The organism is Formicincola oecophyllae (assembly GCF_006542395.2).
GTDB lineage: Bacteria > Pseudomonadota > Alphaproteobacteria > Acetobacterales > Acetobacteraceae > Formicincola > Formicincola oecophyllae.
Genome location: NZ_CP038231.1, coordinates 1,441,323 through 1,496,774, shown reverse-complemented (window position 1 = coordinate 1,496,774; position 55,452 = coordinate 1,441,323). Strand labels below are relative to the sequence as shown.

The 55,452-nt window shown below is 62.0% G+C and carries 53 protein-coding genes and 1 tRNA gene (1 of these 54 cut by a window edge); 20 read left to right on the top strand and 34 right to left on the bottom strand.

Annotated elements, in window-relative coordinates; all coding sequences use genetic code 11:
* Positions 1-56: 56 nt before the first annotated feature.
* Positions 57-1,877 (bottom strand): M3 family oligoendopeptidase, encoded by a 1,821-nt coding sequence (locus tag E3E12_RS06685; protein ID WP_141443611.1) that lies wholly within the window; start codon positions 1,875-1,877, stop codon positions 57-59.
* A 264-nt stretch (positions 1,878-2,141) separates the two neighbouring features.
* On the opposite strand from E3E12_RS06685, the gene E3E12_RS06680 reads away from it, so the two are divergent.
* The 9 genes from E3E12_RS06680 to truA all read left to right on the top strand — a co-directional run bounded on the left by E3E12_RS06680 (position 2,142) and on the right by truA (position 9,646).
* A tRNA-Leu gene (locus E3E12_RS06680) sits at positions 2,142-2,228 on the top strand.
* Between the two features lie 186 nt (positions 2,229-2,414).
* The gene (locus tag E3E12_RS06675; RefSeq protein ID WP_141443610.1) at positions 2,415-3,068 is read left to right on the top strand and encodes a ribonuclease D; all 654 of its coding nucleotides are present in this window, start codon (positions 2,415-2,417) and stop codon (positions 3,066-3,068) included.
* Between the two features lie 107 nt (positions 3,069-3,175).
* On the top strand, positions 3,176-4,186 hold the full coding sequence (locus E3E12_RS06670) for a KpsF/GutQ family sugar-phosphate isomerase (RefSeq protein ID WP_141443609.1): 1,011 nt from the start codon (positions 3,176-3,178) through the stop codon (positions 4,184-4,186).
* A gap of 12 nt (positions 4,187-4,198) precedes the next feature.
* On the top strand, positions 4,199-4,960 hold the full coding sequence (lptC, locus tag E3E12_RS06665) for an LPS export ABC transporter periplasmic protein LptC (RefSeq protein ID WP_141443608.1): 762 nt from the start codon (positions 4,199-4,201) through the stop codon (positions 4,958-4,960).
* A complete protein-coding gene (locus E3E12_RS06660; protein WP_240810467.1) occupies positions 4,950-6,077 on the top strand; it encodes a hypothetical protein in 1,128 nt (375 codons plus the stop codon). Before lptC ends, E3E12_RS06660 begins: the two co-directional genes overlap by 11 nt.
* Before the next feature lie 254 nt (positions 6,078-6,331).
* A complete protein-coding gene (gene lptB / locus E3E12_RS06655; RefSeq protein ID WP_141444155.1) occupies positions 6,332-7,078 on the top strand; it encodes an LPS export ABC transporter ATP-binding protein in 747 nt (248 codons plus the stop codon).
* 142 nt (positions 7,079-7,220) lie between these two features.
* On the top strand, positions 7,221-7,778 hold the full coding sequence (gene def / locus E3E12_RS06650; RefSeq protein ID WP_141443607.1) for a peptide deformylase: 558 nt from the start codon (positions 7,221-7,223) through the stop codon (positions 7,776-7,778).
* Positions 7,779-7,865: 87 nt separating this feature from the next.
* On the top strand, positions 7,866-8,804 hold the full coding sequence (fmt, locus tag E3E12_RS06645; RefSeq protein WP_141443606.1) for a methionyl-tRNA formyltransferase: 939 nt from the start codon (positions 7,866-7,868) through the stop codon (positions 8,802-8,804).
* Positions 8,801-9,646: a tRNA pseudouridine(38-40) synthase TruA gene (gene truA, locus E3E12_RS06640; protein WP_141443605.1), complete on the top strand. Its 846-nt coding sequence runs from the start codon at positions 8,801-8,803 to the stop codon at positions 9,644-9,646. Before fmt ends, truA begins: the two co-directional genes overlap by 4 nt.
* A 66-nt stretch (positions 9,647-9,712) precedes the next feature.
* On the opposite strand, the gene dapE is transcribed toward truA, so the two are convergent.
* Both dapE and dapD read right to left on the bottom strand, forming a co-directional pair.
* Positions 9,713-10,900, bottom strand: coding sequence for a succinyl-diaminopimelate desuccinylase (gene dapE, locus E3E12_RS06635; RefSeq protein ID WP_141443604.1), 1,188 nt, complete (start codon positions 10,898-10,900; stop codon positions 9,713-9,715).
* Between the two features lie 6 nt (positions 10,901-10,906).
* Entirely contained in the window at positions 10,907-11,758 is an 852-nt protein-coding gene (gene dapD, locus E3E12_RS06630; protein WP_141443603.1) for a 2,3,4,5-tetrahydropyridine-2,6-dicarboxylate N-succinyltransferase, read from the bottom strand.
* A 314-nt stretch (positions 11,759-12,072) separates the two neighbouring features.
* Here dapD and E3E12_RS06625 point away from each other — a divergent pair, with 314 nt between their 5' ends.
* Positions 12,073-12,984: a GGDEF domain-containing protein gene (locus tag E3E12_RS06625; RefSeq protein ID WP_149498272.1), complete on the top strand. Its 912-nt coding sequence runs from the start codon at positions 12,073-12,075 to the stop codon at positions 12,982-12,984.
* A gap of 101 nt (positions 12,985-13,085) precedes the next feature.
* Here the strand turns inward: E3E12_RS06625 and argB are convergent, their stop codons facing one another.
* The 25 genes from argB to rpoZ all read right to left on the bottom strand — a co-directional run bounded on the left by argB (position 13,086) and on the right by rpoZ (position 37,628).
* On the bottom strand, positions 13,086-14,018 hold the full coding sequence (gene argB, locus E3E12_RS06620) for an acetylglutamate kinase (RefSeq protein WP_141443601.1): 933 nt from the start codon (positions 14,016-14,018) through the stop codon (positions 13,086-13,088).
* A 17-nt stretch (positions 14,019-14,035) separates the two neighbouring features.
* Entirely contained in the window at positions 14,036-14,698 is a 663-nt protein-coding gene (gene yihA, locus E3E12_RS06615; RefSeq protein ID WP_141444154.1) for a ribosome biogenesis GTP-binding protein YihA/YsxC, read from the bottom strand.
* An 86-nt stretch (positions 14,699-14,784) separates the two neighbouring features.
* Positions 14,785-16,569: a membrane protein insertase YidC gene (gene yidC / locus E3E12_RS06610; protein WP_141444153.1), complete on the bottom strand. Its 1,785-nt coding sequence runs from the start codon at positions 16,567-16,569 to the stop codon at positions 14,785-14,787.
* A gap of 146 nt (positions 16,570-16,715) precedes the next feature.
* The gene (gene yidD / locus E3E12_RS06605) at positions 16,716-16,937 is read right to left on the bottom strand and encodes a membrane protein insertion efficiency factor YidD (RefSeq protein ID WP_141443600.1); all 222 of its coding nucleotides are present in this window, start codon (positions 16,935-16,937) and stop codon (positions 16,716-16,718) included.
* A gap of 27 nt (positions 16,938-16,964) precedes the next feature.
* Complete coding sequence (locus E3E12_RS06600; protein ID WP_240810466.1) at positions 16,965-17,348, bottom strand: ribonuclease P protein component; 384 nt, start codon at positions 17,346-17,348, stop codon at positions 16,965-16,967.
* Positions 17,349-17,524: 176 nt separating this feature from the next.
* Complete coding sequence (rpmH, locus tag E3E12_RS06595) at positions 17,525-17,659, bottom strand: 50S ribosomal protein L34 (RefSeq protein WP_141443599.1); 135 nt, start codon at positions 17,657-17,659, stop codon at positions 17,525-17,527.
* Between the two features lie 211 nt (positions 17,660-17,870).
* Entirely contained in the window at positions 17,871-18,293 is a 423-nt protein-coding gene (locus E3E12_RS06590) for a VOC family protein (protein ID WP_240810465.1), read from the bottom strand.
* A 128-nt stretch (positions 18,294-18,421) separates the two neighbouring features.
* Positions 18,422-19,291, bottom strand: coding sequence for an LpxI family protein (locus tag E3E12_RS06585; RefSeq protein WP_141443598.1), 870 nt, complete (start codon positions 19,289-19,291; stop codon positions 18,422-18,424).
* Positions 19,281-20,135 carry an acyl-ACP--UDP-N-acetylglucosamine O-acyltransferase gene (lpxA, locus tag E3E12_RS06580; RefSeq protein WP_141443597.1) on the bottom strand — a complete coding sequence of 285 codons (855 nt, stop codon included), beginning with the start codon at positions 20,133-20,135 and terminating at the stop codon, positions 19,281-19,283. The genes E3E12_RS06585 and lpxA overlap by 11 nt, the downstream gene beginning before the upstream one ends.
* Before the next feature lie 3 nt (positions 20,136-20,138).
* The gene (gene fabZ, locus E3E12_RS06575; protein ID WP_141444150.1) at positions 20,139-20,651 is read right to left on the bottom strand and encodes a 3-hydroxyacyl-ACP dehydratase FabZ; all 513 of its coding nucleotides are present in this window, start codon (positions 20,649-20,651) and stop codon (positions 20,139-20,141) included.
* Positions 20,652-20,773: 122 nt separating this feature from the next.
* Complete coding sequence (gene lpxD / locus E3E12_RS06570; RefSeq protein ID WP_141443596.1) at positions 20,774-21,838, bottom strand: UDP-3-O-(3-hydroxymyristoyl)glucosamine N-acyltransferase; 1,065 nt, start codon at positions 21,836-21,838, stop codon at positions 20,774-20,776.
* Entirely contained in the window at positions 21,835-22,749 is a 915-nt protein-coding gene (locus tag E3E12_RS06565) for an OmpH family outer membrane protein (protein ID WP_240810464.1), read from the bottom strand. The genes lpxD and E3E12_RS06565 overlap by 4 nt, the downstream gene beginning before the upstream one ends.
* 187 nt (positions 22,750-22,936) lie before the next feature.
* Positions 22,937-25,552 (bottom strand): outer membrane protein assembly factor BamA, encoded by a 2,616-nt coding sequence (gene bamA / locus E3E12_RS06560; RefSeq protein ID WP_408869924.1) that lies wholly within the window; start codon positions 25,550-25,552, stop codon positions 22,937-22,939.
* A 177-nt stretch (positions 25,553-25,729) separates the two neighbouring features.
* A complete protein-coding gene (gene rseP / locus E3E12_RS06555; protein WP_141443595.1) occupies positions 25,730-27,010 on the bottom strand; it encodes an RIP metalloprotease RseP in 1,281 nt (426 codons plus the stop codon).
* Between the two features lie 5 nt (positions 27,011-27,015).
* Positions 27,016-28,197 (bottom strand): 1-deoxy-D-xylulose-5-phosphate reductoisomerase, encoded by a 1,182-nt coding sequence (dxr, locus tag E3E12_RS06550; RefSeq protein ID WP_141443594.1) that lies wholly within the window; start codon positions 28,195-28,197, stop codon positions 27,016-27,018.
* 133 nt (positions 28,198-28,330) lie between these two features.
* Positions 28,331-29,143 carry a phosphatidate cytidylyltransferase gene (locus E3E12_RS06545; RefSeq protein WP_141443593.1) on the bottom strand — a complete coding sequence of 271 codons (813 nt, stop codon included), beginning with the start codon at positions 29,141-29,143 and terminating at the stop codon, positions 28,331-28,333.
* A 12-nt stretch (positions 29,144-29,155) separates the two neighbouring features.
* Positions 29,156-29,887, bottom strand: a complete 732-nt coding sequence (gene uppS, locus E3E12_RS06540; protein ID WP_141443592.1) for a polyprenyl diphosphate synthase — start codon at positions 29,885-29,887, stop codon at positions 29,156-29,158.
* 32 nt (positions 29,888-29,919) lie between these two features.
* Complete coding sequence (gene frr / locus E3E12_RS06535) at positions 29,920-30,486, bottom strand: ribosome recycling factor (protein WP_141443591.1); 567 nt, start codon at positions 30,484-30,486, stop codon at positions 29,920-29,922.
* Positions 30,487-30,536: 50 nt separating this feature from the next.
* A complete protein-coding gene (gene pyrH / locus E3E12_RS06530; RefSeq protein WP_141443590.1) occupies positions 30,537-31,328 on the bottom strand; it encodes a UMP kinase in 792 nt (263 codons plus the stop codon).
* A gap of 79 nt (positions 31,329-31,407) precedes the next feature.
* Complete coding sequence (gene era / locus E3E12_RS06525; protein ID WP_141444147.1) at positions 31,408-32,334, bottom strand: GTPase Era; 927 nt, start codon at positions 32,332-32,334, stop codon at positions 31,408-31,410.
* A 169-nt stretch (positions 32,335-32,503) separates the two neighbouring features.
* On the bottom strand, positions 32,504-33,232 hold the full coding sequence (rnc, locus tag E3E12_RS06520) for a ribonuclease III (protein ID WP_141443589.1): 729 nt from the start codon (positions 33,230-33,232) through the stop codon (positions 32,504-32,506).
* Between the two features lie 152 nt (positions 33,233-33,384).
* Positions 33,385-34,194, bottom strand: coding sequence for a signal peptidase I (gene lepB, locus E3E12_RS06515; RefSeq protein WP_141443588.1), 810 nt, complete (start codon positions 34,192-34,194; stop codon positions 33,385-33,387).
* Between the two features lie 166 nt (positions 34,195-34,360).
* On the bottom strand, positions 34,361-34,843 hold the full coding sequence (gene acpS, locus E3E12_RS06510; protein WP_240810462.1) for a holo-ACP synthase: 483 nt from the start codon (positions 34,841-34,843) through the stop codon (positions 34,361-34,363).
* Positions 34,840-37,116 carry a RelA/SpoT family protein gene (locus tag E3E12_RS06505; protein ID WP_141444145.1) on the bottom strand — a complete coding sequence of 759 codons (2,277 nt, stop codon included), beginning with the start codon at positions 37,114-37,116 and terminating at the stop codon, positions 34,840-34,842. Before E3E12_RS06505 ends, acpS begins: the two co-directional genes overlap by 4 nt.
* A 161-nt stretch (positions 37,117-37,277) precedes the next feature.
* Complete coding sequence (rpoZ, locus tag E3E12_RS06500; protein WP_141443587.1) at positions 37,278-37,628, bottom strand: DNA-directed RNA polymerase subunit omega; 351 nt, start codon at positions 37,626-37,628, stop codon at positions 37,278-37,280.
* Positions 37,629-37,890: 262 nt separating this feature from the next.
* Here rpoZ and E3E12_RS06495 point away from each other — a divergent pair, with 262 nt between their 5' ends.
* Positions 37,891-38,496, top strand: coding sequence for a superoxide dismutase (locus tag E3E12_RS06495; RefSeq protein ID WP_141443586.1), 606 nt, complete (start codon positions 37,891-37,893; stop codon positions 38,494-38,496).
* 182 nt (positions 38,497-38,678) lie between these two features.
* Here the strand turns inward: E3E12_RS06495 and yajC are convergent, their stop codons facing one another.
* Complete coding sequence (yajC, locus tag E3E12_RS06490) at positions 38,679-39,026, bottom strand: preprotein translocase subunit YajC (RefSeq protein ID WP_141443585.1); 348 nt, start codon at positions 39,024-39,026, stop codon at positions 38,679-38,681.
* A gap of 219 nt (positions 39,027-39,245) precedes the next feature.
* On the opposite strand from yajC, the gene E3E12_RS06485 reads away from it, so the two are divergent.
* The gene (locus tag E3E12_RS06485) at positions 39,246-39,698 is read left to right on the top strand and encodes a (deoxy)nucleoside triphosphate pyrophosphohydrolase (protein ID WP_141443584.1); all 453 of its coding nucleotides are present in this window, start codon (positions 39,246-39,248) and stop codon (positions 39,696-39,698) included.
* Positions 39,699-39,794: 96 nt separating this feature from the next.
* Here the strand turns inward: E3E12_RS06485 and E3E12_RS06480 are convergent, their stop codons facing one another.
* A complete protein-coding gene (locus tag E3E12_RS06480; RefSeq protein ID WP_141443583.1) occupies positions 39,795-40,838 on the bottom strand; it encodes an SMP-30/gluconolactonase/LRE family protein in 1,044 nt (347 codons plus the stop codon).
* Positions 40,839-41,090: 252 nt separating this feature from the next.
* Between E3E12_RS06480 and E3E12_RS06475 the strand changes: the two genes are divergently transcribed.
* Positions 41,091-41,885: a competence/damage-inducible protein A gene (locus E3E12_RS06475; RefSeq protein WP_141443582.1), complete on the top strand. Its 795-nt coding sequence runs from the start codon at positions 41,091-41,093 to the stop codon at positions 41,883-41,885.
* 194 nt (positions 41,886-42,079) lie between these two features.
* Here the strand turns inward: E3E12_RS06475 and E3E12_RS06470 are convergent, their stop codons facing one another.
* Together E3E12_RS06470 and E3E12_RS06465 are read right to left on the bottom strand one after the other, a co-directional pair.
* Complete coding sequence (locus tag E3E12_RS06470) at positions 42,080-43,054, bottom strand: acetyl-CoA carboxylase carboxyltransferase subunit alpha (protein WP_141443581.1); 975 nt, start codon at positions 43,052-43,054, stop codon at positions 42,080-42,082.
* Between the two features lie 165 nt (positions 43,055-43,219).
* Positions 43,220-43,537 carry a hypothetical protein gene (locus E3E12_RS06465; RefSeq protein ID WP_141443580.1) on the bottom strand — a complete coding sequence of 106 codons (318 nt, stop codon included), beginning with the start codon at positions 43,535-43,537 and terminating at the stop codon, positions 43,220-43,222.
* A gap of 183 nt (positions 43,538-43,720) precedes the next feature.
* On the opposite strand from E3E12_RS06465, the gene E3E12_RS09050 reads away from it, so the two are divergent.
* The 6 genes from E3E12_RS09050 to E3E12_RS06435 all read left to right on the top strand — a co-directional run bounded on the left by E3E12_RS09050 (position 43,721) and on the right by E3E12_RS06435 (position 52,047).
* Positions 43,721-44,353, top strand: a complete 633-nt coding sequence (locus E3E12_RS09050) for a shikimate kinase (RefSeq protein ID WP_141443579.1) — start codon at positions 43,721-43,723, stop codon at positions 44,351-44,353.
* A gap of 31 nt (positions 44,354-44,384) precedes the next feature.
* Positions 44,385-45,557: a 3-dehydroquinate synthase gene (gene aroB / locus E3E12_RS06455; RefSeq protein WP_168194328.1), complete on the top strand. Its 1,173-nt coding sequence runs from the start codon at positions 44,385-44,387 to the stop codon at positions 45,555-45,557.
* 421 nt (positions 45,558-45,978) lie between these two features.
* Positions 45,979-47,154, top strand: a complete 1,176-nt coding sequence (locus E3E12_RS06450) for an OmpA family protein (protein ID WP_141443577.1) — start codon at positions 45,979-45,981, stop codon at positions 47,152-47,154.
* A gap of 302 nt (positions 47,155-47,456) precedes the next feature.
* Positions 47,457-50,096, top strand: coding sequence for an alanine--tRNA ligase (alaS, locus tag E3E12_RS06445; protein ID WP_141443576.1), 2,640 nt, complete (start codon positions 47,457-47,459; stop codon positions 50,094-50,096).
* A gap of 186 nt (positions 50,097-50,282) precedes the next feature.
* On the top strand, positions 50,283-51,023 hold the full coding sequence (locus E3E12_RS06440) for a carbonic anhydrase (RefSeq protein WP_141443575.1): 741 nt from the start codon (positions 50,283-50,285) through the stop codon (positions 51,021-51,023).
* A 43-nt stretch (positions 51,024-51,066) separates the two neighbouring features.
* Positions 51,067-52,047, top strand: coding sequence for an endonuclease/exonuclease/phosphatase family protein (locus tag E3E12_RS06435; RefSeq protein ID WP_141443574.1), 981 nt, complete (start codon positions 51,067-51,069; stop codon positions 52,045-52,047).
* 41 nt (positions 52,048-52,088) lie between these two features.
* Here the strand turns inward: E3E12_RS06435 and E3E12_RS06430 are convergent, their stop codons facing one another.
* Both E3E12_RS06430 and rpsD read right to left on the bottom strand, forming a co-directional pair.
* Positions 52,089-53,654 carry a peptide chain release factor 3 gene (locus E3E12_RS06430; RefSeq protein ID WP_141443573.1) on the bottom strand — a complete coding sequence of 522 codons (1,566 nt, stop codon included), beginning with the start codon at positions 53,652-53,654 and terminating at the stop codon, positions 52,089-52,091.
* 231 nt (positions 53,655-53,885) lie between these two features.
* A complete protein-coding gene (gene rpsD, locus E3E12_RS06425) occupies positions 53,886-54,503 on the bottom strand; it encodes a 30S ribosomal protein S4 (protein WP_141443572.1) in 618 nt (205 codons plus the stop codon).
* Positions 54,504-54,857: 354 nt separating this feature from the next.
* On the opposite strand from rpsD, the gene E3E12_RS06420 reads away from it, so the two are divergent.
* On the top strand, positions 54,858-55,452 hold the beginning of the coding sequence (locus tag E3E12_RS06420; protein ID WP_141443571.1) for an MFS transporter. It continues 641 nt past the right edge of the window; only the first 595 of its 1,236 coding nucleotides appear in the window; the start codon lies at positions 54,858-54,860; its stop codon lies beyond the right edge, outside the window.

Below are 55,452 nucleotides of genomic sequence, written 5' to 3'. Positions count from 1 at the left end.
CGTGGCCTTTGTCAGGTGGGGGGCTGGTGTGGGCAAAGTGGTAGGGCTGCCTGCCTTCAAGCGGCAGGCATGGCTTCCAGCTCGTCAATCAGGCCAGAGATCACGTCAAGGCCGATATTCCAAAAAGCAGGGTCGCGCGCGTCAAGGCCAAAGGGGGCCAGAAGCTCATGGTGGCGCTTGCTGCCGCCCGCGCTGAGCAGCGCCTTATAACGGGGCGCGAACCCATCAGGCTGGCTGCTGTAGACGCCATAAAGCGCATTCACCAGGCAATCGCCAAAAGCGTAGGCGTAAACATAAAACGGCGAATGGATGAAATGCGGTATGTAGGACCAGTACTGATCATAGTCAGGGGTGAAGTTGAAAGCCGGCCCCAGGCTGCGCTGCTGCACATCACGCCAAATCTCGCCTAGGCGGGCAGCTGGGATTTCGCCCTTAGTGCGTTCAGCGTGGACCTTGGACTCAAATTGGTAAAAAGCCATTTGGCGCACAACAGTGTTGAGCATGTCCTCCACTTTGGAGGCGATAAGGTGGCGCCTGTGCGCTAGGGTGGGCGCCTGCCCCAGGAGGGAGCAGAATGTTAGCATCTCCCCAAAAACGGAGGCCGTCTCAGCCAAGGTTAAAGGGGTGGAGGAGCGTAGGTGCCCCTGCGCCTGCCCAGCCAGAACCTGGTGGATGCCGTGGCCCATTTCATGGGCCAAGGTCATGACGTCACGTGGCTGCCCGCGGTAGCTCATCAAGATGTAGGGATGGACTGAAGGCACAGCAGGATGGGCGAAAGCGCCAGAGGCTTTGCCAGGCACCGGGGCTGCGTCAATCCAGGAGTTGGTGAGGAAACGGTCAGCCAAAGCGCCCATCTCCGGGTCGAAGCCATGGTAAGCTTGCCGCACGATGGAAGCCCCTTCCCCCCAGCTGAGCGGCCTGGCCTCCACCCCTGGCAGGGGGGCGTTCCTGTCCCAGTGCTCCAAGCGGTCCAGCCCTAGCCAGCCAGCTTTCAAGCTGTAGTAGCGGTGCGAAAGCCTGGGGAAGGCTGCCTCCACAGCGCTGTCGAGGGCGTCAACCACCTCGTCCTCCACCCTGTTGGCCAGGTTGCGGGCGCTGACGGGGCGGCTGAAGCTGCGCATTTTGTCGCGGGTGGCTTTGTCTTTGGCCAAAGTGTTGGTGATGCTGGCCAACAGGTGGTTATTGCGCCCAAGCGTTGCGCTGATGGCCTTGGCCGCTTTCGCGCGCACGGTGCGGTCTGGATCCATCATCAGAGTGAAAGCTTCATCAAGGGGCCGTGTCTGGCCGTTCAGCTCCACCGTCAAGGCCGCCATGGTCTCATCGAAAAGGCGCACCCAGGCGCTGCGGCCTGTCACGTCCATGTCCATCAAGGCCTGTTCAAGCTCGTCTGAAAGCTGGTGGGGGCGATGGCTGCGCATGTCACGCAGGTAAGTGGCCCAGCCAGCCAAGGCCTGGTCAGCCAGGAGGACCTCAAAAGGTGCGTCCTCAATCCGGTTGATTTCAAGGCTGAAGAACAGCAGGTCAGCTGAAAGTGCTGTGATTTTCTCGCGCACATCCTGCAGCAGGCGCCCTGCGGCAGGGTCGGTGCTGGCTTCAGCAAATTGCAGGTAACTGTACGTGGCAGCGCGGCTTAGAAGTTCATCAAGCTTTTCATAGGCTTCAAGCGCACTGGCCAGCCCAGCGCCACTTTCCCCAAGCTTGCCTTGCCAGCGCGCCTTGAAGGCACGCGCCTGGGTTGCGGCCTTGTCCAGGTCCGCCACCAGGGCTGGGTCCTGCCTGCTGGGGTAGAGGTCTGAAAGGTCCCAGCGCGGCGGCGCTTCTGGCAAAGCCAAAGGGGGCAGCGCGTGGGCGTTTTCAGGACTGGTGGGTGACGTCATGAATTTTCCTGCTAACCATGGGCGCCCAGCAAGGGGCACTGGGTACAGTCCAATCCTAGCCGCCCTGCCACCCAGGTTCCAGTGGCGTGCTGCCCAGGGCAGGCTGCCCCTTGAAGTGCCGCCGCTTAATCTGGAGAAAATTTCACCCTCAAGCGCAAAAAGCGGTTGACCGCCGCTGCCATGCCCGTTAGATATCCCCTCACCAGCCCGGTGCGGCCTCTGCTCAGTAAGTAGATGCGAAAGCAGTACCTGGTTAGCCTCTGTGCCCAGATGGCGGAATTGGTAGACGCGCTGGCTTCAGGTGCCAGTGTCCGCAAGGACGTGGAAGTTCGAGTCTTCTTCTGGGCACCATTATTTACGTTGCAAACGCCGTTCGGTCCCTGACCTTCGCCTGGAAACCGGGCAAGGAACGTGGGCTGGGCGGCGTTTGCTGTTGTTGGCCCCTATCATGGGGCTTTAAAGGTCATGAAGCGGAGCCACGGCTCCAGCGCCCTTTTATGACCATTTTTTTGACCATTGAGACTGAGGAGTGGAGCGATGGGTTCCGAAAGCAAGGCCATTCACCTTCATGACGGCGACTTGCCAGATGGCCTTGACCTGGGCCCGGTCGTTGCCATCGACACAGAGACCATGGGGCTTGACCAGCGCCGTGACCGCCTTTGCCTGGTGCAGATCTCCAGCGGTGACGGCACAGCCCACCTGGTGCAAATCAAGCCTGAATCCATGGGCGGCAAAGGGGCCAACTGCCCCAACTTGAAAGCCATGCTTGAAAACCCGAACGTCAAGAAGCTTATGCATTATGCGCGCTTTGACGTTGGCATCCTTCAACACGCCCTGGGTGTGCGCATGACTTCGGTCATCTGCACCAAGATCGCTGCCCGCCTGGTCTACACCTTCACAGACAAGCACGGGCTGGCTTTCCTCACCAAGGATTTGCTTGGCATTGAGATGTCCAAGCAGCAGCAGTGCTCTGACTGGGGGGCGCCTGAACTCACCCCTGAACAGCTGCAATACGCTGCCTCTGACGTGCTGCACCTTCATGCTTTATGGGAAAAGCTGGAGGCCATGCTGGTGCGCGAAGGGCGCCGGGAGCTGGCCCAACAATGCTTTGACTTCCTGCCCACCCGCGCTGAGCTGGACAGCCTGGGCTACGACCACCCCGACATCTTCTCCCACAGCGCACGCCTGTAAGCAGGGCAGCTTGGGCTGGGCAGCCCAGGCCCCGTAGCGTTCACCCCCCTTGCCCCGACCCTGCCTACTTGCTTTGACAAGGAACCTTCCACGCAAGGCACGCGACCATGGCCCTTTCTCCCTCCACCACCCCTGCCCCTGAACAATCCTTGCCACCAGGCCCTGTGCGCACGCTGAATAACCAAATCAGTGGCCTTGTGGCCCTGCGTGACGCCCTTGAGAGGGAGGAACTTGGCACCGCCTTCAGCCAAGCAGTGGACATCATCTTGCAAAGCCGGGGGCGACTGGCTGTGTGCGGCATTGGCAAATCAGGCCATGTGGGGCGCAAGCTTCAAAGCACCCTTGCTTCCACAGGCACACCATCGCTTTTCATCCATGCTGCTGAGGCGGCCCACGGCGACCTAGGCTCCCTCCAGCCTGAGGACGTTCTGCTGGTGCTCTCCAACTCTGGGGAGACGATAGAGCTGGAAGCAGTGCTGCGCCATGCGTTGCGCCTTGGTATGCGGCGGCTTGCTATCACCAGCCAGCCTCATTCCACCTTGGCGCGCTGGGCGGAGGTCCCGCTTATCATGCCGGCCACGCCTGAGGCCTGCCCTCTGGGGCTTGCACCTACTACCTCCACCCTCATGCAATTGGCCATAGGGGATGCCCTGGCCATGGCCCTGCTGGAGAAGCGCGGCTTCAGCCGTTCTGACTTCAGCCTGTTGCACCCGGCAGGGCGGCTGGGAGCGCGGCTGCGCCCTGTTGGGGAATTCATGCACAAGGGGCCGACCATGCCCCTTGGCACCGCTGACATGAGCTTGCGTGAGGTCATCATGGAAATGACCAGCAAATCATTTGGCTGCGTGGGCATTGTTGACAGCGGCGGCCGCCTGGTAGGGCTAGTCTCAGAACGCGACCTGCGCCAGGCGCTTGACCGCGACCTTGACAGCACATGCGCGGAGACGATCATGAATCTTATGCCGCGTACCACCACCTCTGAAACTTCAGCTGAGGAGCTTCTCCTCCTCATGAGCAACCCGGACTTCCCCGTCAGCTCTATGTTCGTTCTGGACGGGGCAGGCCGCCCCCAGGGCATTGTCCACCTGCACGACATCCTGCGCGCTGGCACGGCCTGAGCGCCCCAAGCCATGACCAGTCCCCAACGCGAGGATTTCGACCCCGCCCACCAGGAGCGCATCAGGCGCCTCGATGAACTCCGCCAGGAGGCGCTGGCGCGCAACCGCTCTGTTCCCACTGCCAGCGCCTTGGCCAAGCGTCAGGAACGGTTGAAGCTGCTCCTCATCACGCTGCCTGTCATCGGGGGGCTGTTTGTCGGCAGCATTCTGGCATGGCCTGAAATCACCCACCTGCTGCACCAGAACAAAGCCGTCCTCCATGAGCTGGGGCGCCTGAAGCTTGAAACAGGCTTGATGGACAGGATGGTCTACCGCAATGTGGATGATGACGGCCGCCCCTACACGCTGACCGCCGACCATGCCCACCAACTGGCTGACAACCGCATCAACTTGCAGAACCCTGCTGCCGACATTGTGCTCGGCCCCCATTCATGGGCTTGGGTGCGCGCTGACAGGGGGGTCTACATGGAGCATGAGCGCACACTTAACCTGGATGGTCACATCATCCTCTATCGCAATGATGGCCTCATCCTGAACACGCCTAGCGCTGACCTCGACCTTGGCCATGGCGTCCTCGCCACCCATGATTGGGTCCATGCTGAAAGCCCCTCCGGCACGCAGGACGCCATGGGCGCCTTCCTTGACCAAAAAGCCAACATCCTGCTTTTTGGTGGCCCAGGCCTGACCAGGCGTTTTGATGACAATGGCGATCCGTCCCCCTACCTTTCAAAGCCCGTTCCCAAGCCTGCCGCGGAGGAAAACCATGGCCGCTGAGCCTTCACCACTGAAAAGGCCGTGGCAGCGCGCAGCCCTGCTGGCCTGCCTGGCGGCCAGTAATTGGCAGCCTGCGCCAGTAAGCGCCCAGGTCCAGCCAGCGCCTGATGGCACAACCGCGCCCAGCGCTAACATCACTGAACCAGACAGCCCCGTGGCGCAGCTACCAGCCCCTGGTGGCGACCAGGCCCATGGCGTGCCCATTCAGCTGTTTTGGAAAAACCAGGAAATTTACGACCGCAACCGCCAAACCGTCACGCTGATTGGTGGCGCGCGCGCTGTGCGCGACCACGTCACGCTTGATGCCGATATGTTGATTGGCTATCTGCGCCCCAAAACCGCCAACCCCAACTACCACCCAGAACCCACGCCTGAAGCGCCAGATGGCGCCCCCCCCAGCAATGCGGACGGCGCTGACGAGGCCCCGCCAGAAGGCCCCGCTCCCAATGACGCAGCGCCAGACGCCAGCACAGACCCCACAGGCGGGCTGGAGCTTTACCGCATTGAGGCGCGCAGCCACGTTCATGTCTATAACGACCAGGACCAGGCCTGGGGTGACCATGGCGTTTACGACATGGACAGCGGCCTGATGATGATGACAGGCGACCATTTGCGCGTCAAAACCCCCAAGGACGTCATGACGGCGCGCGACCTGCTGCAATACTACCCCAAGACCAAGGTCTCCATTGGCAGGGGGGAGGCCACCGTCACCACCAATGACGGCAAGCGCATCACAGGCGACATCCTTGAATCCATTGGCATGACGGCAGCGCAGAAAGCAGCGCGCGATGCCCAGAACGCCCGTGAAGCCAGGGCGGCGCGGCGCGCCGGGCGCCCCTTCAAACCAGACACCAACACCATGGACAGGGCCTTTGCTTGGGGGCATGTGGTGGTCAGGACGCCGTCGCAGGTTGCGACCTCGGACAGGGGGGTCTACCTTTTCGGGCCGGAGCTGGCGCGCTTAGCTGGCCATGTGCATGTAACGCAAGGCCAGAACGTCAACAATGGTGCCCAGGCCCTCGTCAACATGAAAACGGGTATCTCCACCATGCTTCCTGGGCGCGACAGCCCCGTTCAAGGGCTGGTCATCCCTAATGAGAGCCGCAATAACCCTTGAGGGGAAGCCCGTAAGGGGCGCCAGGCCTAGTACCTGGCTGCGCCATAAATTGCCTGGACAGCGGGATTCCCAGCACGCCACACCAGCCGCCAAGCCACGCCGAGGGCACGTTGATGACCATGACCACACCACCTGAAAGCGCCCCGCCAACTGCCGCTCCCCAGGATGCTTCCAGCCCGGCCACCGCCCAGGATGAAAGCTGGCAAAGCGCCCCCACCAGCCAGCCAGCACCCCCCCACCAGCTCAGCCCTGAAATGATGGAGCAGATGAGCAACCCCGACACCGGCCTGGTGGCGCGCGGCATCGGCAAGTTCTACAAAAAGCGCCAAGTGGTGCGTGACGTCTCCCTCCACGTTCAGCGGGGGGAGGCCGTTGGCTTGCTCGGCCCCAATGGCGCTGGCAAAACCACCAGCTTCTATATGATTGTTGGCCTGGTGAAGGCGGACACGGGTGCCATCATGCTTGATGGCGCCGACATCACCCAACTGCCCATGTACCGCCGCGCCCGCTTGGGCGTGGGCTACCTGCCCCAGGAAGCCAGCATTTTCCGTGGCCTAACGGTGGAGCAGAACATCATGGCCGCCTTAGAGGTGGTGGAGCCTGACAAAGACCGCCGCCATGAGATGCTCGATGGCCTTTTAGCGGAGTTCGGCATCACCAGGCTGCGCCAATCCCCTTCGCTGGCGCTTTCAGGGGGTGAGCGCAGGCGCCTTGAAATCGCCCGCGCCTTAGCAAGCCAGCCTAACTACATCCTCCTTGACGAACCCCTGGCAGGCGTTGACCCCATTGCGGTGGGGGAGATCCGCGACCTCGTTAAGCACCTCAAGGACAGGGGGATTGGGGTGCTCATCACAGACCACAACGTGCGGGAAACGCTGGAGGTCATCGACCGTGGCTATATCCTCCACAGTGGCCATGTCTTGATGGAGGGCACGCCTGAGGCCATCGTGGCCAACCCTGATGTGCGCCGCATCTACCTGGGGGAAAACTTCACGCGTTGAAGCCCCTTACCTAGGCCCCAAGCCTGAGTCCAGGTTTGAGCCAAGGCTGGAGCTTAGGCCTGGGCAGGCTTTTCCCCGACCCATCCCAAGGGGGGCTCCAAGGCGCTTCCAAAGCGCCACCAGCACCGCTATGGTGCCCGCCATGAGCTTGACTGAACTTCTGCAAAACGTGGCGGATGCAGAGCCTGCGACCGTCCTTGTGGCCCCCCACCCCTTCCTGCGCCGCAAAGCGCGCCCGGTGGAGGAAGCCGACCTCCCCACTATTAGGGAAGCTTTGCCCAGCCTGTTTGCTGCCCTTTACAAAGCGCCTGGCATTGGGCTGGCTGCCCCCCAGGCGGGCATAGGGCTGCGCTACCTCATCATGGACCTTGCCCGCCCTGATGAGGGGGAGGCCCCCGCCCCCCACCTGTTCATTAACCCCGTGATCCTTGAAAGCAGCGAGGAGCTCGCCCCCTACCACGAAGGCTGCCTTTCCCTGCCCAACCAGTTTGCTGACGTCATGCGCCCTGCGCGCGTGCGCGTGCGCTACCAGGACCTGGAGGGCGCCTTTGTGGAGGTGGAGGCGGACGGCCTTTTGGCAACGTGCCTTCAGCATGAAATCGACCATCTTGACGGCGTCCTGTTCGTTGATCACCTCTCAACGCTCAAGCGTAACATGGTGATGCGCCGCCTGGAGAAAGAGCAGAAGCGCCGCCGCTAAGGGTACGCCACCAGCCCCAAGGGCTGGCGCTGCACGGAGCGCGCGCGCCCCGCATGTACGGAAAGCTCAAGCCAGGAGGAAGCCTGCATGAAACTGGTCTTCATGGGTTCGCCCGATTTCGCCGTCCCTGCCTTAGAGGCCCTGGTGGGGGCTGGCCATGAAGTAGCTGCCGTCTACAGCCAGCCACCGCGCCCAGCAGGGCGCGGCAACAAGCTGCGCCGCCAACCAGTCCATGTGGCTGCTGAAAAGCTGGGCATCACTGTGCGCACCCCTTTGAAGCTGCGCGCCAATCAGGCGGAACTGGAGCACCTCCAAGCTTTGCAGCCTGACGCTATCGTGGTGGCTGCCTATGGCCTTCTGCTGCCAGCTGAAATCCTGCGCTTGCCTAAGCGCGGCTGCCTGAACATCCATGCAAGCCTGCTGCCGCGCTGGCGGGGTGCTTCGCCCATTCAATCTGCCATTCTCCATAGTGACCCCCAAAGTGGCGTCACTATTATGCAGATGGATGAGGGTCTGGACACAGGCCCCATGCTGGCTTCAGCCACCACGCCCATCACAGGCCAGGATACCGCAGCCACCCTTCACAACAGGTTGGCGGCCCTAGGCGCGCCCTTGCTTCTGGATGTTCTGACCAACCCGCCCCAGCCACAGGCCCAGCCAGCTGCCGGCGTCACCCACGCTCCCAAAATCAGCCGCGATGACGGTGCACTTGACTGGAACAGGCCGGCGCCTGAACTGGATTGCCAAATCAGGGCCTACACCCCCTGGCCAGGCTGCTTCACACGCTTGCTGGACAAAATAGGCACGCCCCTGTTCACATTGCGTGTCGGCGCTGCCCAGGTGGCAGCACACCACCCAACCCTGGCGCCAGGGCAGTTGAAGGCGGCAGGGGGTCAGCTTCTGGTGGGGTGTGGCGCCGGCTCTGCGCTGGCCCTCACCAAACTGCAAAAGCCAGGCCGCGCCATGATGGCCACAGATGATTTCCTGCGCGGCCATCCTCTTGAACCTGGCCAGAAACTGGGATGAGTACCCTCCCCCAGCCGGCAGCACATGGCCAACGCACCTGGGCGGACCCTGCGCGTGACAAGTCAGGCCCACGGCCAGAGCGCTGGGCCATCAAGGTGGAGTTTGACGGCACTGATTACGTTGGCTGGCAGAAGCAGAAATCAGGCTTAGCCATTCAACAGCTGATTGAGGAAGCCGCAACGCAGCTCAGCTCAGGCCAGCCTGTGCCCAGCATCACGTCAGGGCGGACGGATTCAGGCGTTCATGCCGCAGGGCTGGTGGCGCACCTGGACTTCCCGCCTGGTTCCAACCTCACAGCCCATGCTTTGGCTGGCGCGCTGAATTACCGCCTCAAGCCGCACCCTGTGGTGGTGCTGCAGGCTGCCCCTGTCAGTTTGTCATGGAATGCGCGTTTCTCCGCCACATGGCGGCGCTACCGCTACAGCATCCTGAACCGCCGCGCCCGCCCTGCCCTCCAGGCGCGCACTATGACCCACGTGCCCTATCCGCTTGATGTCAGCGCTATGCGCGCTGCAAGCCAGCATTTGCTGGGGCACCACGATTTCTCCTCTTTCAGAGCGGCGGCTTGCCAAGCCCGTGACGCTTTGCGCACGCTTGATGAACTGACCATCCACCAGGAGGGGGACGTGATTTTCATGGAAACCCAGGCCCGTTCATTCCTCCACCACCAAGTGCGCAACATGGTGGGCACGCTGGTGCAAGTTGGGCGCGGGCGCTGGCACCCTGATGACGTAAAGCGCATCCTGCAGGCGCGTGACCGCACCCAGGCTGGCCCCACAGCCCCCGCCACGGGGCTGTGCTTCATGGCTGTGGGCTATGATGAGGACCCCTTTGCCTCTTAATAATAAAGGACCCGCCCCTGTTTTTAAGCTTTGGCCAAGCAGCGAGGCAGGGCAGGGAGAGTGGTTTCACACCCCCATGCGCACCATGAAACGCTCCGTGATGGCTGTTAGCGCCTCAAGGGAAGGCAGGCTCACATGCTCATCACGTTTGTGCATGGTGGCGCCCACCAAGCCAAACTCCGCCACAGGGCACCAATGGGTGATGAAACGCGCATCAGAGGTGCCACCACCTGTGTCAAGCGCTGGGGCGTGGCCCGTCACGTCCTCAACACACTGCGCTAGCAAGGCCACGTCATGACCGCACGGGGTAAGGAATGATTCGCCGCTGACATCCACATGGAGCGCCGCGCCAGGGGCATGGCGGTCCACCATGGCCTCCAGCCACGCTGTGAGGCTGGCGCCGCTGTGGGCGTCATTGAAGCGGATGTTGAGCCTTGCCTCAGCGCTGCCAGGGATGACGTTGGTGGCCTGGTTGCCAACATCAATGCTAGTCACTTGCAGGGAGGACGGCGCGAACCGCTCCGTGCCTTCATCCAAGACCGTGCTGGAGAGGGCGTCAAGCAGCCTGACCAAGCGTGGCAGCGGGTTGTCAGCGCGGTGGGGATAGGCGACATGGCCTTGAACGCCCTTGACCACCACGCGGGCATTGAGGCTGCCGCGCCGACCAACCTTGATTATCTCGCCCATATGGGTGGGGTTGCTTGGCTCCCCCAGCAGGCAGAAGTCAGGCCTGCGCACCCCTTGCGCACGCAGCCATTCAATCACAGCGCGCGTGCCGTGGCGGCCTGGCCCTTCCTCATCGCCTGTGATGAGGAACGCCAAACGCCCCTTGAGGGGCCCCTTTTCCAACCGGCGCGCCACAGCAGCCACAAAAGCGGCCAAGGCCCCCTTCATGTCGGCCGCACCGCGGCCCCACACGCTGCCATCAGCCACCACCCCCGCAAAAGGTGGCTGCGCCCAATCAGGACCAGGGGGGACCACATCCGTGTGGCCGCCCAAGCACAGGAAGGGCGCAGGCTTGCCTGCGGCATCTTCAATCGGTCCTGCCACGGCCCACAAATTGGGGGTCTTGGCGCCTTCAGAGCCAAAATCCAACCGCTTCACCTCAAACCCCAGTCCCTCAAGCGCCTGAGCCAATACGGCCATGGCGCCACCGTCTTCTGGGGTGACTGAAGGGCAGCGCAGCAGGCGCTGCAACAGGGGGAGGGGGTCTCTCAGGGCAGACCGTGCTGGGATGGCTGCTGACTGCGTCATAGGTGTTCAGTCGCGCAGCAGGTCGTTGATGGAGGTTTTGGAGCGCGTGCGCTCATCAACGCGCTTGACGATGACGGCGCAAGCCAGTGCTGGGCCGCCAGCCACTTTGGGGGGCAGCGTGCCTGGCACCACAACGGAGTAAGCCGGCACGCGGCCCATGAAGACCTCCCCGGTAGCGCGGTCAACAATCTTGGTGGAGGCGCTGAGGAAAACCCCCATGGACAGCACGGAGCCACGCTCCACAATTACCCCCTCGGCCACCTCTGAACGCGCGCCAATGAAGCAGCCGTCCTCAATGATCACAGGGGCGGCCTGTAGGGGCTCCAGAACGCCACCAATGCCAGCGCCACCGCTAATGTGGCAGTTCTGGCCAATCTGCGCGCATGACCCCACCGTGGCCCACGTGTCCACCATGGTGCCGCTTTCAACCCGCGCGCCCATGTTCACGAAGCTTGGCATCAACACAACACCTGGGGCGATATAGGCGGAACGGCGCACCACAGCGCCTGGGACAGCGCGGAAGCCCGCCTTCTCAAAAGCAGCCTTGTCCCAGCCAGCGCATTTCATGGGGACCTTGTCATAGCCAGGCGCGCCACCGCAGGCCCCTGGCATGACTTCATTAGGGCTGATGCGGAATGACATCAGGACCGCCTTCTTCAGCCATTCATGAACCAGGCGCTGGCCCTCCTTCACCTCCGCCACGCGTAACGCGCCGCAGTCAAGCCCGTCAAGGGCCTGGTTGATGGCCGCGCGCGCCTCCCCCCCCGTCTGAGGGGAAAGGTCAGCGCGTTTTTCCCACAGCTGGTCGATGGTGGTGCGGAGCGCTGCCACGTCAGGCAGGGTGGGTGAAGCCGTCATGATGTATCCTGAGAGGTTATTGCCGTTCAAGCCTGCAAACTTGCTTGGGCCCTGGGTGCAAGTCAACGCTAAACCCTTGTTGGGGACCGAGCGTGCTAACATGTTCAACCATTCAGGCAAGCCACTGCCGCAACCAAGACACAACCATCTGCTAAAAGCCAAACGCCCTGCAGCTGTTTCAGCTTTGCAACATCGCCCCCAACGGGGGTGGTGGCCTGGGGCTGCCCATGCTTTGCTAGCCTCAATCACAACAGCACCCCTGGCAAGGGTGCCAGCCTACCTCGTTCCACATGCCCTTGTTTCAGGAGGGGTTCATGATTGATGGCTTCCCCGAAACCCGCCCAACCAGCCACCCCTCCCCCAAAGCGCCTTCCTGGCGCGCCCTTCTGCCCAGGCTGGCGGGCACGCTCAGCCAGCCACGCCAACTGCGCGCCTTGCTGTGCCACCATTTTGACTGCAGCGCTGCAGCCAGCGTTCCAGGGCAAGCCTCAGCCCCGAGCAGCGGTGAGGCCACAAGCTACCTCTTCACTTTGCCAAATGGCCAGCGCGTTCTGTTAAAGCGCCCCGCCAGCGCACCATGGTCTGCAGGCGAACGCGCCAAGCTGGAGGCCACTGAGGCCTTCCTGGAGCAATGCCACCAGCAGCAGGCCTTCCAAGGGCGGCTTCAGCAGAGTATTCTGGGGCAAGTGCGCCATGAGCCAGGGTCAGGCTTACTGACGGGCCCAGCCTTCAATGAGGAACTGGACAGGCGCCTGGCCAGGCTTGACTTCATCAACATGGCTGGCACCTTGATGATGGTGCAGGTCAATGGGCTGTTCAAAGCTGAAGACGGACCTGCCACAGACCAAGCCAAATTGCGCCAAACCGTCAGCGTGCTCAAAAACGCTGTCCGCCCTACGGATTTGGTGGGGCGGCTTGGCGCCAACCTTTTCATGTTGTGGATGGATGGTGGCGATCGTTTCGCTGCTTCAGAGCGCGCAGCCTGGCTGACGGGCATCTGCCAAATGAGTGACGGCGGGTTAATCAGGGGACCTGAACAGGATTTGCTTCTTCTAGGTGTTTTGCCCGCCCATGAATGCGCCCTTCAAATCGGCCTGGCCTGCCGTGAGGCCAGCAGCGGGGAACGGGCAGCTGAACTGGTGGAACAAGCCGCCCTTGCCCTGCGCCAAACAGACCCCCTGCGCTTGCCATGGCGCTTCGCCCGCACGGAAGATTGCACCTGCTGAGGGTTTTCCTGAGGCGTTCTTCAAGGATTTTACAGGAGGCCCCGACCAAGGCGCGTTCTGGCCGGACCCACAGGGTTTGGACGGCTTGCGCTATTGTTCCCTCAGGGCTTGATGAGCGTGCCCTGGCCACCTTCAGTGAACAATTCAAGCAAGCAGCTGTGGGGCTGGCGGCCGTCAAGAATCACCGCGGCCTTGGCGCCTTGCTCAACCGCTTTCAGGCATGTTTCCACTTTAGGGATCATACCCCCTGTGATGTGGCCCTCAGCAATCATTTGGCGCGCTTCGCCAGCGCTCAGTTCCGCCAGGCGGTTGCCGTTGCCGTCCAGAACACCTGGCACGTCCGTCAACATCAGCAAACGTGAAGCCCGCACAGCCCCAGCGATGGCGCCAGCTGCCGTGTCCGCGTTGACATTGAGCGTTTCCCCCCCAGGGCCACTGGCCAGAGGTGCTACCACGGGGATGATGCCAGCCCCCAGCAGGGCGTAAAGCACCCGTGGCTCCACTTTAGTGGGAATGCCGACAAAGCCCAGGTCAACGGCTTCCCCTGCTGGTTCGCCATGGGGGCCTGGGCTGCGCCTCTGGTGGCTGGCTTTGCGCGCTTGCAGCAATTTGCCGTCACGCCCTGAAAGGCCAACGGCCAGGGCGCCAGCGCGCGTTACCAAATCGGCCACGCGCTTGTTGACGGTACCAGCTAGCACCATCTCAATCAGCTCCACCATGGCTGCGTCTGTGACGCGCAGCCCATCAACGAAGTGCGGCTCCACCCCCAGGCGCTTCATCATGGCGCTGATTTGCGGGCCACCACCGTGAACGATAACAGGGTTGATGCCAACGAACTTCAGCAACGCTACGTCACGGCCAAAAGTGGCCGCCAGATCATTTTGCTGCATGGCGTGGCCACCATACTTCACCACGATGGTATCACCAGCGTAACGGCGCAGGTAAGGCAGGGCGTGGGCCAAGACGGAAGCCGTCATCTGCTCATCGCCAAGGGGCTGGGGGGTGTCTGGCTGGCTGTTGGGGGTGGCGTTCATGGTTTGGCCCACCATTTTCAGTTAGTTGGCTTGGGAGCGGCCTTGGGCGCAGCGAAGGCTGCCAGAACGGCGCGCAGTTCAGCCACGCCTTCCCCCTTGCGTGAACTGGTAGGGATGGCGCGCGGGTAAGCGGCAGCATGTTTGCCCAGCTCCCGTTCCACTTCCGCCTGGCGCGCCGCCAACTGGGGTGGGGAGAGTTCATCGCATTTGGTCAGCACCACTTGGTAGACCACGGCTGCGCGGTCCAGCATCTCGCAGGCTTCTTTGTCGTTCTGCTTCATGCCAACGCGCGCATCTACCAAAAGCACCACACGCTCCAAGCTGGTACGAGCGCGCAAATAGGTGAACATGGTTTTCTGCCAGTCCTCCTTCACGCTTTTGGAGGCCTTGGCATAGCCATAGCCTGGCATGTCCACCAAGGCCAGGCGATTATCGAGGTTGAAGAAGTTAAGCTGCTTCGTGCGCCCCGGCTCTGAGGAAGCGCGCGCCAGCGCCTTACGCCCTGTCAAAGCGTTCAGCAAGCTGGATTTGCCCACGTTGGAACGCCCCGCAAAGGCGACTTCTGGCAGGTTGGCCTCTGGCAGGTGCTCCAGCACCTGGGCGCCATGGTAGAAGTCGCAGGGGCAGGCAAATAGTTTGCGGCCAGCCTCCAGCTCGTTTTCAGTGGGGGCGCGGGGCATTTCCTTGCGCAGTTCAGCGCCTTCAGGCTGGTTTTCGGCAGGTGTGGGGGTGGTCATGGCGGGGTGTTCCTCAAGGGGGGGGCTGGTCAGCCCTTTTCAGGTTCAGGCGGCAATGCCTTAGGCAGCTTGGCGTGGCGTTCAATCACGTATTGCTGCATGAAGGTCAGGATGTTGTTCCAGGTGTAGTAAACCAAAAGGCTGGCTGGAAAGCTTGTCATGATGAACACATAGACCAGCGGCATGAAACGCATGACCTTCTGCTGGCTGGGGTCCATGACCATTTGGGTTTGACGCTGCAAAAGCCAGAAGGTCAGCCCAAGCGCCGCCCCCCACAAGCTGACATGCAGGAACGTGGCGTAGTGTGCTGGGTTGAAAGGTAGCAGCCCAAACAGGTTCAGCGCGTTGGTGGGGTCAGGCTCGGAAAGGTCGTGGATCCAGCCAAAGAACGGCGCTTGGCGCGCGTCTATGCTGATGTTGAGGACCTTGTAAAGGCAGAAGAAGATCGGCGCCTGGATGAGGACCGGCAGGCAGCCACCGGCTGGATTGACTTTCTCCTCCCGGTAGAGGGCCATCATCTGCATTTGGGCGGCAGCCGGGTCGTCCTTGTTGCGCTCCTTGATGGCCTTGATGCGTGGCGCCAGCAAGCGCATACGCCCTGCGGAGACGGCGGCCTTGTAGGCCAGCGGGAACAGAATGAGCTTGACGACCAGCGTCATGGCCATCAGGGCCAGGCCGAAATTGCCAATCACGCTGTAAAGCCAGTGCAGGAGCCAGAAAATCGGTTTGGTCAGGTAGCTGAACCATCCGAAGTCAATGGCCTTCTCAAAACCTGGGACCTGAAGCTGCTTGCTGTAGCCATTCAGGATTGAGGCCACCTTGGCCCCTGCAAACACGTGGCTGTCAGCGCCCAGCGTGGCGCCAGGGGCGATCTCCATGATGTCGTGCCCGGCCATAGTGGCAAGGTAGGCCCCAGGCGGCATCACGTAGCCATAGCTGGCAGTGACCAAGCTTTGCGCTGGGGCGGCAACCGCCGTCAGCCAGTATTTGTCCGTAATGCCCACCCAGCCGCCATGGCCTGTAGCTTCCCAGGCGATGTGGGCGGGGTTGTCAGAGTTTTTGCGCAGCTTTTTGTAGCCGGCGTCCTCCAAATGGCCGTTCATCACCCCGATGGGGCCTTCATAGGCCGTCATGGAGCCTGTGTCAGCGGGCAGGTAGTCACGCTCCACACGTTGGAAGGGACGCACGTAAAGGGGAGCGCTGGTTGTAGCGTTGTCAACGGATTGGCGCACGCTGAACATGTACTGCTTGTCCAGCGCCAGATGGATGTGGAACGTAGCGCCACGCCCATTGTCCCAGGAAAGCGTGACAGGATGTTCGGGCGTCAGCACCTGGCCTGGGGCGCCTTCAACTTGCCAGCGACTTTCAGGGCCTGGCAGCTCGTGGCTGTGGCCTGGCATACCGTCCCAACCCAGGACCACATAGTTGGGATGGGGGGTGCCAGCTGGGCGCAGCAAGCGCACCAGGGGGCTTTGGGGGGAGGTGGTCTGACGGTAGTGCGTCAGGGTGAGGTCATCAAGGCGCGCCCCCACCAGGTTGAAGGTACCTTTGACGTCTGGCCCTTCAAAAGGCAGGCGCTGGGCCAGGGTGGCTTTCACCACGTCAGCTGCGGGGCGCACAAGAGCGGGTGTGCTGGCGGCCACGTTGGTGAGGGCTGGCGCAGGCGCGCCAGGGTGCTGGGCAAGCTGGCCAGCTGGCTGCGCTGGGGGCTGTGCAGGCTGCTTGGGGGCGTAGAAATACTGGAACCCCAGCAAAATCCCCGCTGAAAGCAAGGTCGCCAGAATAAAACGTGAAGTGTTGCTATTGTTATCCATCAGCCAGCTGTGTGCTTTCTCCATACATGCCCTGGTGTGCGCCGAGCCTGCTGGGCAAAGCGCTTTGCCTTCATCGGCCAAGGGCACGGGGACAGTGAAGGAAAATCATTTCTGAAACAATCCCCGCCCCCACGCAGGGGGGTGGTTCACGGTTCATCCACCCCACCTGGATGGAGGGGGTGGCAACGCAGCAAGCGCCCAGCTGTGAGCCACAGCCCGCGCACGACGCCATGGCGCTTGAGAGCGAGAAGGGCATAGGCACTGCAAGTGGGGTGGAAGCGGCAGCGTGGCCCCAAAAGGGGGCTGATGGCCACTCGGTAGGCGTGAATGGGCAGGCTTGCTAGCCACAACCCCCAGGTCTTCAACATGGCCAACCCCACCTTAACACTAGGCAGTTAGGGCCTGTTGAAAGCCTGCAGCGCCTTGCCCACGTCATCCACCAACGCTTGAAATGGCCTTGAGCGTGTGCCAGCGCGCCCAATCAGCACCAGCGCCCCTTCAGGAAGTGCCCCGCCCCTGGCCTGGCTTGCTTGTTGGACTGCTGCGCGCAGGCGCCTTTTGGTGCGGTTGCGGACAACAGCGTTGCCGACCTTTTTCGTCACTGTGTAGCCCACTTTAAGCCCTGGCTGGGTGGCTTTGCCTACCTCACCACCTTCATCGCTTGCAGGCACCAGCTGCGCCACCAGCCCTGGGCGGACAACTTTCCGCCCACGCGCTGCAGCCAGGAATTCCGGCCGCTTTTTCATAACGCAAATCGTGGTGCACTTAGGCTGTGCCATAGTGGGCTGGCCTTCCAGGTAGGGGTAGTGGTGGCAGGGGGCCTGCAAAAGCCAAAGTGCTGAGGAGACACAATGCAAAAAGGCGCCCTCATGCGCAGGCGCCCTTTATGCTGGTAAACGTCTTGACAGCTTGTCCCAGCCTGCCGCCTTAGGCCTGCAGGCTGCGCTGGGCACAATCAGGCTGAAAGGCGCTTGCGGCCTTTGCGGCGGCGGTTATTGATGACGCGGCGGCCGCCAACAGTGGCCATGCGTGAACGGAAACCGTGGCGGCGCTTGCGGACAAGACGGGACGGCTGGAAAGTGCGCTTCATGAAATTGGGCCTCTCGAAAATGACTATCCGGTTCGCGCACCCCATGGTGGCGCCCAACGGTGTTGCCAGCCTCTGCTGGCCTGACCCGTTGGGGCAGGTGGCTGGCCCATCAGGCGTTTCTCAGGCAGCAGCACGACACGACCGGTCATCCAATGCCGCGCTTGTAGGAAGCCAGGCCGTTCCTGTCAACGGTTGGTGGGGTGGGGGGCGCTTAAAGCCCGTTTTCAATCAGCTCAATCTTATAGCCGTCAGGGTCCGCCAGGAAGGCGATGACAGTGGTGCCGAACTTGACCGGGCCAGGGGCGCGCACCACTTTGCCGCCTGTTTCGCCCTCATGGGCGCTGACGCGTTCAGCCACAGCGGTGATATCAGCCATGCCAAGCGCCAAATGACCAAAGCCGTCACCCAGCGTGTAGGGGGTTTTCTGGTCCCAGTTCCAGGTTAGCTCGATTTCAGCCTGCCCGCTGGCGTTGCCCTGGCCAAAGGCCATGTAAACCAACGTGTAGCGTCCGTCAGGCACTTCGCGGCGCCTAACCTCGTTCATGCCCAGCAGCGTGTAAAAACGCACGCTGCGCTCTAAATCAAAAACCCTGATCATGGTGTGAATGTAGGATGGTGGCTTCAGTGCGCTCATGGAATGTTGCCTTTGCTGCAAGGTGGGAGGGAGCAGGTTACACCCAAGGGGCACTGGGCCCAAAGGGACGGTTCAGCCCAGCTTTTCCATAGCCTGCCATTTTTTATTGCCAGCTTTCACAGTCACCTTCACAACTGAAGGCCATAAAGGAAAAGCCCAAGCCTGTCAGCCAGGGCGCTGGTTTCGTCTGGAGCGATGAGCAACGTGCTGCCAGCCTCATACCCCACGCCAGCCAAGCCGGCCTTGGCGGCCCCCCTGATGGTCTCTGGTCCCAGGGCTGGCATGTCCACGCGGATGTCCTGACCATGTTTGGCGCTTTTGTACAAAAGCCCAGCCCGTTCGCCTTCCACCCCACCTGCCAGCGCCACCAAGCCTTGGCAGCGCGCCAACATGGCGTCAGTGCCTTCCAAGGCCTCCACAGCCAAAACCTGACCTTTTCTGACCACGCACCCTTGCCCGATGTCCTCTGCTGCTAAGGCACGGTTAATGCGCGCCGCCTGACGCATGTCGGCCATGGCCTGCTGGTCTGGGCTGTGGCGCCCTTGCTGGCCAGGGTCGCCCACATGGCTGGCCAGGAATTCATGGGCGCCACGCACCCAAAACCCCTCCCCCTCTAACAGCTTCACCACAGCGCGCAGTAGGTGGTCATCCCCGCCCCAAATGGCTTTCCCCAACCGCGCCAGCATCAGGGCGCCTGTGGCGTCTGGGCGCATGGCGCGCCAGTGCGGGCGCTTGATGGGGCCAATCAGAACCACATCACGGCAATGGTGTTGGCGCAAGGCCGCTAGCAGAGCGCCAACCGCCCCCAGCCGCACAGTGCAGTGGGGATAGGGGGCCAGCAGCCTTTCATCAGCGAAGCCTTCCAGCGCCACAACGAACACAGCCACCCCTTGGCGCTGAAGCTGGCCGGCCAGCTCAGAAGGCAAAGGCCCAGCACCTGCTACAATACCTATGGCCCTGGGAGGGGTGCTAGAAGGGAGGGCGCTTTCAGCCCTCATCACAGAGGCGGTCAGGGCTGGTCAGGCCACGCTTGCTTGGAGCCTCCATAAAGTCCAGCATTTCAGCGATGCGGGGGTGGTGGCCGTAAGCGGCGCGCACAGCTGGCAAGCGTTCGCGCAGAACGGGCCCAGCGCCTTTGTTCCCAACTTTGGTAGGGCGCGGGTAAAGCGCACGGAAAGCGCGCCGCATCAAACGCACTTCCTCGTCAGGCACGCCAGCGCGCTTCAGCCCCACCCAGTTCAACCCAGCCAGGCGCGCCCTGTTGCCAAGAACGCTGCCATAAGGGATGACGTCACGCTCCACGCCGCACAACCCCCCTACAACGGCGCCAGCGCCCACACGCACAAACTGGTGAAGGGCAGCTGACCCCATGATGCGGGCGCCATCGCCAATCACCACATGGCCGCCCATCACCACATTGTTGACGATGATGACGCCATCGCCCAAGCGGCAGTCATGGGCCACATGGGCATGAACCATCAGCAGGCAGTCCGCCCCCACATGGGTGCCACCACCAGGGCCCGTGCCACGGTGAATGGTGACGCCTTCGCGCAGCACTGTGCGCGCGCCCACCACGCAGCTTGTGGGTTCGTCAGCGTATTTGAGGTCCTGGGGGGGCAACCCAATGGTGCAAAAGGGGTAGACCTCCACACCATCCTCCAAAATGGTGTGGCCTTCCACCACCACAGCGCTGTGCAGCCGCACCCCAGCGCCCAAGCGCACATAAGGACCCACAACGCACCACGGCCCCACGGTAACGCCAGCGCCCAGAACGGCACCAGGCGCCACCTGGGCTGTGGGGTGGATTGCAGCGCCAGCCGCAGCAGCTGCGTGTGCCTTCATGGCTCAGCCCATGATCATGGCGCTGAAGGTAGCCTGCGCCACCACAACATCGCCCACTTTGGCGGTACCGTGAAAACGCCAAACATTGGCGCGCTGGCGCTCTTTCTCCACATGCAGTTCAAGGACATCGCCAGGGCCGACCGGGCGGCGGAACTTGGCGTTCTCAATGGTCATGAAATAGACCAACTTGCCGTCAAAGACGTCACCAAGAGTCAGCACCACCAAGGTGGCCGCCGTCTGGGCCATGGCTTCGATGATGAGCACGCCTGGCATGACAGGTTTGGCGGGGAAGTGACCTTGGAAGTAAGGCTCGTTGAACGTAACGTTCTTGATGCCGACTGCCGATTCACCTGCAACGATGTTCTCCATGCGGTCAATCAGCAGGAAAGGGTAGCGGTGCGGAATGGCCTGCATGATGCGCGTGATGTCGGCGCTTGCGGGGACTTCGTGGGTTTTTTCAGCTTCTGCGCTCACGCGTTCGCTCCCTGTGCTGTGTGATGGCCTGTCAGGGGGCATGACAGGCCTGCCCTGGACCGTTTTCTGTTCTCTCACCATGGGCTTTACCATCCAGGGCAGCGCTTGGCCATCAACCAGCTTTGCAAAGCTGCTTTTCCCCCGCCCCCTTGGGAAGGGGCCTTTCAGGAACTGTGGCGTGGCTTGCGCGCCAAGCGCCGCAGGAAGGCGACATTGCGGAAAAACTCCCAAAAAGGCATGGCCGGGCTGCCGATGACGTCAGCGCCTGGCGGCACATCATCCATGACGCCACATTGCGCCCCCACACGCGCGCCCTTACCAATGGTGATGTGCCCCACCAGGCCAGCCTGCGCAGCCAGCGTCACGTGGTCTTCCAGCGTGGTGGATCCTGAAACCCCAGCCTGCGCCACGATGACACACCCACGGCCTGTTTGGACATTGTGGCCTATCTGCACAAGGTTATCGATGCGCGTGCCAGCGCCAATCACGGTGTCACGCGCTGAACCACGGTCAATGGTGGTGTTGGCGCCCACTTGCACCCCATCTTCCAGGATGACGCGTCCCAGCTGGGGCACATCCTCGAAACCATCAGGGCCTGGGGTGAAGCCAAAACCATCCTGCCCAATGCGTGCGCCTGGGAACACGCGCACCTTGTCGCCCAAAAGCGCATGGGAGAGGCTGGCGCCAGACCCAATGCGGCAGCCAGCGCCCATAACCACATGCGCTGCAATGTGGGCGTGGGCCTCCACCACGCAACCTGGGCCTAGAACAACCTCTTCCTCCACAACAGCCAAGGGGCCGATGGTGCACCCAGCACCCAGCTTAGCGCTGGGCGCCACAACCGCTGTGGGGTGGATGGTGCCGCTAGGCGCCTTTTCAGGATGGAACAGGCGCGCCACGCGCGCCCAGGCCAGGTAAGGTTGGTTTGTAGGCAGCCCTAGGCAGCCAGCTGGCACGTCAGCATTGAAAGCAGGCAAGGTGATGACGGCGCTGGCCTTGGTACTGCGCAGGGCGGGCGCGTAATGGCGGTTGGCCAGGAAGCTGACCTCCCCAGGGACTGCGCTACCAAGGGGGGCCACCCCTGTGATGATGGTGCCAGCGCTGCCAGGGGGCAGCGTCACGCCTGCGCCCGCCGCTTCAACCACCTGCGCCAGCGTGAAGGGGCCAGCGCTAGCGAAAAAGCGCCCGTCACCAGCCTGCGCGCGCCCTGCGGCGGTAGTTGCGGTCATTTTTTGGCTGGCTTGGCCGGGTGGTTCTGCTGGGTGCCTGGGGGCATGGGGCGCGCCTCCTCATCAGCTGTTGTGGGCACTTTGCCAGAACGGGCGAGCGCTTCAGGGTCGACCCCTTCAGCGGGGATGGCCACGTGCGGCATAACTTGGTTAAGGTGGTTGGCCACCTCCTGCGTGATGTCCTGGCCAGCAACGTGCAGCACCACCTGTTCAGCATGGAAAACCAGGTTCATGCTATGGGCGGCGGAAACGCGGGCGATGATGCCGTTTGGCTCCTCAAGGACGCGTTCAATCTGGTGGAAGGCCACCTGGTAAGCTTCCTGGATGATGCGGGCCTGGTTGCCGAAATCGCGCTGGTCACGGGCGCGGCGTTCCTGCAGGTGGCGTTCGCGCAGCTGGATCTGGTCTGCTGTCAGGGAACGGGCCTGCATTTGCAGTTTGCGTTGCTCAGCGCGCCAAGCACCCTCCTCCTTGTGGACAGCCTGGGCCAGCTTGTCGCGCCGCGCCCCCAGCACTTGCTGGATTTCCTGCGCCGCTGAGGAAAGCTGCATGACCCCCTGAATGCTGATGATGCCAATAACCGCTGTGGGCGGCGGCGCCTCCTTGGGGATGGCCGCCACGGTGGGAACAGGCGGCAGCGGCAGCAAAGGTGGCGCCTGCGGGCCCATTTCCTCAGGGGAGGGGCCATCGTCCTCCTCAGCTGCAACTGGCACGGGGACAGCGCGACGGCGCGGCGCTGGGCGGGGGCGGGGTTGCGGCTGGGGGGCTGGGGCCTCGGCTTTAGGGGTGAACCATTTCTGCCCAGAGGCTGCGTCAGCGGCCTGCGCGCCGTTTCCAAGCGGCACCACAGCCATGGCCAGCGTGAGCGCTGTGGCGGCCTTCAGGAAAAAGGGCTTGGGATGGCTTCTCATGACGTTCTCCGGCGCAAAGTGCAACATGGCCCGGCGTGGCCTGGCAGGGGCGGGGCTGGGTAAGCTCAACAGTGGGGCGCCCTACCCGTCCTGCGGTCGTGGCGCTGAAGGGCCAGACCACCGTTCCTGGACCCATCGTTACGCCATAAGGGGGCATCCTGCCACCCCCACAGCTTGGCGCTGGCCTTTAGAATTGCTGACCAAAACCAAAGCGGATGGGGTAGGTCTTGTCGCCACGCTCCTTGCGGATGGGAACGGCGCCATCGATGTTGACAAGCCCAAAGGGGCTTTTCCAGGAAATGCCCAGGCCCCCTGAGACGCGCGGCAAGGCGCTGTCACCCGTGATGGGGGTAGCCGCCCCCCCGTTGGAAAGCCAGGAGGCGCCCTTGTGCAAGTTGTGCTTGTAAGGAACGCGCACGCCAAACAAGCTGCCTGCGTCAATAAAGGCACGGCCGGAAATGCCCAGCGCCTCCCCCATAGGCAGGGGGTAATCAAGCTGCGCGGAAGCTGTGTACATGAAGTTGCCGCCGATGAAGTCGTCCTGGCCTTCCCAGGGGCAGTAGCCATTGAAGCCGCCACGCTTAGATTCCCCTGGCCCCAGGCCGCCATTGTTGCCTGGCTTGCACTTCACATGGCCTGAACGCGGCCCAACGCCACCTTGCATGAAGCCGCGCAGGTTGGCGCCGCCCAGGTAGAAGTTGTCGATGATGTTGACGTTGCCGCCCTTGCTCCAATTGCCCATGTAGCCAACGCCACCTTTGAGGCGGAACGTCCACAGATTGTTGCCCGTCAGGTCGTCAAGGGGAATGTAGTAGGCGCCGTTGAACTTGCCGCGGAGGTACTGCTCATCACCGCCAATGCCGGCAAAGTCGCCGCCGGCATTCAGGATGAAGCCGGAATGGGGCCGCACGCGGTTGTCGCGCCTGTCATAGGTGAAGTTGGTGCTGAGCTGCGAAAGCAGCGTCCAGCCTGTTGAGTTTTGCACGAACACCGAGGAGGCATCCTCCTGGTAGTAAGGGTAGCAACGCCCAGGCAGGTAGCTTTTGCACGGCATGGAGTTGCCGACCTGGCGATCCACCAGGGTGTAGGTCCATTCCTGCGAAAGGTAGCGGTTGAAGGAGTAGCCAGCGCGCAAGTCGCCGCCATACTGCCCTTCGTTGTACTTCTGGTAGGTCTGGTAGTTGTTCTGCGTGAAGTAGAAGTCAGCCCCGGCCACCAGGTTGCGGTTCATGAAGTAAGGGTCTGTGAAGGTCAGGTCAGCCTGCTTTTCGTAATAAGCGATGGTGCCTGAGAAGCCCGCGTCAATGCCTGTGCCCAGCAGGTTGTGCTGCTTAAGAGCCAGATTGCCCAGCACGCCAACGTCCGTTGAGTAGCCGCCACCCAGGGAGAACTCGCCGGTGGGCTTCTCCACCACGCTGGCCACCAGGTTGACCTTATCAGGCGCTGAGCCTTCCGATTGCTCCACAGAGGCGTTCTTGAAATAGCCCATGTCCATGATGGCCATTTTCATGTATTTGCGCGCGGCCGGCGTGTAAGCGTCCCCCTCAGCTACGGGCAGGTCGCGCCTGATGACGCCATCGCGGGTGATGGTGTTGCCATTGATGTCGATGCGCTCCACGTAGGCGCGCGGCATCTCGCCGATATCGAACAAAAGGTCGATGCGGCGCTTTTCAGGGTTGCGGGCAATATCGGTGCGCACCACAGCGAAGGGGTGGCCGTGGTCCTGCAGCCAGTCCTGCATGTTCTCGGCATTGTCCTGGATGGCCGTGCCGTCATAAATTTGGTGAAGGTAGACCTGCACCAGTGGCTTCATCATCTTGGGGGTGACGCCCTTGATGTTGGAGCGGATGCTGATTTTGTCCAAATTGTAGCGCGGCCCTTCATGGAGGGTGTAGGTGATCATGAAGGTTTTGTGGTCAGGCGACATTTCGCCTGTGGCGTTGACGATCTTGAAGTCCACGAAGCCAGTGTGGAGGTAATGCCGCTTGAGGAGCTCCATATCGTAGCGCACGCGGCCGGGGTTGTATTCGTCAGCGTTGGAGAGGAAACGGTACCAGGCCGATTCCTTGGAGGAGATGACAGCGGCCAGGTCACCTTCCGAATAGTACTTGTTACCCACGAAAACGATTTTGCGCACCATTGAGATGGGCGATTCGTTGATGTTGAACACAACGTCAACGCGGTTGTGCGAAAGCTTGATGATTTGTGGCGTCACCGTGGTGCCGAAGCGCGATTTGGAAGCGTAGAAGTTCAGGATCTTCTGCCTGTCCACAGCCACCTGCTGGGGGGAAAACACGGCGCGGGCGCGCAAGGCGATCTCACGCAGGAGTTCATTGTCCTTCACCGCCATGTTGCCCTCGAACACGATGCGGTTGACGATGGGGTTCTCAATCACCTTGACCACCAAGGTGTTGCCCTCCCGCTTCATGAGGACGTCTTTGAATAACCCCGTGGCGTAAAGCGTCTTGAGGGAGCGGCTGATGGCATCGCGGCTGAAGGTGTCGCCTGGTTGCACCGTCATATAGGAAAGGACGGTGCTATTCTCAATGCGGTTGTTGCCCTCGATAATGATGGCTGAGATGAGGTTGCCGAAGGCACGTGGCGCGCTGGGGGCGCCAGCGCTGACAACATGCATGGCCGGGTGGTGGCTGCGGCGTGGCGCGGCGTGGGCTTGCGCAGCCCCCATGGCTGTGACGAACGCTGAAAGCGCCAAGCACCCAGCGGCCCTGCTTAGGGCCAGCCCCCTGGGGCGTTGGGTGGTGTGGCCGTTCAGGCCCGTGAAAGGAATTTTTTTCAGGCGCATGGCTGCCAAGGCAGATTTTCCCGTCCAGATTGCCACAGCCGGGCAGCGGGGTTGGTCAGATGAGGCAAGGGAACAGCCCCCCGTTTCATCAAGCACTAACTGATTAACCTGTTCTGGCGCAAGGATGAAGCGCCCCCCACCCCGCCATGGCGCGCCAGGGGACAGCTTCCCAGCGCGTTAGGCAGGGCTTGAGGGGTGGGTGAAGAAATGCGCCACCCAATGAAACAGCCCCATAAAGTGCAGGTCATTGTAAGTGGTGAACAGGTAGAGCGCCAGCACCAATACCAACCCAACTTGAAAAGCCCTGGCACGCACCGTTGGGTGAACGGGCTTCCGGCGGATGGCCTCAAGGCCGTGAAACACCAGATGGCCGCCATCCAACATGGGGACGGGCAGCAGGTTGAACAGCCCTAGATGGGCAGAAAGCAGCCCCATGAACAGGATAAGGGCAACCATCCCCCCCTCAGCAGCCTGGCCAGACATGTGCATGATGCCAAGTGCACCTGAGAGCTGGTGCGGATCGCGTTGGCCCGTCAGCATCTGCCACAGGACGGCCAGCGTACCGGTGCTGAGGTCCCAGCAATGGCTGACAGCCCTGGGCACAGCCTGCCACCACGGTACAGGCTTGAGGTAGTCCCTGGCGAAGACGATGCCCAGCCGGCCAATTTGCTGCCCATTCACTGTTTCCGTGCCAAGGGTCACAGGCACAGCCATGTTGTGGCCTGCGCGCACCACGTCAAGCGTGACATGCTGCCCAGGCCGCTTGCTGAGAAGGGCCTGTAGGTCTGCGGCCTCCCCAACCTTCTGGCCATCCACAGCCGCGATATGGTCGCCTGCAGCCAGCCCAGCCTGCTTGGCTGCAGACTGGGGCATGATGGTGGCAACGTCCGTGGGCGGATGGTTGCCTGGCATGCAGCCCAGGGCGAACATGAAAGCGAAAATCCCAATGGCCAGGAAGAAATTAAACGCTGGCCCAGCAACCGCCACCAGCGCGCGCGTGCTGACTGGTTCATGGTCGTAAACATAGCCAGCAGGGGGGCATGTGTGAGAGGGCGCGCCCTGCTTATCCTCCCCTGCGTTCCCGCAGGCAGCGCTTGGCGTTTGTGCAGGCGTGGCGGCTTGTGGATGAACTGCGGCTGGGGTGCCATCAGTAGCGCCTACGGCACCTTCCTTGGCTGGCGCACCTTCCTCCAGAGGGGGCGTAGGGGGGGAGGCACCCTCTTCTGGCTCCTCAGGCATCATGCCATGGAAAGCCACATAGCCCCCTAAAGGCAGCATGCCGATCTTCCAAAGCGTTCCCGAACGGTCACGCCATTTCAGCAAGCTTGGCCCGAAACCGATGGAAAAGACCTCCACAGGCACACCACGCAGGCGCGCTGCCAGGAAGTGCCCCAACTCATGGATGAACACCACCAGCCCGAACACCGCCAGCCCAATCAGGATGTCATGGATGCCCATGGGGTTCAGGCGCGCCCTTCAAGCTGGCGCACCACGCCTTCGGCCAGCGTGCGGCCCCTGCTGTCCCAATGCAGCACATCATCGAGGCTCTGGGGGGAGGGGTTGGCTTCCATGGCGTCCAACGCGCCAGCGATGACCTCCCCAATGCCGAGAAAGCGGATGCGTTCCTTCAAAAAGGCCTCCACAGCTACTTCATTGGCAGCGGAAAACACCGTGGGGGCGACCCCGCCAGCCGCCAGGACCTCACGCGCCAAGGCTAAGGGGCGGAAACGGCCCTCATCGGCAGGTTCGAAGTCAAGCTGGCCCACCTTTGCCAAATCAAGCCTGGCGCAGGATGTGGCCATGCGCTCAGGCCAGGCCAGCGCATGGGAAATGGGAATGCGCATATCGGCAGCCCCCATCTGGGCGATGAAGCTGCCGTCCTTGTAGCTGACAAGGCCGTGAACCACGGATTGCGGGTGCACAAGCACGCCAATCTGTTCACCTGTCACGTTGAACAGGCGCGCGGCCTCTATGATCTCCAGCCCCTTGTTGGCCATGGAGGCTGAATCGATGGAGATCTTGGCCCCCATAGACCATGTGGGATGCTTGAGCGCCTGGGCAGGGGTGGCTTGGGCCATCTCCGCCAAGGTGGCGTTGCGGAAGGGGCCACCTGAAGCGGTGAGGATGATTTTCTCCACCTCCTCCATGCGGGCGCCAGCCAGGGACTGGGCAATGGCATTGTGCTCTGAATCAACAGGCAGCAGTTCACAGCCCGCTTCACGCACAACCCGTAGCATAATGTCGCCAGCGCACACCAGGGCTTCCTTGTTGGCCAGGGCCAGGGCTTTGCCGTGGCGTGCGGCCTCCAGCGCAGGCTCCAACCCAGCAGCGCCCGTAATGGCGGCCATGGCCCAGTCCGTTTCCAAGGCTGCGGCTTCCAGAACGGCCTTGCGGCCTGCAGCCACCTTGGTTGGCGTGCCTGCCAGCCTGTCCTTCAATTCATCATAGTGGCGTTCATCGTGCAGCACGGCCCATTCAGCGCCCAGTTCACGTGCCTGCTCCGCTAGGAGAGCGGCGTTGCGCCCCCCCACCAAAGCGCGCACTTGGATCTGGTCCTTGATGTCACGCAGCAGTGAAACCGTTGATGTGCCAATGCTGCCCGTGCTGCCCAGGACGCTGATGCGCCTCTTGGTGTCGCTTGCCATGCGCGTGTGCCTTTGAACCATGTGAACCTAACCTGCCAGCTGGCAGGGCTTGAAAATGCCCTGCGAGAGCTGGTGAACTTGGGGTGAACTAAGAACGATAAAGTGGGCGAGGGCAAGGCAATGCCGCCCCACCTCACAGCCAGAAGGGGAAACGCCCCGTGAAGGCGGCGATGAGCAGGGCCAGCGGTGCCGCAGCTAAAAGGCCGTCAAAACGGTCAAGCGCACCGCCGTGGCCAGGGATAAGGCGCCCCGAATCCTTCACGCCAACGCGCCGCTTGAAGGCGCTTTCAGCCAAGTCCCCCATTTGGGAGGCCACAGCTAAGACAAGCGCCCACAAAGCAGGCAGGAAACCATGGGCGGTGCCGCTGAACCTGGCCACCAGCACGCCAGCCACCATGGCTGCCACCCAGCCCCCCACAGCGCCTGAAACCGTTTTGCCTGGCGAGATGGCTGGCGCAAGCTTGGGACCGCCCACCAGACGGCCGGTCACATAGGCGCCCGTGTCAGCAGCCACCACGACAGCTAGCACGAACAGCACCATCACCAGTCCTTGGGGCATTTCACGCAAAAGCGCCAGGGAACCTGCCCCCAGAAACGCCACGATGGCCGCTGACAGCAGCTTGCGCCCATAGACCATGCTGCAGCAGGCGATGACCAAACCCCAGAAGGGATGGTGGACCTCCGCCAGGAGGACCCCCAACACAACACAGCCCACAAAACCCCACGTGCCGGCATCCTTCATGTTCTGGCCAAGCAGGCTCGCTCCCTCCCAGGCAACGGCCGCCGTGGCTAGAAGCACCAAGGCACCCCAGAAAGGCCCCCCAAGGACGAGTGCCCCTAAAGCCAGCGGCACCAGGACCAGGCTGGACAGAACGCGTGCCGTCAGATCGCGCCAGCGCCCTGGCGCAGAGGGGTCTGGCGCGGGCTGGTTGTGGTATTCAGTCATGGGCAGTGTCCATCAAGAAGGGCGCCCCCCGAAACGTCTTTGCCGGGTTGCGAAATAATGCACCACATGTTCGAAGTCCTGTTCACTGAAATCAGGCCACAGAACGTCCAGGAAAAGCAGCTCAGCATAGGCTGCCTGCCACAGCAGGAAATTGGATAGGCGCTTTTCCCCGCTTGTGCGCACGATAATGTCAGGGTCAGGCAACGCCGCCGTCTGCAGGGATGCTGCCACGGCGCCCTCGTCAATGCTGGCTGGGGCGCAGCGGCCTGCGGCTACTTCCTGGGCCAGGTGGCGGCAGGCGTTAGCGATTTCACTGCGGCTACCATAAGAAAGGGCCAATGTCAGGCACAGCTTGTTATTAAGGGCCGTCCTGCGTTCGGCCGCAGCGATGGTGGCGCCGATTTCGCCGCCAAAGCGTTCAGGCTCCCCAATCACCTTCAGGCGCACGCCCTGTTCAACCAGCTCACCGACTTTCTCGCTCAAATAATAGCTGAGGAGCGCAGTCAGGGCAGCGACCTCCTCAGGCGCCCTGCGCCAATTTTCTGAGGAGAAAGCGTAAAGCGTCAAGTAAGGTACATCATGCTTGATGGCGGCAGCGATACAGCGTTGCACAGCCGCCGCGCCCTGGCGGTGGCCTTCAGCAACGCTTTGGCCGTTCTGGCAGGCCCAACGCGCATTGCCATCCATGATGACAGCCACATGGCGCAGCTTTTTGCCACTGGGGTTGCCCACGCCATTTCCCATGCTGTTACAGGCCCTGCCTGCCAAAGCGGTGGTCAGACCTGCTTGATGTCGCGTTCCTTGTCAGCCAAAGCGTCATCAACGCGCTTGGTGAACTGGTCGGTTAGCTTCTGGATAGCGTCACTCCAGGTTTTTAGCTCATCCTGGCTGATGTCGCCTTTCTTCTCCAGCGCCTTGGCTTGGTCCATGCCGTCACGGCGCACGCCGCGCACGGCAATGCGCGCACCTTCAGCGTAGCGCGCGGCGGCTTTGGCCAATTCAGCGCGGCGTTCCCCCGTCAACTGAGGGATAGGTACACGGATGGTCTGCCCTTCTGTCGCTGGGTTGAGGCCCAGCCCACTATCGCGGATGGCCTTTTCCACAGCGCCGACAACGCTGCGGTCCCACACGGAAACCGTCAACATGCGCGCTTCAGGCACCGCCACCGAACCAACCTGGGCAAGCGGCACCATGGAGCCATAAGCTTCAACACGCACAGGCTCCAGCAAATTGGGGCTGGCACGGCCTGAACGCAGGCCGGAGAAATCCCGTCCAAGGCTTTCAAGCGCGCCTTCCATGCGGCGTTCAAGGTCATTGAGGAGGGTTTTGAGGTCTGTGGTCATGGTGTGGCTGCTCTCTGCTGCAGGGATGTTGAGGCTTGCACGTATCGGGGTCAGCTGGCCGTTTCAGCGCTGCCATCGCTGATGCGCGTGTAGGCGCCCTGGCCCGCCATTACAGCCCCGAAGGAGCCAGGGGCGCGGATGTCAAACACGATGATGGGCAAGTCGTTCTCACGCGCCAAGCTGATGGCGGCGGCGTCCATGACTTTTAAATTGCGCGCCAGGACTTCAGAATAGCCAAGCTGGCTATAGCGGTGCGCTGCAGGGTTCGTGCGCGGGTCGCTGTCATAGACGCCATCAACCTGGGTGCCCTTGAAAAGGGCATCGCAGTCCATTTCATTAGCGCGCAGTGCTGCTGCCGTATCTGTGGTGAAAAAGGGGTTGCCGGTGCCTGCGGCGAAGATCACAACCCGGCCCTTCTCCATATGGCGCACAGCGCGGCGGCGAATGTAGGGCTCGGCGATCTCCGCCATGTCGATGGCCGTCATGACGCGCGTCTCCACCCCTTCGCGCTCAAGGGCGTTCTGCAGCATCAAGGCGTTGATGACGGTGGCCAACATGCCGGCGTAGTCACCCTGGGCCCTGTCCATACCTTTGGCGGCGGCGGCCACGCCGCGGAAAATGTTGCCGCCCCCCACAACCAAGCACACTTCAGTGCCGCGGGCCGCCACATCAGCCACATCGGCAGCCACCTGTTCCACCACCTTGGGCGTGATGCCAAAAGCGCCGTCACCCATCAGGGCCTCACCAGAGACCTTCAGCAGGACCCGCTTGTAAGGCAGCGGCTTCCCTGAACCAGCAGGGACTTCCTGGGGGGCAGTCGGGGTCGCTTCCTGGGTGGTCATGGCAGGCTTCCTTGGCGGGTGGGCACAAACTTCATCTTGAACGCCTGTTTACCGCCCAGGCAGGCGGCGGGCAACCACTTCACGCTTGATGGGGGTCAAGGCCCAAGGCACGCAGGCGCGCGTTCTCCTCATCCCAGCCGGCGCGCTCCTTCACGTTGAGGAACAAATGGCAGGGATGGCCCAGGATCTCCTCAAGCTGGCGGCGCGCCTTCATGCCGATGTCGCGGATGCGCCGCCCCCCATCCCCAATGAGAATGCCTTTATGGCCAGCGCGGGAGACGAAGATCGTCACATCAATGCGGGCGCTGCCGTCTGGGCGCTCCTTGTAGCTCTCCGTCTCAACTGTGGCTTGGTAGGGGATTTCCTCATGGGTTTGCAGGAACACCTGCTCGCGCACCAGCTCAGCGGCCAGAAGCCTGTCAGGCAGGTCGGTCATTTCATCTTCAGGATAGAGCCAGGGACCTTCAGGCATGGCGGCAGCCACATCGTCAAGCAGCTTGTCCACCCCTTCCCCCTTGGCGGCGCTGACCATGAAGGTCTTTTCGGGGTGGAGGATGCCGTCCAGCTCCGCAGTCAGGGGCAGCAGGGCCTCACGGTTGACGATGTCAGTTTTGTTCAATACCAGCCAAACGCGCCGGCCACTTTGGGAGAGCTGCTCGGCGATTTCACGCACATCGTCACTCAACCCGCGCTTGGCGTCCACCATGAACAAGGCCAGGTCAGCATCCTGAACGCCTGTCCAGGCAGCGTTGACCATGGCGCGGTCAAGTTTGCGGCGCGGTTTGAACACGCCTGGCAGGTCGACAAAAACAATCTGCGCCTTGTCGTGAATAACAATGCCAAGAGTGCGAAAACGCGTCGTCTGGGCCTTAGGGCTGACGATGGCCACTTTGGAGCCCGTCATCCGGTTGAGGAGGGTGGACTTGCCCGCATTAGGCGCCCCCACCATGGCAACGAACCCACAACGCGTGCCTGTGCCCTCAGCGCCGCTTGGGCCAGCATTCATGGAAGCGGCCGGGGGGTGGGGGGCTTCTGTGGCAGGGGGCTGGGGGGTGGTTGCAGCTGGCGTGGTCTCTGTCATGGTGGGGGCTTTCAGCTTTCTTTTTCTGTAGGGCGCTCATCGAGCGTGGGCGGGGCAAGGTTTCAAGGGTTTTAATGAGGGCGCTTAAACAGGTTCAGGCAGGATCTTGGGGGGCTCCCCCCTCTAGCTTGGCCAGCAGCGCGCTTGCTGCTTCGGTTTCAGCGGCGCGCTTGCTGCCCGCCACGCCTTCAGCGCGTTGACCGCCCCCGCGCACCTCAACGCGGAACACAGGTTTGTGAGAGGGCCCTTCAGAAGAGAGCACAACGTAATCCGGCAGTCCCTGGGCCTTGCCAAGGAGGTGCTCCTGCAAGCGTGTCTTGGGTTCCTTGTGGGGCTTCTTCTCCTCCTCCACATGGGTTTGCCAAAGCCGCCTGACAATGGAACGGGCTGGCTCAAGCCCCCCATCGAGGAACACAGCGCCCAGCAAAGCCTCCATGGCGTCAGCGCGCACGGTATCACGCTTGAGGACGCCTGCCTCCTCCTCATGGCTGGCCACGTGGAGGGCAGCTGGAAGGCCAATGGCGCTGGCGACCTCAGCCAGGACCGGGCGTGAGACCAGGTAGCCATGCCGGCCGCCAAGCGCCCCCTCCTGGTCCTGGGGGTGGCGTTCGAACAGCCATTGGGCCATCACCAGCCCCAAAACGCGGTCGCCTACAAATTCCAGGCGCTCGTTAGAGCCAGCGCCCTTTTGCTGGCCTTTGCGGTTGGCATGGCGCGAAAGGGCAGAACGGTGCGTCAGGGCCTCTTCAAAAAGGGCTGGGTTGCTGAAGCGGTAATCCAGCTTCCCAAGCAGTGCCTGGGCGGCTGCAGTGCGGTCTGCCATGGTCTCTCCTGCGGGGGTTCATGCTGGCCAGCCCCAGCAGGCCAGGGGCGGGTTCAGCCTGGGCATGGGCCTGACAGGCTGGCGCGTGGTGGGAATACGGGTTGTAGAATGTGGGGCACGCTACCTCAAGCGGCAAAGCCCCACCTGCCCCTTCAAGGGATGGGCTGGAAGAAGCGCCCCCAACGGATTTCAGAAGGCCAGTACCAGAATTCCCACGCAGGATGGTGCATGTCGACTGAAAACAGCACCAGCCGCGCCCGGCCCACCAGGTTCTGCATAGGCACAAAGCCCAAATCATGGCCTGTGGACTTCAAGTAGTCATTGCCTGGCGGGGCGGGGCACGCCCCGCTTTCGCGGCCGCCCTGAAAACGGCTATCGGCGCTGTCGTCACGGTCGTCCCCCATGAAGAAAACGCACCCTTGTGGCACCACATAGTCGGCTGTGTTGTTAGCCGCCCCACCGTCAGTGAGCTTGAGCACAGGGTGCTGCAGCGTTCCGCGCCCACGCGGCAGGTCTTCTGTGTAGACGGTGCCACTGAGCAACCGCCCTTGGTCGTCATGAACGCTGTAAGGCCCCACAGCCGTTGTAGCAACGGCGTGACCGTTGATGAACAGGCGCCCAGCGCGCATCTGCACATGGTCGCCAGGCAGGCCGATAGCGCGCTTGATGTAATCCACAGTTGGATCCTGAGTGTAGCGGAACACCACCACATCACCGCGTTGGGGCAGGCTGCCATCAAGCCGGCCCTTGAAGGCAGGCAGGTTGAACGGCATGGAATAACGCGACCAGCCATAGCTGTATTTGGTGGTGGCGATGTAGTCCCCAATCTGCAAAGTGGGAATCATGGAGGCAGAAGGGATAACGTAAGGCTGCACCACAAAGGTGCGCACCACCATGACAGCCGCCAAGATGACGGCCATTTGCACCAAGAAAAGCTTCCACTCCCCAGTAGGGTCCCGCATGGGGCTGGCCTTGGCGGCGTTCAAGGGGCCTTCTGGGGCTTGGGGGTTCTTCATAGGTGCTCCGCGCGGTTTTGCTCTATGCTCAATAGCGCAGATTGGCCCCTGCTGGGCAAGACTCAATCATGGCCGCCTCATGGCTGCGCTTTTCCTGGCCCTGGCCGCGCGCTCAAAACGCCTGGCGCAGCTGGGCGCTAGGCATAGCCTGGAGGATGACATGGGCCATAGCATAGTCGCCGTCATCGCTGATGCTCAGAAACAGCGCTGGTTCAAGGGTGGGGCCTGCCAAGGCTTGGGCACGTAGCTGTGCGGCCCCTGAAAGCACCAGCTGGGGTTGGCCACCAGGGGCGCGCGCAACGCCAACCTGGGCAGGGTGCACACCAGCAGCAAAACCGGTGCCCAACGCCTTGACGCACGCTTCCTTGGCGGCCCAGCGCTTGGCACAAGCAGCAGCCATGGCATGATCTGGCAAAGCCTGCAGGTGGGCCCGCTCCCCCTTTGTGAAAACCCGCTTGAGGAAAGCAGCCCCGTGGCGCTCCAGAACCACAGCCATGCGGGCGATTTGGCACAGATCCACCCCCGTGCCGATGATCTGCATAGGCTGGGGGGTGGGCAGAGGGTTCTGGAAAAGGCCGGTCCCTGCGGCTGTCATGCCCTTATCCTTTCAACCTGGGCCACACCTTGCGTCATGCGAAAGGCAGCGATCACGGTCTGCAACTGCTGGAGGTTACGCACCTCCAAATCAACGAGGATCTCCATAATGTCCGTCTGGCGGTTCAAGATGCGCAGATTGACGACACTGCCCCCATGGCGCGTGGCCAGGTTGGTCAGGGCGGCCAGAACGGCTGAATCGTTTTCCGCCACCACAGAAAGGCGCCCAACGTAACGCGGGGCTGCTGCACCGCTGTCGCCAAGGGCCTCCTGGTCCCAGTCCACCTCTAGGAAACGGCCTGGGGATTCAGCCATGGCTTCCAGGTTGCGGCAATCATGCTGGTGCACTGTTACGCCACGGCCCTGCGCGATGATGCCCACAATGCGGTCACCAGGCAGCGGGCGGCAGCAGCCAGCCATATGCACCTCCACCCCGCTGCCAATCCCCCTGAGGAACTCCCCAGCGCGCCGCTTGCTGGCGCCTGCCTCCCCCCCAGGCAGGCCTGGCACCACGCGCGGGGCTTTGCTGCGCTTTTTATAGTCTGGCTGCACAGCCAGGATGACATCCTGTGGCGCGATGCTGTTATTGCCAACAGCAGCATACAGATCGTCCAGGCTAGCCATGGGCAAAGCCCCTAAGGCCCCTTCAAGCACCTTGTCACTGACGGGGATGGCTTCCTGCCTGAAAACACGCACAAGGGTACTGCGCCCGTTGTCGATGGTAGCGCGGCGCTGCTGCAGTGCCACGAAGCGGCGTACGCGCGCGCGCGCCTTGCCTGTAACGAGGAACCGCTCCCAAGAGGGGGAGGGTTGGCTCCCCCTTGCTGTCATGATCTCCACCTGGTCGCCATTCTGCAAAGGCTGGCGCAGCGGCACCAAGCGCCCGTTGACCTTAGCGCCCACGCATGAATCGCCAACCTGGCTGTGCACAGCGTAGGCGAAATCAACCGGGGTGGCGCCGCGCGGCAGTGAAATCAGCTGCCCCTTGGGGGTGAAGCAGAATACCTGGTCCTGGTATAGCTCCAGCTTGGTGTTTTCCAAGAACTCCGCTGGGCCTTGGCTGTTCTCAAGGATGTCCAGCAGGTCCTGCACCCAGCGCATCCGCCCTGTGAGGGAGTCGTCCAGCCCACCGCCTTCCTTGTAGGCCCAGTGGGCAGCAACGCCGTTCTCCGCTTGAGCGTGCATGGCGTCCGTGCGGATCTGGACCTCGATTTTCTGGCTTTCAGTGCCATGCAGCGTCACGCCTGTGTGCAGCGACTGGTAGCCGTTATTCTTGGGCGTGGAGATGTAATCCTTAAAGCGTGTCGCAATCATGGGGTGTTGGCCATGGATCACACCCAGCGCCGCATAGCAGCTTACCCTGTCAGGCACGACAATGCGGAAGGCCATGATGTCAGAAAGCTGTTCAAACGCCACGTTGCGGCGCTTCATTTTCTCCCAGATGGAATAGGGGGACTTCTCCCGCCCGGTGACCTCCAGAACCTCCACGCCGGCCTTGCGGCATTCAGCAGCTAGCTCAGCGCGGATGCGCTCAATCATGCCAGCGCCCTGCCCGCGCAGGTAGTTGAGGCGCGCCCTGATGGTGGCGTCAGCCTCTGGCTCCACATTGGCGAAGGCGATGTCCTGGAGTTCGGTCTTCACCCTGTCCATGCCGATGCGCTCAGCCAAGGGGGCGTAAATGTCTAGTGTCTCACGGGCGATGCGCAGGCGGCGGCTTGTCTTGGTGACGAAATGCAATGTGCGCATGTTGTGCAGGCGGTCAGCCAGCTTGACGATCAACACGCGGATGTCGCGCGACATAGCCAGGACAAGCTTGCGGAAGTTCTCCGCCTGCTTGGTGCGGTCTGACTGCAACTCCAACCTGGTAAGCTTGGTAACGCCATCCACAATGGCTGCGCACTCAGCGCCAAAAAGCCCCTCAAGCTTTTTGAGGGTCAGGTTGGTGTCCTCCACCGTGTCATGGAGGAGCCCAACGATGATGGAGGTCGTGTCCATCCTGAAGCCCGCCAGGACATGGGCCACAGCTAGGGGGTGGGTGATGTAAGGGTCACCATTGTCGCGCTGCTGCCCCTCATGGGCCTGCACTGCCAGACCGTAAGCGCGCCTGACGGCTTCGAGGTCAGCTTCAGGGTTGTAGGCTGCGATTTTCTCCAGAAGGGGTTCGACAGCCAGCTCCAGCGCAGGCGCTTGCAGCCCGGCTGGGGGCTGGGCAGCGGGCTGGCCGCCTGAACCAGGCACCACAGTCAGCACAGGGGTTTGCGGCTCCTGCGCCATGGGAGGGGCCACAGGGTCTGGGGCAGATGGGCTGACTTCTGTGGAAAGGGCCGTGCCCAGGTCCTTGTGCCCGTTCAGCGCTTCAGCCATGGCACCAACCCTCCAAATACAGGCAAGCCACGCAACCCATGGCCTTGGGGTGGCGCCTCAGGACGTGGCGGTCAGCCGCGCGGCTCATCCATGTTCATGGCGGCCACTTCCTCCTCAGCGGAGACATCCTGTAGGCCGAAGATGTTCTGGTCAGTGGGGATGAGGTCCTGCACCTCCTCATCAGCGCTTTCAAGCTCAGGCTGGCGGCCGATGGAACGGATGATCCCCTCGCGCAGATTGTCGAGGCTAATGGTGCTGTCGGCGATTTCGCGCAAAGCCACAACCGTGTTCTTGTCGTTGTCGCGGGGGAGGGTCATTTCCTCGCCACGTGCCAGGCCACGGGCACGCCGCGCCGCCAGCAGGATGAGGTCAAAGCGGTTAGGGACTTTTTCAATGCAGTCTTCAACTGTCACGCGTGCCATGGTTCAATACCTCGTCTGTCATCTGCCCACGGGCGCCAAGCGTCACCTTGCCTGGGCCCCTTCAAGGGGGCACTGCCCAAAAAAACTTAAAACTGGTTGGGGTCAGGATAGCTCCCTAGAGTGCCACGGCGCAGGGGGGCCATGCAAGCACCACGTGCCTAACGGTGCCATCGCCACCTTGACCACTTAGGTCAAAAGCCTTAGATTCAGGACAGTGGCGGTGCTGATTTCAGCCAGGCCACACGCATCAGGAGATTTCCCTATGGCTTTCGTGCTCCCCCCCCTTCCCTTCGCCTACAACGCCCTGGCCAGCAAGGGCATGTCTCCGGACACCCTTTATTTCCACCACGACAAGCACCATGCTGGCTATGTCAACACCCTTAATGGCCTGGTAGAGAAGAACCCAGCCCTGCAGGGCAAAAGCCTTGAGGAGCTTATCAAGCTTTCTGCCAAGGACCCCGCCATGACGCCTGTGTTCAACAACGCTGGCCAGGTGTGGAACCACAACATGTTCTGGGAGAGCATGTCACCTGAAGGTGGGCGCATCCCCGCTGCCCTTGAGAAGAAAATCATCGCTGACTTCGGCTCTGTTGAGAATTTCAAGAAAGAGTTCAAGGCCGCCGCTGGCGCGCAGTTCGGCTCTGGCTGGGTGTGGCTGGTGCAGCAGCCTGACGGCAAGCTTGCCATCACCCGTACCCCCAACGCTGCCAGCCCCATCTCAGAAGGCCACGGTAAGCCTTTGCTGGCCATGGATGTGTGGGAGCACGCCTACTACCTGGACTTCCAGAACCGCCGCCCAGACTTCACAGGCAACTGGCTGGACAAGCTGGCTGATTACGAAGCAGCTGAACGCCGCATGAACGGCTGAGTGCATCTTGGCTGCTGGCCGTGGCTGCAGGCACGGGCGCGCTGAACGGCCGCCCTGTGCGCCATGGCCCCCATGAGAGAAGGGCCGCCCCTGTGCAGGGACGGCCCTTTTCCATGGCCTGTTTTCAGGGTTACGCAGGCAGCAGGTGCCAGCTGTACCGTCGAGCCCTGCTCCAAAGCTTCTCAGCCATCATTAGCGGGGGCCTCTGGGGGGATGACGGTGTTAATGGTGGAACGCAGCACTTTAACGCGCACATTGGGGGCGATCTCCACATCAATGTCCTGCGCGCCTTCAGTGGCGTTGCGCACCACACCCACAACGCCGCCTGCCGTCACAATGCGGTCGCCCCGTTTCAAGCCAGCCTGCTGGGCGCGCAGTTGCTGCTGCTTGACGCGCTGCGGGCGCAGGATCAGGAAATAGAACACCACGAAAATCAGGATGATAGGCACATAGCCCATCAGCGCACCCGTATCGAAGCCCCCCGTGGTGGCGCCAGCGGCGTAAGCGGGAGTGGCAAGGAATGAAATCATGTTGAAGCCGTCCTGATGGAAGGGCGTTTGACACGCCACGCTGCAATAAAACCAGTTGAAACGGGGTGAACTTAACCTCCCCCGGCGCTACGTCAAAGGGGCCATGCCCAGCCCTTTGGCTTTCACAAGCCGGCAGGGGTGCCTGCCTGCGCCCAGGCGGGGCCCAGAACGCCCTGGCGCACCACCACTCATCAACGCCCCAAAGCTGAGGAAGCGACAATGCCCCACCCCACCAACCAACACCCCAAACCCCAGCCCACTAACCGGCGTACCCTTTTGGTGGTGGCAGCCGTTCTGGTGAATGACCACAACGAGGTTCTGCTGGCCACCAGGCCCGCTAGCAAATCCCATGCCGGGCTGTGGGAGTTCCCAGGGGGCAAGGTGGAACAGAACGAATCACCAGAAGAGGCCCTGTGCCGGGAACTGCGCGAAGAGCTGGGCCTCAGCGCTAAGCCTAGCCAATGCGTGCCCTTCAGGTTTGTGAGTGAGGATTGCGGGCCCTTTCACCTGCTCATGGCTGTGTTCATCCTGCGCGCCTGGGAAGGCACCCCCCAAGGGCTGGAAGGCCAGCAGCTGCGCTGGGTCGCGCCTGCTGAACTGCCCGCCCACGCCATGCCAGCGCCAGATGAACCCCTCATCGCCCCCCTCCAGGCTTTTCTGGCCAAGGGATGATTCTGGCCAGTAAGGCGATAAGGAGGCGCCCCAACGCGCACTAGCCCTGTACTAAGGGGCAATCAATTCTGGGCCCTGGGGTGGGCAAAACGCCTTTCAGCGCCAGGTGCCAGGCGGGGCTTCTTGGGCAGCGCCTGGGCGGGCCAGACTTTCACCAGCCACATTCACTGCATCTTCGGGGTGGGGCGGCACGATAACGCGGCTGACCAATGTCTCATCCTCATGCCGGGGGTTGAAGCGGAACTGCCCCTGGGGCACGCCAGCCACGTCACTGCGGAAAGCGAACACGCCGCCAGCCTGCGGTTCCTTGGCCAGTTGCGCCTCACTCAGCCCGCGCCGCGCCGTGGTGACGAAGGCAGTCTTGAGGTCGTCACCGCCAAAGGCGATCTTCGTCACATTGGTGACGGGCATGGGGATGGAAGGTAGCGCCTGGCCATCAGGCCTGAAACGCGCAATGCGCCCACCACCCCACAGGCCGCACCAAAGGTTGCCTTCGCAATCGGTGACGATGCCGTCTGGGTAGCCGTGGTCAAGCTGGGCGAACAGGCGCTTGTTATGCAGCGTTCCATCCGGCGTCTTGTCAAAGACATAGATTTTGCGCGCTGGGCTGTCGCACACGTAAAGGAAGCGCCCATCGGGGGAGACGGTCGGCCCGTTGGAGACGACATAGCCCGTGTCGCAGCAGGTGATGGCGATTTTGCCATCCACTTCCGCAACGCGGTAAATGGCGCCGCTTGGGTGGCGTTCCCAATCATCCATGGTGCCGAACCAGATGCGGCCTTGCCTGTCCACGCAGCCATCGTTGAGGCGGTTACCCTCCTGCCCCGGCGTGATGACACACAAATGCGAAAAGCCACCTGTAGCAGGGTCAAAGCTGTGCAAACCATCGCGCATACCAGCCAGGAACGTGCCCCCCTCCACCGGCAGCAGGAAACCCACAGGCCCAGGTGCCACCCATTCCCGGCAGGCGCCCGTGGCTGGGTGGTAGCGGTAAAGGCGGCAACCCTTGATGTCTGTGAAGTAAAGCCGTTGCGTTTCAGGAACCCAAATGGGCCCTTCACCAAGTTGGGCCTTGATGTCGAACAGGCAACGGGGGGTGGAATCAAGTGCATCCAGGGGCAGCAGGGGGGGCAGGGGCATGTTTGCTCCGTTTCTCAGGTACGGCCCGGACCGCGTGGGCAGGGACAGCGTCTTCCTCTGTAGTAACGTTAAATTTTATGACGCCACAACCTAAGCGAGACTGGCCTTCACCTGCCACATGATTTTACCATGACCTGAAGCGGGACTTGCCCCCAACCCGCGCCCGACAGCGCTTGAAGGCAATTCTTAAATAATTCTTTTCACCAAACCAACTCAAGATCCAACAAAACCACCAGCAGTCAGGAAGGCCCCATGACAACACCCACCAGCAACCCCCAACCACAGAAGGCAGCCTTCATCGTCATTGGCAGTGAACTCCTCAGTGGGCGTGTCCATGACGTGAACATCCCTGTGCTGGCAACCGCCCTGGGCCGCCACGGCATCGACTTGGAGGAGGTGCGCATCATCCCCGATGACCGCAAACGCATCGTGGAAGCTGTGCAGGACGCCCGCGCCCGCTACGACCAGGTGTTCACCGGGGGCGGCATTGGCCCCACCCATGACGACATCACTGCATCCTCCGTGGCGGAAGCTTTTGGCGTGCCTTTGGTCCTTGACCAGGAAAGCGACCGCAAGCTGCAGGCGCTCTCCAAACCAGGCACCTACAATGCGGCCAGGCGCAAAATGGCCATGCTGCCCCAAGGCGCCAAGGTGATAGAGAACAGCGTCTCCACTGCGCCTGGCTTCAGCCTGGGTAATGTCCATGTCCTGGCTGGGGTGCCCAGCGTCTTCAAAGCCATGGTGGCCTGGCTGGTGCCACGCCTGCCCCAAGGGGCGCCTGTGCGAACTGTGGGCTGGCAGGCCAACGGCATCCAGGAAGGCGACCTGGCCCAGGCCCTGACAGAGGCCCAGCAGCGCTTCCCCACGGTGGAGCTGGGCTCCTACCCCCTCGACCGCTGGGGGAAAGGGCAGGCCAACACTGACGGCGCCCAACAACCCACAGTCGCCCTGACAGCCAAGGGGCGCGATCCCAAAGCCCTTGAGGAAGCCTCCAAGGCGTTGGCCATCATCATCCGCAACCTGGCTGCAGAGCCATTGCCCCTTTGAATTCCCCTTGAACGAACGGCCCCCTGAACGCACCAGCCACGCCAGCTGCCCCAGCGCTTGGGTGCAGTTCCTTTCAGCCTGAGCAACGAGGGGAAACTAAAAACCCTGGCTGGAGCCAGGGCTTGGCAGGGCGGGGGCAGTCCAAACAGGCGCCACCCTGGTTTGGCGCCCAAGGTCCCCTAGGCTGAGGCGTTTTAAGGGCGCGTCATGCCGAGGAAGCGTTCACGCCTGCGCCCAATGCGCTCATCGCGTGGTTGGTCTGCCAAGGTGTGGAGCTCTTCCTCAAGGGCCTGGCCCACACGTTCCATAGCGTTCTGGCGGTCGCGCTGGGCGCCGCCCAGGGGTTCAGGGATGATGCGGTCAATCAGGCCCAGCTTTTTCAAATCCTGTGCAGTCAGCTTCAAAGCCTCAGCAGCACTAGGGGCGAGCTTGGGATCGCGCCACAGAATGCTGGCCGCCGCCTCAGGGGAGATGACGGAGTAGATGGCGTGCTCCAGCATCAGCACACGGTCAGCCGCAGCCAGGGCAATGGCCCCGCCTGAACCACCCTCCCCAATCACCACAGCGATGGTTGGCACATCCAGCCCCAACTCAACGTCAATAGAACTGGCAATGGCCTGGGCTTGGCCGCGGGCTTCAGCGTCAATCCCAGGCCAGGCGCCGGCCGTGTCCACAAAACTGATGAGGGGAAGGTTGAAGCGCGCCGCCAATTTCATCAAACGCTGCGCCTTGCGGTAACCTTCAGGGCGCGCCATGCCAAAATTGTGCTTAAGGCGGCTTTCGGTGTCAGCGCCACGCTCCGTGCCCAGCACAACAACGCTGCGCCCTTTGAAGCGCGCCAACCCACCAATCAGGGCCTGGTCATCACCAAAGGCCCTGTCACCTGCCAACGGCACGAAATCCGTCATCAAGGCCTTGATGTAATCAAGCGCATGGGGGCGCTGGGCATGGCGCGCCACCTGCACCTTCTGGTGCGGGGTCAGCTTGCTGTAGACAGCACGCAGGCGTTTGGCCGCCTTGTCTGAAAGACGGCTGATCTCCTCATCAATGCCAAGCTCACCATTGCTGGGGCTGGCTAGGGCGGCATCGGATTGGCCGACCCGCCGCAACTCGTCAATCTTGGTTTCAAGTTCGGCGATTGATTTTTCGAAATCGAGAAACTGGCGCATGCGGTGCAGTTAGCACGCCCGCCCTGGCCTGGGAAGCAGCCCTGAATGGTCAGGGCCCCTCATCCTGCACAGCGCTAAGCGGGGTGCCCTTCCAAATGGGGGTTGTTTTGCTTGGGACGGCACCTGGGTGCTTCAAGGGGCACCTGGGCCAGGTGAAAGGGGGGATTAGCGCGCTGGCGCTGGGGGCAAAGCAGGCAGCCCCTCTGCAGCGGGCAGTTTTGACGGCGCCTGCGCAGCGCTAGGCGCAACCGCACCACCTGCTGGAGCGTTGCTTTGGCTGCCTTGCCCGCTTTGGCCAATGGTGGGCAGCGCAACCCCCACCCCAAGGCCATTGGCATTGCCTGGCAGGGGCACATCCTGCGTCACGGCCTCAGGGGCGGGGGCAGGGGCTGCGGCCAAGTACCACGCCCCCCCGCACAGGGCCGCGCACACCACCAGGAAACCCAGAAGCAGAACTTTGGACCGACTGGAAGAATTCGTCATCAACACGCTCCATAATGCCCTGCTGCAGGGCGCTTTGCACATGGTAGGCAGGGCATGTTCAGCTGAACATGCCCCCACCTCTGGGATGAAGGGAGGGCAGGCAACCCAAACCACCCGCACAGACTGGCTGGCGCAGGATAGACGTTCCTTTCATTCACTGTGAAGGGTTGGTATGGAAAACCCATGACCGCCCCTTGTCCGCCTGCCTCTCTGCAGCGTCCCGCCCCCATAGGGCCAACGTCCCAAGCCACCCAAGCCTCCATTGTGCTGGTGGGGATGATGGGCGCTGGCAAAAGCACCGTTGGCCGCCACTTGGCCCAACAGCTGGACTGCCCCTTTGCTGATGTGGACAGGGAAATAGAACGCGCGGAACAATGCAGCGTTGCTGACATCTTCGCCCAAAGGGGGGAGGGCGCCTTCAGGCACCTCGAGCGTGTGACCATCAAGCGCCTTCTTAAAAGCGCCCCAGCAGGGGGGGTGCAGGTCATCGCCTTAGGCGGGGGCGCCTGGGCGCAGCCGGAAGTCCGCCACATGGTACGCGCAACCCCCCATTGCCGCAGCGTGTGGCTGCAGGCGGACCCGGCAACGCTTCGTCAGCGTGTTGCCAAGCAACAACCCACACGCCCCCTCTTGGCGGGTACTGACCCTGAAGCTGCCCTAGAGTGCCTTCTTGCCCAACGCGCAGCGGCCTATGGGGAAGCGGAGATCCACCTGCCAGCCCAGGGGGGGGTGGAACAGATCCTGGCAGCGCTTTTGGCCAAGCTGGCTGACCACCCCCTCATGCCACCCCTGCCGCCCATCCCTGGCACGCCTTGACACCTTTGAGACAACCCTTGGGCCACCTGCCATGAACAACCCCTCCACCGCTCAGCAACCCCTTTGCGTTCACGTCAAAGGCCTGGCAGCTGATTATGACATCCTCACAGGCCAAGGCCTTCTGCAGCGTGGGGCGGAGCACATCATCCCCCACATGAAAGGGGGCCACGGCGTCATCATCACAGATGAGAACGTCGCCCCCCTGCACCTGGAAACCCTCCTGGAGAGTTTCCAGGCCCACGCCAAAGCCCACCCAAAGGCCAAACCAGTCCGGCTAGATGTCCTCACCGTGCCGGCAGGGGAACGCAGCAAAAGCCTCAGCCGTTATGGGCACGTCATGGACAGCCTCCTGGCGCTGGGCATAGACCGCCGCACCACCATCCTGGCGCTTGGTGGTGGAGTCGTGGGGGATTTGGCCGGATTTGTGGCGGCCACGGCTTTGCGGGGACTGCCCTTCATTCAGTTGCCCACAACGCTGCTTTCGCAGGTGGACAGTTCAGTGGGCGGCAAGACCGGCCTCAACGCGGCTGCAGGCAAAAACCTAATTGGCGCTTTTTGGCAGCCGCAGCTTGTCCTGGCCGATTCGGACACCCTGGCCACCCTGCCTGAGCGTGAGCTCAAGGCAGGCTACGGGGAAATCGTCAAAAGCGGCCTGGCAGGGGACAAAGCCCTGTTTGAATGGTGCGAGGCCAACGGCGCTGGCGTCGTAGCGGGCGACCCCACCCTTCTGGCGGAGGCCGTGCGGCGCACCTGCACTTTCAAGGCGCGCATCGTCAGCGCTGATGAGCATGAACGTAACGAGACGACAGGCCGCGCCCTTCTCAACCTAGGGCACACGTTCGGCCACGCTTTCGAGACAGCCCAGCACCATGAAGGCGCCTTACTGCATGGGGAGGCCGTGGCGCTTGGCCTGTGCCAAGCCATGGCCCTGGCCGTTCTCCGGGGCAGCGCAACGGAAGAGGAAAAACAGCGCGTCACGCGCCATTTGGCCCAAACAGGCCTGCCCACCACAGCCCAGGAACTTCCAGGCGACCATGGTGCACCTTCTATTGAGGTCCTGCTGCACCACATGACGCGCGACAAAAAGGCCCGTGATGGCAAAGCCGCCTTCGTAGTGCCGCATGGCCTGGGCGCTAGCCAGCTGGAGCGCACCGTTACAACGGCGGAAATCAGGCAGGTTCTGCTGGCCACAGGGTGCGCCTGACCAAACGGCCCTTAACACCACGGCTTTACCAAGGCTTATCTGGGAAGGGCGCTACGATCCCCTTCAGAATCACCCAGGGCTGCCCTTTGGTGCGCAAGGGTTGGGGGAGGGGTTATCATTACGTCTTGGTCATGTTGGGCACTAGGCGGCTTTGCAAGGCGCAAACAACCTGGCCCTGCTGAAAACGGCGGCAAACAGCCGCAAAAGCCACCAAGAAACCCCATGACCTCCTTCAAATCTGTGGCTTTTATGCCACCATCCCCCCAACACCCCGTTCAAAGACGCAAGTTCCCCTTCCTATCGGGGGAAGGGGTGGGGTAGAACAAACTCAGCTTTCGCCGGTCGTGCAGCACCTGCACATCAGCACATTCCGTGTCCGGTGATTTGGCTGACCGCAACTGTTAACGAAGGACGAGCAAGAATGCGTCTCCGCACCGCGCTTCTCTCCATGGGTTCGATGGCCGCCCTGCCGTCGCTCGCCATGGCCAGCACGATCACCGGCCCGTACATCGACGTCGCTGGTGGGTATGACTATACCCAGAACCAGACTGTCGATGGCCTGCACAGCAAGCCTGGCAAGCCCCAGGGCCAGTCACATGGTCACGAACACCTCCGCATGGGCGATGGCTGGACTGGCTATGGCGCTGTGGGTTGGGGCTTCGGCAACGGCCTGCGCGCTGAAGTCGAAGGCACCTACGCCATGACTTACGCCGACCATGGCTCGGGCCATGGCTGGCAGCAGAGCATGGGTCAGTGGAATGGCCGCCACGGCATGAAGGGTTCCGCCCAGAGCTACGGTGGCTTCGTCAATGTCCTTTATGACATCGACCTTGCCCAGTTCGGCCTGAACGGCATGCCCTTCACTCCGTTCGTTGGTATCGGCGCTGGCTACCTGTTCCAGGATTACCACATCCACGCCAAGAACAACAACGGCGGCCCCAACAACGTGTTCATGCACCAGGGCGGTTCTGGCTCCTTCGCTGGCCAAGCCATCGTCGGTGCCGCTTGGGACACCCCCATCACCGGCCTGGCTGTGACCACCCAGTACCGCTTCGTGGCCCAGACGGGTTCCCACACGGGCGTTTCCATGGGCCACTACCGCGCTGGCGGCAACCCTGCCCGCCACAACAACATCGTGAACGTTGGCGAACGCTACAGCCACCGCTTCATGCTGGGCCTGCGCTACGCGTTTGACAACGCTCCCCCGCCGCCGCCGCCCGCCCACGTGGTTGTTCCGCCTGCCCCTCAGGCTGCGCGCACCTACCTGGTCTTCTTTGACTGGAACAGCGCCCGTCTGACCCAGCGCGCTAAAGAGATCGTGGCCCAGGCAGCTCAGGCTTCCACCCACGTTCAGACCACGCGCATTGAGTGCAACGGTTACACTGACAACTCCCAGGCCCCTGGCCCCCGTGGCGTTGCCTACAACAACAAGCTCTCCGTCCGCCGCGCTGAAAGCGTGAAGGCCGCCCTGATCGCTGATGGTGTTCCTGCCAACATCATCGACATCCACGGCTACGGTGAGTCTCACCCCCTGGTGCCCACAGGCCCCAACACCCGTGAGCCCCAGAACCGCCGCGTGGAAATCATCCTGCGCTAATCCGCAGCTGATCCCGCAAGCCTCCCCCTTATTGGGGTAGGCACGGTTGAGAGACGTTCTTCGGAGCGTCTCTTTTTTTATGGGCTTTTCAAGCGCTCCCACGGGTTTCACTTTTTGCTTCAGCGCCACCTTGCCAACCACCATGGCCAGGTTTCCTTTCAAGGCGCCCCCTCGATACCCAACAGATTCCCTGGTTTCTCAGGCTGTTTTAACGTCAGCCTAGCTGAAACATTTTCATGGACCCTGTTATGGGATAGTTAAAACCTTCCCCCATTTTCCTTAGACGGCATGGCGATCTATTTATGACAGGCACCAGTACCAACGATATCCGCGCGGCGTTTCTGAATTACTTCCAGGACCGTGGCCACCAGATCCTGCCTTCCGCTTCCCTGGTGCCGCAGAATGATCCCACGCTTTTGTTCACCAATGCTGGCATGGTGCCGTTCAAGAACATTTTCACAGGCCAGGAGGAACGCCCCTACAAGCGTGCCACCACAGCCCAGAAGGTCGTGCGCGCTGGCGGTAAGCACAACGACCTGGACAATGTTGGCTACACAGCCCGCCACCACACGTTCTTTGAGATGATGGGCAATTTCAGCTTTGGTGACTATTTCAAAGCTGAGGTGATTGAGTTCGCTTGGAAGCTCCTCACCACCGATGGGTTCGGCCTCAACCCTGAAAAGCTACTGGTCACCGTCTATGCTGAGGATGAGGAGGCTGCCAGCCTTTGGCGCAAAATCGCTGGCCTTTCCGACAACCGCATCATCCGCATACCCACCTCTGACAATTTCTGGCGCATGGGCGACACAGGGCCGTGCGGTCCTTGCTCAGAGATTTTCTATGACCACGGGCCAGAGGTGGCTGGCGGCCCCCCTGGCAGCCCTGATGAGGATGGCGACCGCTTTGTCGAGATCTGGAACCTTGTGTTCATGCAGTATCTTGAAACAGCCCAGGGCCGCAGCAACCTGCCACGCCCCTCCATTGACACCGGCATGGGGCTGGAGCGCTTCGCGGCCGTCATGCAGGGCAAGCGCGACAATTACGACACCGATACCTTGCGCGCCTTGATTGAGGCCTCTGCCGAACTCATGCACCAGGATGCTGACGGGCGTTTCAAAACCAGCCACCGCGTGGTGGCCGACCATCTGCGCTCCACCGCTTTCCTCATCGCTGATGGCGTCCTGCCTTCGCGTGAAGGGCGCGGCTACGTCCTGCGCCGCATCATGCGCCGCGCCATGCGCCACCTGCACATGATGGGCGCCAACCAGCCTGTGTTCTACCGCTTGCTACCTGCCCTGATTAGCGAAATGGGCCAAGCCTACCCAGAGCTGGAGCGCCACCGCGCCCTCATCACCGAAACCATGAAAGGTGAGGAGGAGCGCTTCGCCGCCCTGTTGGGCCGTGGCATGGCCCTGCTTGACGATGAGCAGGCCAAGCTGGCCAGCGGCGCACATTTGCCAGGCGATGTCGCCTTCAAGCTTTACGACACCTTTGGCTTCCCTCTGGATCTTACCCAAGACGTCCTGCGTGAGCGCGGCCACGCTGTGGATGTGGAGGGCTTTGAGAACGCCATGGCTGAACAGCGCCAACGCGCCCGTGCAGCCTGGGCTGGCTCTGGCGACACAGCTGTGGAGGGGCACTGGTTTGACGTGCGCGACCGCCTGGGCGCCACGGAGTTCCTGGGTTATGGCACAGAGCAAGCCAGCGCCCGCGTTGAGGCGGTGTTCGATGGCGCTGACGAGCTGGCCGAAATCGGCCCTGGGCGTGATGTCACCATCGTCCTCAACCAGACCCCGTTCTACGCTGAAAGTGGCGGCCAAGTTGGCGACACAGGTCACTTAGTCAATGAAGCTGAAGGGGTAGAGGTGGAAATCACCGACACCCAGAAACAGGCTGATGATCTGGTGGTGCACCATGGCCGCGTGACCAAGGGCGTCCTGCAGCCAGGCATGGCTGTGGAGGCGCGCATTGATAGCAAGCGCCGCCAAGCCATCCGCGGCCACCATTCAGCCGCCCACTTGCTCCATGCGGCCCTGCGCCGGGAGCTGGGCGAGCATGTCACCCAGAAAGGCAGCCTCAACGCGCCAGAGCGCCTGCGCTTTGACATCAGCCAGCCACGCCCCCTGACAGCAGATGAACTGCGCAATGTGGAACGTGAGGTCAACCGCCTCATCCGCGCCAATGGTGCGGTTGAAACGCGCTTGATGAGCCGTGATGAGGCCGTGGCTGAAGGCGCCATGGCCCTGTTTGGCGAGAAATACGCTGATGAGGTGCGCGTGGTCTCCATGAAAGACGGCGCAACGGGGGAGGAAGTCTATTCCGTTGAGCTGTGCGGTGGTACCCATGTGAACCAGCTTGGTGAGATCGGCCTGTTCCGCATCCTGTCAGAAAGCGGCGTGGCTGCTGGCGTGCGCCGCATTGAAGCCGTTTGTGGCGCTGCTGCTGAACAAACCGTGCAGGAGAATGAGGCGCGCTTGGCTGAGGTCGCTGGCCTTCTCAAAGTTGGCCCGGCGGAACTGGCTGAACGCGTGCAGAAACTCCTTGAAGAGCGCAAGGCGCTGAACAGCCAACTGGCCCAGCTGCAGCAGAAAATGGCGCTTGAAGGCAAAGCGGAACAGGTTGGGGATGTCACACTCCACCTGCGCAACCTGGCTGACATGAACCCCAAGGAATTACGCCCCTTGGCTGAAGCCATCCTGCGCAGCAAAGGGGAGGGCATCGTGGCGCTGGTTTCAGGCGCAGGTGGCAAAGGCAGTGTCGTCATCGCCGTCAGCCCAGCTTTGCAGGAACGTTTCAACGCTGTGGAGCTGGTGCGCAAAGCTGCTGGCCTGATGGGTGGCAAAGGGGGCGGTGGGCGCCCTGACATGGCCCAGGCAGGCGGTCCCAATCCAGCAGCGGAAGCCATTTTCGCCATGCTACGCCAGGAAGCTGCCCAGCAGTGACCAGCGCTGCTACCTGACCACGTCCGCTTAAAGCGCACCACCAGAAGCCTGCATGTCACCACGGTGGCGTGCAGGCTTCTGACCTTTAAACCCCTAGAAAAGAGAGGATTGGTCATTGAACCGCCATGATAGGCTGCCATAATCAGCACTACGTTAATGCTGATTGATGACGAAAGGAGGTTCCCCATGGCTTTCAACCGCTCCACCATGATTGAACTGCTTGAAGGTGTGCGCACGTTTGAGCAGGACGTCTACCCTGAAAAAGAGCAGCTGTTCCGCAACCTGGCCTACCACCAAAACCCCGCGACACTGTTCATCACCTGCGCTGACAGCCGCATCAGCCCCCCCATGATCACCCAGACGGAACCAGGGGAGCTTTTCCTCATCCGCAATGTCGGCAACATCGTGCCGGCCTATGGCATCAACATCGGTAGCACCAGTTCAGCCATTGAATATGCGGTCGCCGTTCTCAAGGTGAAGAACATCATCATCTGCGGCCACTCCAACTGCGGCGCCATGAGCGCCCTAATGGACCTGGACTCGCCCAAAATGCGCAAGCTTTCCACCATCCGCCGCTGGCTGTGCAACGCAGAGGCAGCCCGCGCTAGCCTGGTGGACATTGACCCAGAACACCCCACGCCAGAGATGATCCGGGCCTTGACGGAAGCCAATGTGCGCCTGCAACTGGCGCACCTGCGCACCCACCCCTCTGTGGCAGCAGCGTTGGCACGCCGGGAACTGGCCATTGAAGGATGGTACTACGACATCCCCAATGGGCGCCTGAGGGTGTTGGACCTGCTTGAGGACAGCACCATCAGCGTTGACGAGGCCATCCGGGAGCTGCGTGAGCAGCAAAGCGATAGCGCCAACGCGCCTGCCATCAGTGGGCACATCTGCCACCCCCATGATCACCACGGCCACCGCTGAGGCAGCCAAGCTTTTTGGCGCCCTTGGGAAGGGTGGATAAGCCATGGGCCCAGGCAAAGTGAAAAAAAGCCTGCACAAACGTCAGTACGGTCTGATTGGGGCTGTGCTGGCGCTTGCGACTGTGGCTGTGGCCACTGGGCCTTTCACTGCCTCTGCGGTGGCAGTGCCTGGCAGGCCTGATGAAAGGGGCGTGAAAATCGCCACTTGGAACGTTGATTGGCTGGCCACACCAGGAGAGGCCCAGGCATACCACCTGCCAGACGACATCCCCCACCGCACCCAGCATGATTGGGAACGCCTGCGCCATTACGCCAGCAAATTGCACGCTGACATCGTGGTGCTGGAGGAAGTGGGAAGCGCCGCTGACGTCTGGGCGCTTTTCAACCAGGGTGAATGGTGGCTTTTCATGCCGCGCCACACCACTGGCCAGAATGTGGCCATTCTGGTGCGGCGCGGTGTTGGCCTGCAACCGCAACAGCTTGGGGATGTAGAGGCGCTTGGTCGGAACCCTGAAGGCACCCACCCTTTGCGCCCTGGGGTCGTGGTGCAGGTGGGCGGTATGGCTGGCGGCTTCACCGTGCTGGGCGTCCATCTCAAGGCGGGGTGCCCTGGCAGCGTGCGCACGCGCTCCAACAAGGCCTGCGCTGTGTTGGAACGCCAGTTCAGGGTGCTGGCCCAATGGGCGCTGGGGCAACAGGCCCAAGGCCAGGGATGGGTCATGGCAGGTGATTTCAACCGCCGCCTGGCATGGGGTGACCCGTTGCTGGCCCCTTTGGCGGCTGGCCCGCTGAAACTGACCACCGCCGGCATGGCTAGCCCTTGCCGCCAGGGGGAGCGCTTCATTGACCACATCATTCTGGGTGGCGCCATGGCTGGGCGCCTGAAGCCTGGCAGTCAACGCGTCATGCTTTACCGTGACGACCCACCAGGGGCAGCAGGTGGCCTTTCAGACCATTGCCCGCTTTCCGCCAAGCTGCTGCCAGCACCCGCTGCGCTAGCTGGCCTTGAGGCCACACCACCTTGAAGGCGTTATGCGCGCAAGGGGCCCACGCTGAAAGGGCCCTTTCAGGCCTGCTCCATACCAATCTGCTTGATATCATGGAACGTCAGCTCCGGGTTGGTCTCCATGGCGCGGTTCATCATGAAGGCTGAGCTAGCCAGCAGGACCGGGTCACCGTCTAGGTCGTCAGCCATGGAGGAGCGATTGGCAGCCTCGAACCTTTCCAGCGCCTCCTGCGGGCCCTTGACCCAGCGCGCCACCGTGAAGGGGGTGCTTTCAAACCCCACAGGCACGCCATATTCAGCTTTGAGGCGGCTTTGCAGGACATCAAGCTGCAGCGTGCCGACAACGCCCACGATGGGCAAGGCGCCATCCTGGGGCCTAAACAGCTGCACAACGCCTTCCTCAGCTAGCTCCACCAAAGCATTGCGCAGCTTCTTGGCCTTCATGGCGTCATCCAGGCGCACGCGGCGCAGAATTTCCGGGGCGAAGTGGGGCACGCCTGTAAAGCGGATCTCCTCCCCCTCTGTCAAAGTGTCGCCAATGCGCAATGTGCCGTGGTTGGGAATGCCCACAACGTCACCACCATAGGCCTCCTCAACCAATTGGCGATTCTGGGCGAAGAAGAACTGCGGCGTGTGCAGGGCGAACTGCTTGCCTGATCGGATGTGGCGCAGGCGCATCCCCCGCGCCAGCTTGCCTGAGCAGATGCGCGCAAACGCCATGCGGTCGCGGTGGTTGGGGTCCATGTTGGCTTGGATCTTGAACACAAGCGCCGTCAACCCTTCCTCAGCCGCTTGGACAGGGCGGGTCTCTGTTGGTTGGGAGCGTGGCGCAGGCCCAATTTCTACCAAAGCGTCTAGAAGGTCAGTGACGCCAATCTCCTTCATGGCGGAACCAAAATAGACGGGCGTTAACGTGCCTTGGTCGAAGGCCTCCTGGTTGAAGGCGGGCAGAACGCCCGCCAGTTCCACCTCCTCCTCCATCAGGGCCAGGCGCTCGTCCCCCTCTGGCACGGGCTGGACAAGGTTGAGCTTGCCGTGGCGCAAATCGTACGTGCCAGCAAAAGTGGCGGCGCGCCCCACTGGCCACGTGGCTGGGGAGACGTCCAGCGCCAGGGTTTCGGCGATTTCGTCCAGCAATTCAAAGCTGTCCTGGGCTTCCCTGTCCATTTTGTTGATGAAGGTGATGATGGGGATGTCGCGCAGGCGGCAGATCTCAAAAAGCTTGCGCGTGCGGGCCTCAATGCCCTTGGCGGCGTCAATCACCATCACGGCGCAGTCAACGGCGGTCAGCGTGCGGTAGGTGTCTTCAGAGAAGTCCTCATGGCCAGGCGTGTCCAACAGGTTGAACACGCACCCCCCGTATTCAAACGTCATCACGGAGGTGACAACGGAAATGCCACGGTCGCGCTCAATGCTCATCCAGTCAGAACGTGTGCGGCGGCGTTCGCCCTTGGCGCGCACATTGCCCGCCATTTGGATGGCGCCGCCAGCGCGCAGCAGGCGCTCTGTGAGGGTGGTTTTGCCAGCGTCAGGATGGGAAATAATGGCAAATGTGCGCCGGCGCTTCACTTCCTGCCCCAGGGCCTCTGAAAGGGGTGGGGCGGTCTGGGTGCTGTCAGCGGTCATGGAATGCGGTTCTCCCTGTTCAGCGCTGGCACCATGGGCCAGGCGCCACCGGGTTTGAGGTCACGTTCAGGGGTCCTTAGCATAGTGCCAAGGTCAGCCCGCCAAACGCCAGAACGCCGGGCAGCTGCCAGCCACCCGGCGCCAAGGCCGGTGCAGGACCATGCCGCCTTGGCATGGCCTGCTCCTTTCAGTCCAAGTGTCCAGGCAGGACCAGGCCTGCCCGGCCCCTCATCAGCGAGAGTAGAACTCAACCACGAGGTTTGGTTCCATCTGAACAGGGTAAGGCACATCTGAAAGCTGCGGAACGCGCAGGTAGGTGCCCTTCATCAGGCGGTGGTCAACTTCCATGTAATCAGGCACGTCGCGTTCCGGATTCTGGACGGCGTCAAGCACGATGGCCAGCTGCTTGTCCTTGTCGCGGATCTCGATCACGTCACCTTCCTTAACCAGGTAGGAAGGGATGTTGACGCGCTTGCCGTTGACGCGGATATGGCCATGGTTGACGAACTGGCGGGCCGCGAAAGGAGTCAGCGCGAACTTGAGGCGGTAGACGACAGCGTCCAGACGGCGCTCCAGAATCCCGATGAGGTTCTCGGAGGTGTCGCCCTTGCGGCGCACGGCCTCATCATAATAGCGGCGGAACTGCTTCTCGCCGATGTTGCCGTAATAGCCTTTGAGCTTCTGCTTGGCCATCAGCTGGATGGAATAGTCAGAAGGCTTCTGGCGGCGGCGCTGACCATGCTGGCCAGGGCCATATTCACGGCGGTTGACCGGTGACTTGGCGCGGCCCCACAGGTTGACGCCAAGACGGCGGTTAATCTTGAACTTGCTTTCAAGGCGTTTTGACAAGGGTTGTTCCCCTATTGTGCATCAGGCCACCTTTGCCTGACCGGCAGGGGGCCGTTTTGTTGGGCCGGTAGTTCAGCCCCGCTTCGTGCGGGCCTGACGGAAAACGCTTGGTTGCAGCCGCCCCCCGCAAAGGGTCAGGGGCAGGGCGACCAACCAAAGGCCACTGGGGTTGCGCTTTCACGTTCCCGGCAATGGCCCGCAGCTACAGCAAGGGCCGTTTGGTGTCAAGCATCCAGGCCAGGTGCCTTGCGGCCAGGGGTAGTGTGGGCTGTAAGATCGCCTAGGCTGCGCGCCCTGACCACGCCCCCTCTCATCCTGCCTTCCCTCAAACGGCCAATCCCAGCCCTGGTGCCCATGAACACGTCCCCCCTGAACGACCCCCCTTTGGCCCCTAGGCCTGTGCTGCCCCCCCACGGCGCCCGCCTGGCACTGCTGACTTTGACGCTTGGCACCTTCACCGTGGGGGCTGGGGAGTTCGGGATGATGAGCGTCCTGCCAAGTTTCGCCAGCGCCATGCATGTCAGCGTGGCGCGTGCTAGCGCTGCCATCACTGCCTACGCGCTTGGGGTTGTGGTGGGGGCACCGCTGCTTTCCGTTCTGGGCGCTAGGATGGGGCGGCGGGGGCTTTTGGTGCTGATGTTTGGCCTGTTCATCGCTGGCAACGCCGCCACGGTTTGGCTGGGGAGTTTTCAAGGTGTCGTGGCGGGGCGTTTCCTAGCTGGCCTGCCGCACGGCATGATATTTGGGCTTTCCGCGCTGGTGGCGGCTTCCATGGCGCCCCCTGAACGGCGTGGGCGCGCTGTGGGCAAGGCCCTTTCAGGCATTATGCTGGCCACTGTGGTGGCCGCCCCCCTGGCCACCTGGGTGGCCCAGGCTTGGGGGTGGCGCGTAGTTTACGCGGCCATCGGGCTTGGTGGGCTTCTTTGTGCCTGTGCGGCGCATGTGACGC

Excerpts from the sequence above, each read along its gene's own strand:
- E3E12_RS06685 (WP_141443611.1), bottom strand. The coding sequence starts at position 1,877 with ATGACGTCACCCACCAGTCCTGAAAACGCCCACGCGCTGCCCCCTTTG.
- E3E12_RS06675 (WP_141443610.1), top strand. The coding sequence starts at position 2,415 with ATGGGTTCCGAAAGCAAGGCCATTCACCTTCATGACGGCGACTTGCCA.
- E3E12_RS06670 (WP_141443609.1), top strand. The coding sequence starts at position 3,176 with ATGGCCCTTTCTCCCTCCACCACCCCTGCCCCTGAACAATCCTTGCCA.
- lptC (WP_141443608.1), top strand. The coding sequence starts at position 4,199 with ATGACCAGTCCCCAACGCGAGGATTTCGACCCCGCCCACCAGGAGCGC.
- E3E12_RS06660 (WP_240810467.1), top strand. The coding sequence starts at position 4,950 with ATGGCCGCTGAGCCTTCACCACTGAAAAGGCCGTGGCAGCGCGCAGCC.
- lptB (WP_141444155.1), top strand. The coding sequence starts at position 6,332 with ATGATGGAGCAGATGAGCAACCCCGACACCGGCCTGGTGGCGCGCGGC.
- def (WP_141443607.1), top strand. The coding sequence starts at position 7,221 with ATGAGCTTGACTGAACTTCTGCAAAACGTGGCGGATGCAGAGCCTGCG.
- fmt (WP_141443606.1), top strand. The coding sequence starts at position 7,866 with ATGAAACTGGTCTTCATGGGTTCGCCCGATTTCGCCGTCCCTGCCTTA.
- truA (WP_141443605.1), top strand. The coding sequence starts at position 8,801 with ATGAGTACCCTCCCCCAGCCGGCAGCACATGGCCAACGCACCTGGGCG.
- dapE (WP_141443604.1), bottom strand. The coding sequence starts at position 10,900 with ATGACGCAGTCAGCAGCCATCCCAGCACGGTCTGCCCTGAGAGACCCC.
- dapD (WP_141443603.1), bottom strand. The coding sequence starts at position 11,758 with ATGACGGCTTCACCCACCCTGCCTGACGTGGCAGCGCTCCGCACCACC.
- E3E12_RS06625 (WP_149498272.1), top strand. The coding sequence starts at position 12,073 with ATGATTGATGGCTTCCCCGAAACCCGCCCAACCAGCCACCCCTCCCCC.
- argB (WP_141443601.1), bottom strand. The coding sequence starts at position 14,018 with ATGAACGCCACCCCCAACAGCCAGCCAGACACCCCCCAGCCCCTTGGC.
- yihA (WP_141444154.1), bottom strand. The coding sequence starts at position 14,698 with ATGCCCCGCGCCCCCACTGAAAACGAGCTGGAGGCTGGCCGCAAACTA.
- yidC (WP_141444153.1), bottom strand. The coding sequence starts at position 16,569 with ATGGATAACAATAGCAACACTTCACGTTTTATTCTGGCGACCTTGCTT.
- yidD (WP_141443600.1), bottom strand. The coding sequence starts at position 16,937 with ATGTTGAAGACCTGGGGGTTGTGGCTAGCAAGCCTGCCCATTCACGCC.
- E3E12_RS06600 (WP_240810466.1), bottom strand. The coding sequence starts at position 17,348 with ATGGCACAGCCTAAGTGCACCACGATTTGCGTTATGAAAAAGCGGCCG.
- rpmH (WP_141443599.1), bottom strand. The coding sequence starts at position 17,659 with ATGAAGCGCACTTTCCAGCCGTCCCGTCTTGTCCGCAAGCGCCGCCAC.
- E3E12_RS06590 (WP_240810465.1), bottom strand. The coding sequence starts at position 18,293 with ATGAGCGCACTGAAGCCACCATCCTACATTCACACCATGATCAGGGTT.
- E3E12_RS06585 (WP_141443598.1), bottom strand. The coding sequence starts at position 19,291 with ATGAGGGCTGAAAGCGCCCTCCCTTCTAGCACCCCTCCCAGGGCCATA.
- lpxA (WP_141443597.1), bottom strand. The coding sequence starts at position 20,135 with ATGAAGGCACACGCAGCTGCTGCGGCTGGCGCTGCAATCCACCCCACA.
- fabZ (WP_141444150.1), bottom strand. The coding sequence starts at position 20,651 with ATGCCCCCTGACAGGCCATCACACAGCACAGGGAGCGAACGCGTGAGC.
- lpxD (WP_141443596.1), bottom strand. The coding sequence starts at position 21,838 with ATGACCGCAACTACCGCCGCAGGGCGCGCGCAGGCTGGTGACGGGCGC.
- E3E12_RS06565 (WP_240810464.1), bottom strand. The coding sequence starts at position 22,749 with ATGAGAAGCCATCCCAAGCCCTTTTTCCTGAAGGCCGCCACAGCGCTC.
- bamA (WP_408869924.1), bottom strand. The coding sequence starts at position 25,552 with ATGCGCCTGAAAAAAATTCCTTTCACGGGCCTGAACGGCCACACCACC.
- rseP (WP_141443595.1), bottom strand. The coding sequence starts at position 27,010 with ATGGGCATCCATGACATCCTGATTGGGCTGGCGGTGTTCGGGCTGGTG.
- dxr (WP_141443594.1), bottom strand. The coding sequence starts at position 28,197 with ATGGCAAGCGACACCAAGAGGCGCATCAGCGTCCTGGGCAGCACGGGC.
- E3E12_RS06545 (WP_141443593.1), bottom strand. The coding sequence starts at position 29,143 with ATGACTGAATACCACAACCAGCCCGCGCCAGACCCCTCTGCGCCAGGG.
- uppS (WP_141443592.1), bottom strand. The coding sequence starts at position 29,887 with ATGGGAAATGGCGTGGGCAACCCCAGTGGCAAAAAGCTGCGCCATGTG.
- frr (WP_141443591.1), bottom strand. The coding sequence starts at position 30,486 with ATGACCACAGACCTCAAAACCCTCCTCAATGACCTTGAACGCCGCATG.
- pyrH (WP_141443590.1), bottom strand. The coding sequence starts at position 31,328 with ATGACCACCCAGGAAGCGACCCCGACTGCCCCCCAGGAAGTCCCTGCT.
- era (WP_141444147.1), bottom strand. The coding sequence starts at position 32,334 with ATGAATGCTGGCCCAAGCGGCGCTGAGGGCACAGGCACGCGTTGTGGG.
- rnc (WP_141443589.1), bottom strand. The coding sequence starts at position 33,232 with ATGGCAGACCGCACTGCAGCCGCCCAGGCACTGCTTGGGAAGCTGGAT.
- lepB (WP_141443588.1), bottom strand. The coding sequence starts at position 34,194 with ATGCGGGACCCTACTGGGGAGTGGAAGCTTTTCTTGGTGCAAATGGCC.
- acpS (WP_240810462.1), bottom strand. The coding sequence starts at position 34,843 with ATGACAGCCGCAGGGACCGGCCTTTTCCAGAACCCTCTGCCCACCCCC.
- E3E12_RS06505 (WP_141444145.1), bottom strand. The coding sequence starts at position 37,116 with ATGGCGCAGGAGCCGCAAACCCCTGTGCTGACTGTGGTGCCTGGTTCA.
- rpoZ (WP_141443587.1), bottom strand. The coding sequence starts at position 37,628 with ATGGCACGCGTGACAGTTGAAGACTGCATTGAAAAAGTCCCTAACCGC.
- E3E12_RS06495 (WP_141443586.1), top strand. The coding sequence starts at position 37,891 with ATGGCTTTCGTGCTCCCCCCCCTTCCCTTCGCCTACAACGCCCTGGCC.
- yajC (WP_141443585.1), bottom strand. The coding sequence starts at position 39,026 with ATGATTTCATTCCTTGCCACTCCCGCTTACGCCGCTGGCGCCACCACG.
- E3E12_RS06485 (WP_141443584.1), top strand. The coding sequence starts at position 39,246 with ATGCCCCACCCCACCAACCAACACCCCAAACCCCAGCCCACTAACCGG.
- E3E12_RS06480 (WP_141443583.1), bottom strand. The coding sequence starts at position 40,838 with ATGCCCCTGCCCCCCCTGCTGCCCCTGGATGCACTTGATTCCACCCCC.
- E3E12_RS06475 (WP_141443582.1), top strand. The coding sequence starts at position 41,091 with ATGACAACACCCACCAGCAACCCCCAACCACAGAAGGCAGCCTTCATC.
- E3E12_RS06470 (WP_141443581.1), bottom strand. The coding sequence starts at position 43,054 with ATGCGCCAGTTTCTCGATTTCGAAAAATCAATCGCCGAACTTGAAACC.
- E3E12_RS06465 (WP_141443580.1), bottom strand. The coding sequence starts at position 43,537 with ATGACGAATTCTTCCAGTCGGTCCAAAGTTCTGCTTCTGGGTTTCCTG.
- E3E12_RS09050 (WP_141443579.1), top strand. The coding sequence starts at position 43,721 with ATGACCGCCCCTTGTCCGCCTGCCTCTCTGCAGCGTCCCGCCCCCATA.
- aroB (WP_168194328.1), top strand. The coding sequence starts at position 44,385 with ATGAACAACCCCTCCACCGCTCAGCAACCCCTTTGCGTTCACGTCAAA.
- E3E12_RS06450 (WP_141443577.1), top strand. The coding sequence starts at position 45,979 with ATGCGTCTCCGCACCGCGCTTCTCTCCATGGGTTCGATGGCCGCCCTG.
- alaS (WP_141443576.1), top strand. The coding sequence starts at position 47,457 with ATGACAGGCACCAGTACCAACGATATCCGCGCGGCGTTTCTGAATTAC.
- E3E12_RS06440 (WP_141443575.1), top strand. The coding sequence starts at position 50,283 with ATGGCTTTCAACCGCTCCACCATGATTGAACTGCTTGAAGGTGTGCGC.
- E3E12_RS06435 (WP_141443574.1), top strand. The coding sequence starts at position 51,067 with ATGGGCCCAGGCAAAGTGAAAAAAAGCCTGCACAAACGTCAGTACGGT.
- E3E12_RS06430 (WP_141443573.1), bottom strand. The coding sequence starts at position 53,654 with ATGACCGCTGACAGCACCCAGACCGCCCCACCCCTTTCAGAGGCCCTG.